51 protein-coding genes (1 of these 51 running past the window's edge) are annotated in these 57,245 nt (G+C 68.0%); 37 read left to right on the forward strand and 14 right to left on the reverse strand.

The genetic code is table 11. The features are described from left to right. Positions 1-2,033, forward strand: a 2,033-nt coding sequence (locus B0W80_RS09600; RefSeq protein WP_076998904.1) for a PhoX family phosphatase, incomplete at its 5' end; no start/stop codon positions are given. Positions 2,034-2,148: 115 nt separating this feature from the next. Here B0W80_RS09600 and B0W80_RS09605 read toward each other — a convergent pair. Further along, positions 2,149-2,613: an Lrp/AsnC family transcriptional regulator gene (locus B0W80_RS09605; protein WP_076998905.1), complete on the reverse strand. Its 465-nt coding sequence runs from the start codon at positions 2,611-2,613 to the stop codon at positions 2,149-2,151. A 106-nt stretch (positions 2,614-2,719) separates the two neighbouring features. On the opposite strand from B0W80_RS09605, the gene mdeB reads away from it, so the two are divergent. Then, the gene (mdeB, locus tag B0W80_RS09610; RefSeq protein ID WP_076998906.1) at positions 2,720-5,344 is read left to right on the forward strand and encodes an alpha-ketoglutarate dehydrogenase; all 2,625 of its coding nucleotides are present in this window, start codon (positions 2,720-2,722) and stop codon (positions 5,342-5,344) included. Positions 5,345-5,373: 29 nt separating this feature from the next. Here the strand turns inward: mdeB and katG are convergent, their stop codons facing one another. Together katG and B0W80_RS09620 are read right to left on the reverse strand one after the other, a co-directional pair. Further along, positions 5,374-7,626 (reverse strand): catalase/peroxidase HPI, encoded by a 2,253-nt coding sequence (gene katG / locus B0W80_RS09615; RefSeq protein WP_076998907.1) that lies wholly within the window; start codon positions 7,624-7,626, stop codon positions 5,374-5,376. A 201-nt stretch (positions 7,627-7,827) separates the two neighbouring features. Then, positions 7,828-8,055, reverse strand: a complete 228-nt coding sequence (locus B0W80_RS09620) for a hypothetical protein (RefSeq protein ID WP_076998908.1) — start codon at positions 8,053-8,055, stop codon at positions 7,828-7,830. 253 nt (positions 8,056-8,308) lie between these two features. On the opposite strand from B0W80_RS09620, the gene B0W80_RS09625 reads away from it, so the two are divergent. The 4 genes from B0W80_RS09625 (at position 8,309) to B0W80_RS09640 (ending at position 12,381) form a co-directional block, all read left to right on the forward strand. Next, a complete protein-coding gene (locus tag B0W80_RS09625; protein WP_076998909.1) occupies positions 8,309-9,340 on the forward strand; it encodes a tripartite tricarboxylate transporter substrate binding protein in 1,032 nt (343 codons plus the stop codon). Positions 9,341-9,422: 82 nt separating this feature from the next. Then, the gene (locus tag B0W80_RS09630; RefSeq protein WP_076998910.1) at positions 9,423-9,944 is read left to right on the forward strand and encodes a tripartite tricarboxylate transporter TctB family protein; all 522 of its coding nucleotides are present in this window, start codon (positions 9,423-9,425) and stop codon (positions 9,942-9,944) included. Positions 9,945-9,983: 39 nt separating this feature from the next. Further along, a complete protein-coding gene (locus B0W80_RS09635) occupies positions 9,984-11,513 on the forward strand; it encodes a tripartite tricarboxylate transporter permease (RefSeq protein ID WP_076998911.1) in 1,530 nt (509 codons plus the stop codon). 31 nt (positions 11,514-11,544) lie between these two features. After that, positions 11,545-12,381 (forward strand): cytidylate kinase family protein, encoded by an 837-nt coding sequence (locus tag B0W80_RS09640; RefSeq protein WP_076998912.1) that lies wholly within the window; start codon positions 11,545-11,547, stop codon positions 12,379-12,381. Position 12,382: 1 nt separating this feature from the next. Here the strand turns inward: B0W80_RS09640 and B0W80_RS09645 are convergent, their stop codons facing one another. Next, complete coding sequence (locus tag B0W80_RS09645; protein WP_076998913.1) at positions 12,383-12,991, reverse strand: Crp/Fnr family transcriptional regulator; 609 nt, start codon at positions 12,989-12,991, stop codon at positions 12,383-12,385. Between the two features lie 179 nt (positions 12,992-13,170). On the opposite strand from B0W80_RS09645, the gene oxc reads away from it, so the two are divergent. The 19 genes from oxc to B0W80_RS09735 all read left to right on the forward strand — a co-directional run bounded on the left by oxc (position 13,171) and on the right by B0W80_RS09735 (position 31,960). Then, positions 13,171-14,967, forward strand: a complete 1,797-nt coding sequence (gene oxc, locus B0W80_RS09650) for an oxalyl-CoA decarboxylase (RefSeq protein ID WP_076998914.1) — start codon at positions 13,171-13,173, stop codon at positions 14,965-14,967. 35 nt (positions 14,968-15,002) lie between these two features. Further along, positions 15,003-16,277, forward strand: coding sequence for a formyl-CoA transferase (gene frc / locus B0W80_RS09655; protein WP_076998915.1), 1,275 nt, complete (start codon positions 15,003-15,005; stop codon positions 16,275-16,277). Positions 16,278-16,312: 35 nt separating this feature from the next. Then, positions 16,313-16,777: a PAS domain S-box protein gene (locus tag B0W80_RS09660; RefSeq protein ID WP_076998916.1), complete on the forward strand. Its 465-nt coding sequence runs from the start codon at positions 16,313-16,315 to the stop codon at positions 16,775-16,777. Next, complete coding sequence (frc, locus tag B0W80_RS09665; RefSeq protein ID WP_076998917.1) at positions 16,774-18,024, forward strand: formyl-CoA transferase; 1,251 nt, start codon at positions 16,774-16,776, stop codon at positions 18,022-18,024. Before B0W80_RS09660 ends, frc (B0W80_RS09665) begins: the two co-directional genes overlap by 4 nt. Positions 18,025-18,199: 175 nt before the next feature. Then, a complete protein-coding gene (locus B0W80_RS09670) occupies positions 18,200-18,523 on the forward strand; it encodes a hypothetical protein (RefSeq protein WP_076998918.1) in 324 nt (107 codons plus the stop codon). A gap of 25 nt (positions 18,524-18,548) precedes the next feature. After that, positions 18,549-19,412 carry a succinate--CoA ligase subunit alpha gene (gene sucD, locus B0W80_RS09675; RefSeq protein WP_076998919.1) on the forward strand — a complete coding sequence of 288 codons (864 nt, stop codon included), beginning with the start codon at positions 18,549-18,551 and terminating at the stop codon, positions 19,410-19,412. 15 nt (positions 19,413-19,427) lie between these two features. Further along, entirely contained in the window at positions 19,428-20,201 is a 774-nt protein-coding gene (locus tag B0W80_RS09680; protein ID WP_076998920.1) for a fumarylacetoacetate hydrolase family protein, read from the forward strand. 38 nt (positions 20,202-20,239) lie between these two features. Next, complete coding sequence (locus B0W80_RS09685) at positions 20,240-21,250, forward strand: 2-dehydropantoate 2-reductase (protein ID WP_076998921.1); 1,011 nt, start codon at positions 20,240-20,242, stop codon at positions 21,248-21,250. A 56-nt stretch (positions 21,251-21,306) separates the two neighbouring features. After that, the gene (locus B0W80_RS09690; RefSeq protein WP_076998922.1) at positions 21,307-22,236 is read left to right on the forward strand and encodes a LysR family transcriptional regulator; all 930 of its coding nucleotides are present in this window, start codon (positions 21,307-21,309) and stop codon (positions 22,234-22,236) included. Between the two features lie 130 nt (positions 22,237-22,366). Next, on the forward strand, positions 22,367-23,407 hold the full coding sequence (locus tag B0W80_RS09695) for a VWA domain-containing protein (protein ID WP_076998923.1): 1,041 nt from the start codon (positions 22,367-22,369) through the stop codon (positions 23,405-23,407). Between the two features lie 259 nt (positions 23,408-23,666). Then, positions 23,667-24,995: an oxalate/formate MFS antiporter gene (gene oxlT / locus B0W80_RS09700; RefSeq protein ID WP_076998924.1), complete on the forward strand. Its 1,329-nt coding sequence runs from the start codon at positions 23,667-23,669 to the stop codon at positions 24,993-24,995. Between the two features lie 81 nt (positions 24,996-25,076). After that, positions 25,077-25,289 carry an AbrB/MazE/SpoVT family DNA-binding domain-containing protein gene (locus B0W80_RS09705; protein WP_076998988.1) on the forward strand — a complete coding sequence of 71 codons (213 nt, stop codon included), beginning with the start codon at positions 25,077-25,079 and terminating at the stop codon, positions 25,287-25,289. Next, positions 25,289-25,678, forward strand: a complete 390-nt coding sequence (locus B0W80_RS09710; RefSeq protein WP_076998925.1) for a type II toxin-antitoxin system VapC family toxin — start codon at positions 25,289-25,291, stop codon at positions 25,676-25,678. The genes B0W80_RS09705 and B0W80_RS09710 overlap by 1 nt, the downstream gene beginning before the upstream one ends. Before the next feature lie 68 nt (positions 25,679-25,746). Next, on the forward strand, positions 25,747-25,899 hold the full coding sequence (locus tag B0W80_RS35400; protein WP_179106868.1) for a hypothetical protein: 153 nt from the start codon (positions 25,747-25,749) through the stop codon (positions 25,897-25,899). Then, on the forward strand, positions 25,896-26,378 hold the full coding sequence (locus tag B0W80_RS09715) for a formate dehydrogenase subunit gamma (RefSeq protein ID WP_076998989.1): 483 nt from the start codon (positions 25,896-25,898) through the stop codon (positions 26,376-26,378). Before B0W80_RS35400 ends, B0W80_RS09715 begins: the two co-directional genes overlap by 4 nt. Continuing rightward, a complete protein-coding gene (locus B0W80_RS09720) occupies positions 26,375-27,931 on the forward strand; it encodes an NADH-quinone oxidoreductase subunit NuoF (RefSeq protein WP_256856526.1) in 1,557 nt (518 codons plus the stop codon). Before B0W80_RS09715 ends, B0W80_RS09720 begins: the two co-directional genes overlap by 4 nt. A gap of 13 nt (positions 27,932-27,944) precedes the next feature. Further along, complete coding sequence (fdhF, locus tag B0W80_RS09725) at positions 27,945-30,821, forward strand: formate dehydrogenase subunit alpha (protein WP_076998926.1); 2,877 nt, start codon at positions 27,945-27,947, stop codon at positions 30,819-30,821. 14 nt (positions 30,822-30,835) lie between these two features. Beyond that, positions 30,836-31,681: a formate dehydrogenase accessory sulfurtransferase FdhD gene (gene fdhD, locus B0W80_RS09730; RefSeq protein WP_076998927.1), complete on the forward strand. Its 846-nt coding sequence runs from the start codon at positions 30,836-30,838 to the stop codon at positions 31,679-31,681. Positions 31,682-31,702: 21 nt separating this feature from the next. Then, positions 31,703-31,960 (forward strand): formate dehydrogenase subunit delta, encoded by a 258-nt coding sequence (locus B0W80_RS09735; RefSeq protein WP_076998928.1) that lies wholly within the window; start codon positions 31,703-31,705, stop codon positions 31,958-31,960. Between the two features lie 18 nt (positions 31,961-31,978). On the opposite strand, the gene B0W80_RS09740 is transcribed toward B0W80_RS09735, so the two are convergent. Further along, positions 31,979-32,290 carry a hypothetical protein gene (locus tag B0W80_RS09740; protein ID WP_076998929.1) on the reverse strand — a complete coding sequence of 104 codons (312 nt, stop codon included), beginning with the start codon at positions 32,288-32,290 and terminating at the stop codon, positions 31,979-31,981. 153 nt (positions 32,291-32,443) lie between these two features. Between B0W80_RS09740 and ltnD the strand changes: the two genes are divergently transcribed. The 9 genes from ltnD (at position 32,444) to B0W80_RS09785 (ending at position 43,399) form a co-directional block, all read left to right on the forward strand. Beyond that, positions 32,444-33,349, forward strand: a complete 906-nt coding sequence (gene ltnD / locus B0W80_RS09745) for an L-threonate dehydrogenase (protein ID WP_076998930.1) — start codon at positions 32,444-32,446, stop codon at positions 33,347-33,349. A 2-nt stretch (positions 33,350-33,351) separates the two neighbouring features. Further along, positions 33,352-34,626 carry a 3-oxo-tetronate kinase gene (gene otnK, locus B0W80_RS09750; protein WP_076998931.1) on the forward strand — a complete coding sequence of 425 codons (1,275 nt, stop codon included), beginning with the start codon at positions 33,352-33,354 and terminating at the stop codon, positions 34,624-34,626. Further along, the gene (locus B0W80_RS09755) at positions 34,623-35,285 is read left to right on the forward strand and encodes an aldolase (RefSeq protein ID WP_076998932.1); all 663 of its coding nucleotides are present in this window, start codon (positions 34,623-34,625) and stop codon (positions 35,283-35,285) included. The genes otnK and B0W80_RS09755 overlap by 4 nt, the downstream gene beginning before the upstream one ends. Before the next feature lie 43 nt (positions 35,286-35,328). Then, positions 35,329-36,144 (forward strand): 2-oxo-tetronate isomerase, encoded by an 816-nt coding sequence (gene otnI, locus B0W80_RS09760; protein WP_076998933.1) that lies wholly within the window; start codon positions 35,329-35,331, stop codon positions 36,142-36,144. A gap of 308 nt (positions 36,145-36,452) precedes the next feature. Further along, positions 36,453-36,671, forward strand: coding sequence for a hypothetical protein (locus B0W80_RS09765; protein ID WP_076998934.1), 219 nt, complete (start codon positions 36,453-36,455; stop codon positions 36,669-36,671). Between the two features lie 345 nt (positions 36,672-37,016). Further along, a complete protein-coding gene (locus B0W80_RS09770; RefSeq protein ID WP_143684543.1) occupies positions 37,017-37,271 on the forward strand; it encodes a hypothetical protein in 255 nt (84 codons plus the stop codon). After that, positions 37,271-38,068: a hypothetical protein gene (locus B0W80_RS09775; protein WP_076998936.1), complete on the forward strand. Its 798-nt coding sequence runs from the start codon at positions 37,271-37,273 to the stop codon at positions 38,066-38,068. The genes B0W80_RS09770 and B0W80_RS09775 overlap by 1 nt, the downstream gene beginning before the upstream one ends. Before the next feature lie 176 nt (positions 38,069-38,244). After that, positions 38,245-41,340 carry a PAS domain-containing protein gene (locus B0W80_RS09780; protein ID WP_076998937.1) on the forward strand — a complete coding sequence of 1,032 codons (3,096 nt, stop codon included), beginning with the start codon at positions 38,245-38,247 and terminating at the stop codon, positions 41,338-41,340. A gap of 172 nt (positions 41,341-41,512) precedes the next feature. Further along, entirely contained in the window at positions 41,513-43,399 is a 1,887-nt protein-coding gene (locus B0W80_RS09785; protein ID WP_076998938.1) for a GspE/PulE family protein, read from the forward strand. 36 nt (positions 43,400-43,435) lie between these two features. Here the strand turns inward: B0W80_RS09785 and B0W80_RS09790 are convergent, their stop codons facing one another. The 9 genes from B0W80_RS09790 to B0W80_RS09830 form a co-directional block, all read right to left on the reverse strand. Continuing rightward, on the reverse strand, positions 43,436-44,185 hold the full coding sequence (locus B0W80_RS09790) for an EAL domain-containing protein (protein WP_076998939.1): 750 nt from the start codon (positions 44,183-44,185) through the stop codon (positions 43,436-43,438). Positions 44,186-44,197: 12 nt separating this feature from the next. Next, positions 44,198-44,635 (reverse strand): hypothetical protein, encoded by a 438-nt coding sequence (locus tag B0W80_RS09795; protein WP_076998940.1) that lies wholly within the window; start codon positions 44,633-44,635, stop codon positions 44,198-44,200. A 161-nt stretch (positions 44,636-44,796) separates the two neighbouring features. After that, entirely contained in the window at positions 44,797-45,321 is a 525-nt protein-coding gene (locus B0W80_RS09800; protein WP_076998941.1) for an Rrf2 family transcriptional regulator, read from the reverse strand. A 135-nt stretch (positions 45,322-45,456) separates the two neighbouring features. Next, positions 45,457-46,488, reverse strand: coding sequence for a tripartite tricarboxylate transporter substrate binding protein (locus tag B0W80_RS09805; RefSeq protein WP_076998942.1), 1,032 nt, complete (start codon positions 46,486-46,488; stop codon positions 45,457-45,459). Between the two features lie 10 nt (positions 46,489-46,498). Continuing rightward, positions 46,499-47,914 carry a sensor histidine kinase gene (locus B0W80_RS09810; RefSeq protein WP_076998943.1) on the reverse strand — a complete coding sequence of 472 codons (1,416 nt, stop codon included), beginning with the start codon at positions 47,912-47,914 and terminating at the stop codon, positions 46,499-46,501. Continuing rightward, on the reverse strand, positions 47,898-48,575 hold the full coding sequence (locus tag B0W80_RS09815) for a response regulator (RefSeq protein ID WP_076998944.1): 678 nt from the start codon (positions 48,573-48,575) through the stop codon (positions 47,898-47,900). Before B0W80_RS09815 ends, B0W80_RS09810 begins: the two co-directional genes overlap by 17 nt. 32 nt (positions 48,576-48,607) lie before the next feature. Beyond that, complete coding sequence (locus B0W80_RS09820) at positions 48,608-49,627, reverse strand: tripartite tricarboxylate transporter substrate binding protein (RefSeq protein WP_256856527.1); 1,020 nt, start codon at positions 49,625-49,627, stop codon at positions 48,608-48,610. An 84-nt stretch (positions 49,628-49,711) separates the two neighbouring features. After that, entirely contained in the window at positions 49,712-51,340 is a 1,629-nt protein-coding gene (locus tag B0W80_RS09825) for an MFS transporter (protein WP_076998946.1), read from the reverse strand. A gap of 7 nt (positions 51,341-51,347) precedes the next feature. Then, a complete protein-coding gene (locus B0W80_RS09830) occupies positions 51,348-51,860 on the reverse strand; it encodes an Lrp/AsnC family transcriptional regulator (RefSeq protein ID WP_076998947.1) in 513 nt (170 codons plus the stop codon). Positions 51,861-52,038: 178 nt separating this feature from the next. Here B0W80_RS09830 and B0W80_RS09835 point away from each other — a divergent pair, with 178 nt between their 5' ends. From B0W80_RS09835 to secD, 3 genes are all read left to right on the forward strand, one after another. Beyond that, positions 52,039-55,644: an indolepyruvate ferredoxin oxidoreductase family protein gene (locus B0W80_RS09835; RefSeq protein ID WP_076998948.1), complete on the forward strand. Its 3,606-nt coding sequence runs from the start codon at positions 52,039-52,041 to the stop codon at positions 55,642-55,644. Between the two features lie 206 nt (positions 55,645-55,850). Beyond that, a complete protein-coding gene (yajC, locus tag B0W80_RS09840) occupies positions 55,851-56,186 on the forward strand; it encodes a preprotein translocase subunit YajC (protein WP_076998949.1) in 336 nt (111 codons plus the stop codon). A 47-nt stretch (positions 56,187-56,233) separates the two neighbouring features. Further along, positions 56,234-57,245, forward strand: the 5' portion of a protein-coding gene (gene secD / locus B0W80_RS09845; RefSeq protein WP_076998950.1) for a protein translocase subunit SecD. It continues 869 nt past the right edge of the window; only the first 1,012 of its 1,881 coding nucleotides appear in the window; its start codon is at positions 56,234-56,236; the stop codon falls past the right edge of the window.

The raw sequence follows: 57,245 nt of genomic DNA on the forward strand, positions 1-57,245 counted from the left end.
CCCCGCCGCCGCCTCCTCCTGCGCCGGCCTCGCCCAAGCTCGGCTTCGACGCCGTGTCGAAGAGCCTCGCCGACGTGGTCGCCGTGCCTGCCGGCTACACCGCCACCGTGCTGTACCGCCTGGGCGACCCGATCGCGAACGGCGTGCCCGCTTATGCGAACGACGGTACCGATGCGGCCGCCACCTACGACCGCCGCGCCGGCGACCACCACGACGGCATGACCTACTTCGGCATGGACGGCTCGAACAAGTGGAGCCCCGCCGCCGCTGCACGCGGCCTGCTGGTGATGAACCACGAGGCCATCACGCCGCTGTTCCTGCACCCCACGGGCCAGACCACCACCGGCACCGGCAACGCGCAGCTGCGCAGCGTGCCCGACGAAGTGCTGCGCGAGTTCTACCTGCACGGCGTGAGCGTGATCGAGGTGAACAAGGGCGCTGGCGCCAGTGCCTGGAGCTACAAGCAGGACTCCACCTTCAACCGCCGCGTCCACACGCTGACCGAGATGACCTTCTCCGGTCCGGCCGCCAAGACCGACGCGCTCAAGACCAAGTACTCCACCGACGGCAGCAAGACCCGCGGCACGCTCAACAACTGCGCCAACGGCACCACGCCCTGGGGCACCTACCTCACCTGCGAGGAAAACTGGGCCGGCTACTTCCGCCGCATCGTCGCCACCGACAACCTGAACCGCACCGCGCGCGAAATCGCATCCTTCACGCGCTACGGCGTGGCCGGCACCGGCCGCGAGCTGTGGGCCACCGTGACGCCGGACACCGCCGACAACCTCTACGGCCGCTGGAACACCGAAGTCATCAGCGGTGCCGCCACCGCCACCGCCGACTACCGCAACGGTGCCAACACCTACGGCTGGGTGGTCGAGATCGACCCCTTCACGCCCAACAGCACGCCGAAGAAGCGCACCGCGCTCGGCCGCTTCGGCCACGAAGGCGCCTGCCTCGGCCCGGTCGTGGCCGGCAAGCCGCTGGTCTGGTACATGGGTGACGACTCGCGCAACGAGTACATCTACAAGTTCGTGTCGACGAAGAACTGGGATGCGGCCGACATCGGCGGCGGCATCGCGGCCGGCGACAAGTACATGGACGACGGCCGCCTCTACGTCGCGCGCTTCGACGCCGACGGCACCGGCGTGTGGCTGGAGCTCAAGCTGGGCGTCAACAACATCACGTCGAGCTACGCCCCCTATGCCTTCGCCGACGCGGCCGACGTGGTGATCAACGCCCGCTTCGCTGCCGACGCGGCCGGCGCCACCAAGATGGACCGCCCGGAATGGACCGCCGTCAATCCGAAGACCGGCGAGGTCTACGTGACGCTGACCAATACCAACGCGGCCTCGCGCCCCATCACGGCCACCGACGCGGCCAACCCGCGCTTCTACAACGACCCCAAGGGCGCGGCCGCCACGGCGCAGACCGGCAATCCGAACGGCCACATCGTGCGCTTCGCGGACGACAACGCCAACCCGGCGGCCCTGAGCTTCAAGTGGGACGTCTACCTGTTCGGCGCGCGCGCCGGTGCATCGGCCGACGTCAACCTGTCGGGCCTGGTGGCCGACAACGACTTCTCCAGCCCCGACGGCCTGTGGTTCAGCGAGGTCACCGGCGGCCTGCTGTGGCTGGAGACCGATGACGGCGCCTACACCGACGTCACCAACTGCATGCTGCTTGCCGCATTGCCGGGCAAGGTCGGCGATGGCGCCGCGAAGACGATCACCAACGTCAGCGGTGCCACCACCCGCCAGCAGGCCACGATCGCCGGCAAGGCCCCGGGCACCGACGGCCTGCGCCGCTTCCTGGTCGGGCCGAAGGACTGCGAGATCACCGGCATCGCCGAATCGGGCGACGGCCGCGCGCTCTTCGTGAACATCCAGCACCCGGGCGAAACCACGCCGAACGCGAACATCGCCAACCCGGCGCAGTTCGGCAGCCACTGGCCGGACGGCGGCAACGCGCGTCCGCGTTCGGCGACCATCGTCATCACCAAGGATGACGGCGGCATCGTAGGCCTCTGAACGGGCAGGCTTGGCAAGACGGTAGCGGCCCGCCGCCGGGCCGCCCCGAGGCGAGCCACCCCGCGCCCACGGGGGTGGCGTTACACGAGCGAAGCTCGTGCAAAGCCGGGGGGCCTTACTTCGGCAGGGGCAGCGCCGTCTTGTAGCGCACTTGCTTGAGCGCAAAGCTCGAGCGAATTTTCTCGATGCCCGCAATGGGCGTCAGCTGCTCGAGGATGAACTTCTCGAGCGCCGCGATGTCGGCGACGGCGACCCGGATCAGGTAGTCGCTGTCGCCGGTCATCAAATAGCACTCCATCACCTCGTCGTGCTCCGCGATGCGCTGCTCGAAGTCGGCCAGCGACTGCTTGCTTTGCGTCTTGAGGCTGATCGAGATGAACACGTTGAGCCCCAGGCCCAGTGCAGCCGCGCTGGCCAGCGCCACGTAGCGCTGGATCACGCCAGCCGCCTCCAGCGACTTCACGCGGGCCAGGCAGGGTGAGGGCGACAGATGCACGCGCCGCGCCAGCTCGACGTTGGACAGTGCGCCGTCGCGCTGGAGTTCGTCGACGATGCGCAGATCGATGACATCCAGTTGCATGAAATGCTTCAAAGTGGCAAAACGGCGGCATTCTATGCCGTGCGGTGGTCGAACTTGGTGATTGAACGGCAACTCATTCCGCTCGTGGCGGCCTAAAGTGCGGTTCATGAATGCCCCGATCTCTGCCGGCCAACTGCGCGCCCTCCTCGACATGCCCATCGACGACACCGACCCGGCCGAGACCGCCGAATGGCGTGATGCCTTCGCCTCGCTGGCCGAGAACCACGGTCCCGAACGCGCACGCTGGATGCTCGACGAGCTGGCCCGCATCGCGCGCAGCCAGCGCATCGGTTGGCAGCCCGAGCTGGCCACGCCCTACGTCAACACCATCGCGGTCGAGTCGCAACCCGTGTTTCCGGGCGACCTCGCGATCGAGGAGCGGCTGGCCTCGCTGATGCGATGGAACGCGCTCGCGATGGTGGTGCGGGCCAACCAGGCCTATGGCGAACTGGGCGGGCACATCGCGAGCTATGCGAGCGCGGCGGATCTGTTCGAAACCGGCTTCAACCACTTCTTCCATGCGCGCGACGAGAAGCACCGCGGCGACCTGGTGTTCTTCCAGCCGCACAGCGCGCCGGGCGTCTACGCGCGTGCCTACCTCGAAGGCCGCCTGAGCGAAGAAGACCTGACTCACTACCGTCAGGAACTTACCGCGCCAGCGCAGGGCGCACGCGGCCTCAGCAGCTACCCGCACCCGTGGCTCATGCCCGACTTCTGGCAGTTCCCCACCGGCTCGATGGGCATTGGCCCGATCAGCTCGATCTACCACGCGCGCTTCATGCGCTACCTCACGCACCGCAACCTGCTCGACTGCGCAGGCAGAAAAGTGTGGGGCGTGTTCGGCGACGGCGAGATGGACGAGCCCGAATCGATGAGCGCGCTCACGCTGGCGGCGCGGGAGAAGCTCGACAACTTGGTGTGGGTGGTCAACTGCAACCTGCAGCGGCTCGACGGCCCGGTGCGCGGCAACGGCCGCATCATCGACGAGCTCGAAAAGCTCTTCGCCGGCGCCGGCTGGAACGTGATCAAGCTGGTCTGGGGCAGCGACTGGGACGGCCTCTTCGCGCGCGACACCGAGGGCGCCCTGGCCCGCGCCTTCGCAGACACGGTCGACGGCCAAATGCAGACCTTCGCTGCCAAGGACGGCCGCTTCAACCGCGACAACTTCTTCGGCCAGAACGAGGCGCTCGCCCGCCTGGCCCAGGGCATGACCGACGAGCAGATCGACCGCCTGAAGCGCGGCGGCCACGACCTCGTGAAGATCCATGCCGCCTATGCCGCGGCCGCGGCGCACCGCGGCCAGCCGACCGTGATCCTGGCCCACACCAAGAAGGGCTACGGCATGGGCAGCGCCGGGCAGGGCAAGATGACCACGCACTCGCAGAAGAAGCTGGACGACGTGGACCTGGTCGAGTTCCGCAACCGCTTCGCGCTGCCGCTCAGCGACGAGCAGGCCACCTCGCTGGCCTTCTACAAACCGGCCGACGACAGCCCCGAGATGCGCTACCTGCTGGAACGCCGCAACGCGCTCGGCGGCAGCATGCCGCGCCGCGAGACCGCCTGCAAGGTGGTGGCCAAGCCGGAACTCGCGACCTACGCGCAGTTCGCCGTGGCGGCCGCCGGCAAGGAGATGAGCACCACCATGGCCTTCGTGCGCATGCTGGGCAACCTCATGAAGCATCCGGCCCTGGGCCCGCGCGTGGTGCCCATCGTGGCCGACGAGGCGCGCACCTTCGGCATGGCCAACCTGTTCAAGCAGGTCGGCATCTACTCGAGCGTGGGCCAGCGCTACGCGCCCGAAGACATCGGCTCGGTGCTCTCGTACCGCGAAGCCACCGACGGCCAGATCCTCGAAGAGGGCATCAGCGAGGCCGGCGCCATCGCCAGCTGGACGGCCGCCGCCACCAGCTACAGCGTGCACGGGCTGGCCATGCTGCCCTTCTACATCTACTACTCGATGTTCGGCTTCCAGCGCGTGGGCGACCAGATCTGGGCCGCGGCCGACCAGCGGCCGCGCGGCTTCCTGCTCGGCGCGACCTCGGGCCGCACCACGCTGGGCGGCGAGGGCTTGCAGCACCAGGACGGATCGAGCCACCTGATCGCCGCCACCATTCCCAACTGCAAGGCCTACGACCCGGCCTTCGCGGGCGAGATGGCGGTCATCGTCGATGCCGGCATCCGCGAGATGCTGGTCGAGCAGAAGGACGTGTTCTATTACGTCACGCTCATGAACGAGAACTACGCGCAGCCCGACCTGCCGGCCGATGCGCAGGCCGAGGTGCTGCGCGGCTGCTATCGATTCAAGGCGGCGGAAGGCAAAGGCAAGCGCGTCACGCTGATGGGCTCCGGCGCGATCCTCACCGAGGTGCTGAAGGCCGCGGACCAACTGGCGGCAGATGGGATCGATGCCGAGGTGTTCAGCGTCACCAGCTGGAGCGAGCTGGCGCGCGACGGGCAGGCCTGCGAGTCGCGCGCCTTGGCCGGCGAGGCCGAGCCCGGCACGCCCTTCGTCGCACGGCAGCTCGCCGAGGGCAGCGGCCCGGTGATCGCCGCCACCGACTACGTGCGCGCCGTGCCCGAAAGCATCCGCGCCTTCGTGCCCGAAGGCCGGCGCTACATCACGCTGGGCACCGACGGCTTCGGCCGCAGCGACACGCGTGCGGCGTTGCGGCAGTTCTTCGGCGTCGACGCGCAGAGCATCGCGCGGGCGGCGCGCCACGCGCTGGGCTGAGCACGCTCAGCCAGCGGGGCTGCCGTCGATCAGGCCGCGATGTCGAACCGATCGAGGTTCATCACCTTCGTCCAGGCCGCGACGAAGTCGTCGACGAACTTCTTCTGCCCGTCCGAGCTGCCGTAGACCTCGGCCAGCGCGCGCAGCACCGAGTTGGAGCCGAACACCAGGTCGACGCGCGTGCCGGTGAACTTGACGGCGCCGCTCTTGCGGTCGCGGCCTTCGAACAGGTCCGCGCCGCTGGCCTTCCACTCCGTGCCCATGTCGAGCAGGTTGACGAAGAAGTCGTTCGTCAGCTGGCCCGGCTTGTCCGTGAACACGCCGTGCTTCGACGCGCCCGCGTTCGCGCCGAGCACCCGCAGCCCGCCGACCAGTGCCGTCATCTCGGGTGCGGTCAGCGTCAGCAGCTGGGCCTTGTCCACGAGCAGCGCTTCGGAGGGCACGGCGTAGGGCGCCTTCTGGTAGTTGCGGAAGCCGTCGGCCACCGGCTCGAGCGGTTCGAAGGAGTCGACGTCGGTCTTCTCTTGCGATGCGTCGGTGCGGCCTGCTGCAAAAGGAACCTTCACGTCGTGGCCGGCATCCTTGGCGGCCTTCTCGATGGCTGCGCCGCCGGCCAGCACGATCAGGTCGGCCAGCGAGACCTTCTTGCCGCCCGTGCCTGAACCGTTGAATTCCGACTGGACGCCTTCGAGCGCCTTCAGCACCTTGGCCAGCTGCGTCGGTTGGTTCGCGGCCCAGTCCTTTTGCGGAGCGAGGCGGATGCGCGCGCCGTTGGCGCCGCCGCGCTTGTCGCCACCGCGGAAGGTGGAGGCCGAAGCCCAGGCCGTGGAGACCAACTCGCCGACCGTCAGTCCGGTCGCGAGAACCTTCGCCTTGAGCGCGCTCACATCGGCATCGTCCACCAGCGGGTGGTCGACCTCGGGCAGCGGGTCTTGCCACAGCAGTTCTTCGGTGGGCACCTCGGGGCCGAGGTAGCGCGCCTTCGGGCCCATGTCGCGATGCGTCAGCTTGAACCATGCGCGCGCGAACGCGTCGGCGAACTGGTCGGGGTTGGCCATGAAGCGGCGCGAGATCTTCTCGTAGGCCGGGTCCATGCGCAGCGCGAGGTCCGAGGTCAGCATGGTCGGCAGCAGCTTCTTCGACGGATCGTGCGCGTGCGGGATGGTGGGCTGCGCGTTCTTGGCCACCCATTGCTGCGCGCCGGCCGGGCTCTTGGTGAGCTCCCACTCGAAGCCGAAAAGGTGCTCGAAGTAGTCGTTGCTCCACTGGGCCGGCGTACGGGTCCAGGTGACTTCGAGCCCGCTCGTGATGGTGTCGGCACCGCGGCCGGTGCCGAACTTGTTGTGCCAGCCGAAGCCTTGCGCTTCGAGTTCGCCGCCCTCGGGCTCCACGCCCACGTTGTCGGCCGGGCCGGCGCCGTGCGTCTTGCCGAAGGTGTGGCCGCCGGCGATCAGCGCCACGGTTTCCTCGTCGTTCATGGCCATGCGGCCGAAGGTGTCGCGGATGTCCTTGGCCGATGCGACCGGGTCGGGCTTGCCGTCCGGGCCCTCGGGGTTCACGTAGATCAGGCCCATCTGCACGGCGCCCAGCGGGTTCTCGAGGTCGCGGGTGTGGGGCACCTTGCTGTCGTCGTCCTTCACCAGCACGCCGTGCTTTTCATCGACGCCGGGCGAACCCTTGGAATAGCGTTCGTCGCCGCCCAGCCACTTGGTCTCGCGGCCCCAGTAGATGTCGTGGTCGGGCTCCCAGGTGTCCTCGCGGCCGCCGGCGAAACCGAAGGTCTTGAAGCCCATGCTTTCGAGCGCGACGTTGCCGGTGAGGATCATCAGGTCGGCCCACGAGATCTTGCGGCCGTACTTCTGCTTGATCGGCCACAGCAGGCGGCGCGCCTTGTCGAGGCTCACGTTGTCGGGCCAGCTGTTGAGCGGCGCGAAGCGCTGCTGCCCGCGCCCGGCGCCGCCGCGACCATCACCGATGCGGTAGGTGCCGGCGCTGTGCCAGGCCATGCGGACGAACAGGCCGCCGTAGTGGCCGAAGTCCGCGGGCCACCAGTCCTGCGAGTCGGTCATGAGGGCCGTGAGGTCCTTCTTCAGCGCGGCGAGGTCGAGGCTGTTGAAGGCCTTGGCGTAGTCGAAATCCTCGCCCATCGGATCGGACTTGTTCGAATGCTGGGACAGCAGGTCCAGCCGCAGCTGGTTGGGCCACCAATGTGCGTTGTTGGTGCCGCTGCCGGCGGCACCGTGGTCGAAGGGGCACTTGGCGCCGGTGTTGTCGCTGCTCATGGGGAAGCCTCCGTTCTTGAGGGGAGTGGGTCGGGGCATGCATTCTTGACCACATCGCGTGGCATGCGAATGAATACCGTCAATCGCCCTCATAGAAAGGGCAATGGACCGCATTGGTGGGCCGACCCGGTGCTCGGGTTCCTTCCGACATGCGCGACGAGATCGCTCTTCGCGGAACCACCGCGACCGTGGCCCGGTGCCTCAGCGCAGCCCGATGCGCGAGGCGTGCCAGCGCAGCACCGCGGCGCGCTGGGGGTCGGTGGCCTCGATGCGGCTTGCGCGCTGGTGCAGCGCGCGCATCTCTTCGACCTCTTCGATGATCCGGCCCGGGCTGAACAGCGCATCGAGCAGCGTGCTTGCTTCGTCGGCCAAGGCCTTGAACGCGCCGAACCACGTGCGCGAACCGGTCGATTGGTCGAGGCCTGACATGCATGGGCTCCTGGCAAGGAAAAGACGGAGAAGGAGGAGAGACGCGGCGGGGAAAGGCCGATCTTATAGGGTTAACCCGGGCGCACTTTTCTGCGTCGTCGAAGCCCCTCGGGGCGGGTTCACCCGGATACGGAATCTCCAAAAAAGTTGACCCCGGTCAAGCCGCGTTTCGCGGCCGGCGCGCAGCATTCGCGCACTGGGGATGGCGACTGCGAACCCAAGCAAGAAGAGCGCAGCTTCAACAGGAGACAACATGATCGAACGCATCGTTTCTCACGCCCGGGCTTGTCGAGCCAAGGCCCTCACCGCTGCCGTGCTGGCGTTGGCCGGCACCTCGCCCGCGCTCGCCGCGTGGGAGCCGACCAAGCCGGTGGAGTTCGTCATTCCGGCCGGCACGGGCGGCGGCGCCGACCAGATGGCGCGGCTCATCCAGGGCATCGTCATCAAGCACAAGCTGATGAAGGAGCCGCTGATCGTCGTCAACAAGTCCGGCGGCGCGGGCGCCGAGGGCTTCCTGGCGGTGAAGGAGGCTAAGGGCGATCCGCACAAGATCGTGATCTCGCTGTCGAACCTGTTCACCACGCCCATGGCCACCGGCGTGCCCTTCAACTGGAAGGACATGACGCCGGTCGCGATGATGGCGCTCGACCAGTTCGTGCTGTGGACCAACGCCGAGCAACCCTACAAGACGGCCGGCGAGTACATCGCCGCGGTGAAGGCGGCGGGCCCCAACAAGTTCAAGATGGCCGGCACCGGCTCCAAGCAGGAAGACCAGATCATCACGGTGGCGCTCGAGAAAGCCACCGGTACCAAGTTCATCTACGTGCCCTTCAAGGGCGGCGGCGAGGTGGCGGTGCAGCTGGTGGGCGGCCACGTGAACTCCACCGTCAACAACCCGATCGAGGCGGTCGCGCAGTGGCGCGCCGGCAAGCTGCGCGCGCAGTGTGTGTTCGACGACGAACGCATGCCCTACAAGGAGAAGGTGACCGACACGCAGTCGTGGAACGACATCCCGACCTGCAAGGAAGCCGGCGTGCCCACCAAGTACACGATGCTGCGCGGCATCTTCATGCCCGCGGGCGTGAGCAAGGACCAGCTCGCCTTCTACGTCGAGCTGTTGACGAAGGTGGCCGCCACGCCCGAGTGGAAGGAATACATGGAGAAGGGCGCCTTCAACCAGACCTTCATGAGTGGCGATGCCTTCGGCAAGTGGCTGGCGACCGCCGAGGTCACGCACCGCACGCTGATGACCGAGGCCGGCTTCATCGCCGCCAACGCGAAGTAGGCGGCGTCGCCGCCCCGTGGGGGCCGCCGAGCGCGGCCGCCCGCATCCGGTCTTTCTTGTCGAACTTCACGATGGGGGCTCCATGGAGCACGAAGAAAATCCCGAGGGCGCGGCGCGCGCCGGCGTACCCACCTACCTGGTGGAAGCGGTCGCCGCGGCGATCCTGCTGATCATCGGCCTGGCCGTGGTCTTCGAGAGCCGCAAGCTGGGCGCGGGCTGGACCACCGACGGCCCCGGCGCCGGCTACTTTCCGTTCTACATCGGCGTGCTCATCGTGGTCTCGGGCGCCGGCATCCTGTACCAGGCGCTGCTGGGCAAGAACCGCAACACGACGCCCTTCGTCGATTCGGAGCAGTTCCGGCGCGTGCTGTCGGTGCTGCTGCCGGCCACGGGCTACGTGCTGGCCATCACCTTCCTGGGGCTGTACGTCGCGTCGGCGATCTACATCGCGCTCTTCATGGTGGTGCTGGGCAAGTACTCGTGGTTGAAGAGCGTGCTGATCGGCTTCTGCGTCAACGCGCTCTTCTTCTGCATGTTCGAAGTCTGGTTCAAGGTGCCGCTCTTCAAGGGCTCGCTCGATCCGCTTCGCTTCCTCGGCTACTGAAGCCACCGAATCTCAAGAAACCCACGGAGCGAACCCGAAATGGATGAAATCAGCGCCCTGCTGCAGGGCTTCGCCGTGATCCTCACGCCCATGAACATCGGCCTGATGTTCGTCGGCATCGTCCTGGGTGTGCTGATCGGCGTGCTGCCCGGCCTCGGCGGCGCCAACGGCGTCGCGATCCTGCTGCCGCTCACCTTCACGATGTCGCCGACCTCGGCCATCATCATGCTGTCGTGCATCTACTGGGGTGCGCTGTTCGGCGGCGCCATCACCTCGGTGCTGTTCAACATCCCGGGCGAACCCTGGTCGGTGGCCACCACCTTCGACGGCTACCCGATGGCCCAGCAGGGCCAGGCCGGTGCGGCGCTCACGACGGCCTTCACCTCGTCCTTCATCGGCGCCTTCCTCGCGGTGGTGATGATCACCTTCCTTGCGCCGCTGGTCGCCAAGTTCGCGCTCAAGTTCGGCTCGCCCGAGTTCTTCGCGGTGTATCTGCTGACCTTCTGCAGTTTCGTCGGCATGGGCAAGGGCTCGCCCTTCAAGATCCTGGCCTCGATGGCGCTGGGCTTCGCGCTCGCCAGCGTCGGCATGGACACCGTCACCGGCCAGCTGCGGCTGACCTTCGGCCAGCCCGAGCTGATGCGCGGCTTCGACTTCCTTATCGCGGTCATCGGCCTGTTCGGCATCGGCGAGATCCTGCTGTCGATGGAAGAGGGCCTCAAGTTCTCGGGCAAGAGCGCCAAGATCGACCCCAAGGTGGTGCTGCAGACCTGGAAGCAGCTGCCGCAGTACTGGGTGACCTCGCTGCGCAGCTCGCTGATCGGCATCTGGATGGGCATCACGCCCGGCGGCGCCACGCCGGCCTCGTTCATGAGCTACGGCCTGGCCAAGAAGATGTCGAAGAAGGGGCCGAAGTTCGGCACCGGCGAAATGGAAGGCGTGGTCGCACCCGAGACCGCCGCGCATGCCGCCGGCACCAGCGCGCTGCTGCCGATGCTGGCGCTGGGCATCCCGGGCTCGCCCACCGCGGCGGTGCTGCTGGGCGGCCTGCTGATCTGGGGCCTGCAGCCCGGGCCACTGCTCTTCGTCGAGCAGAAGGACTTCGTCTGGGGCCTGATCGCCAGCATGTACCTGGGCAACATCGTCGGGCTGATCGTGGTGCTGAGCACAGTGCCTCTCTTCGCCTCGATCCTGCGCATCCCGTTCTCGATCATCGCGCCGGTGATCATCGTGATCTGCGCGATCGGCGCCTACACCGTGCACAACGCGATGCTCGACATCTGGTTCATGCTGGGCTTCGGCGTGGTGGGCTACGTGTTCAAGAAGCTCGACTTCCCGCTCGCGCCGCTGGTGCTGGCGCTGGTGCTCGGCGACAAGGCCGAGGACTCCTTCCGGCAGGCCATGCTGGTGTCGCAGGGCGACGTCTCGATCATGTGGTCGAACCCGCTGGTCGGCAGCATCACCACGCTGGCGCTGACCATGCTCTTCTGGCCCTTGATCTCCAAGGTGCTGGCGATGATCAAGCCAAAAAAAGTTGACGAGTTCGCCGCCGAACGGCCGGTGGACTGACCTTCTCGATCGATAGCCAGGAGCCCGACTCATGCCCGTCATCGCCATGACCCAGGAAATGGGTTCCCTCGCCAAGGACGTGTCGTTGCAACTCGCGCAGGCCATGGGCCTGGCCGTCATGCGCCACGAGGCCATCGAGCGCGTGGCCGACCGGGCCCAGGTGTCGAGCAGCCTGATCGGCCGGCTGCGCGACGGCAAGGCCGGGCTGGTCGAGCGGCTGACCACCGACAAGCGCAGCGTCGCGCTCTACACCGCTGAAGAGGTCTTCTCGCTGGCCGATGCCGGCAACGTGGTGCTGCGGGGCTGGGGCGCCACCTGCCTGCTGCGGCCGGTGTCGCACGTGGTGTGCGTGCGCATCACGCGGCCGCTCGCGAAGCGGGTCGAGTGGCTGATGGCGCACCTGGGCACCGACGATGCCGAGTTCGCCGAGGCCGAACTGCGCCGCAGCGACCACGCGCATGCGTCGCGCATGCACGAGCAGTTCGGCGTGACCTGGGGTGACCCGGTGCTGTACGACCTGGTGCTGAACACCGGGCGCGTGTCGGTGGAAAGCTGCGTCGAGCAGATCCGGCAGTTGGCAGACCGGCCCGAGTTCGCCGAAACGCCGGAGTCGCGGGCCCTGCTCGCCAGCATGGCGCTGGAGGCGCGCGTGCGTGCGGCGCTGAAGGAGCACTCGGACACCCGGGACACCAGCATCACGATCCATGCGAAGGAAGGTGCGGTGGCGCTGCGCGGCATCGTGCTCGATGCAGAAGAGCGGACGCAGGCCGAGAGCGTGGCGGCGGCCGTGCCGGGCGTGCAGGGCGTTGCCAATGAACTGAGATTGATGACCAGCTCGCGGCGCTTCGCGTCGTCCAAGCAGACCTGAATCAGATCTTTCCGCGCTTCTTCAGGCGGCTCAGCGTCTCGGCGCTGAGGTTGAGATACGACGCCAGCTCCTTGCTCGGAATCCGGTCCACCAGTTCCGGATGCTTGCGCATGAAGCGATGCACCCGACCCGGCGCATCCAGCAGGTGCAGCGTGATTGTGTGCGCCATGATCTCGCTCATCCCGCGCATCACGCAGAACTCGAACAGCTCCTTGGCCTCTGCCCGGGGCTTGAGAAACGCGATCCAGTCCTTCAGCGGCAGGCTGGCCACCCGCGCCTTGGTGACGCACACGATGCCGTAGGGCGTCGGCGTGCCCAGCCGCAGCGCGGCGTAGCTCGTTTCCATGTCGAACTCGTCGGCGAAGCGCAGGATCATTTCCTTGCCCTCCGGATTGCTTACCACGCGCTTGAGGATGCCGTCGAGGATGAAGTACTGCCCCATCTCGCGCACGCCCTGGTGCATGAGGAAGTCGCCTTTGTTGCCGTCCACGATGGCCAGGTGGGCTTCGAGCTCGGCGCGGTCGGCGTCGCCCAGGTCCTTGAGCAGCACGTTCTGCCGGAGCTGCGCGCGAATGATGTTCTTCTCCGGATGGTTGTCGAGCGTGGTCATGGGTTCGCGGGTTGCTCTCTTTCGCGGCGGCAGGGGGCGATGGCGCCGCGGCGGCACACCAGGGTCTTCGCGGGGTGTCCATTTCCGAAAAGTTGACCCAGGTCAACGGCCGACAGCGGGGGTCCAAATCATAGTCCGGGCACGGCCTCCGGCCATTCCACACGAGCAGAAGGAGACACATGTCCTCAGTCATCACCGCCAGGCAGGCACCCGCAGCGGCCGGCGACACACCCGCCCGCGCACTCCACAGCGTCCCGCTCGATGGCGACGCCGCGGAGCAACCGCAACTCACCGACGGCTTCCACCTGGTGCTCGACGCGCTGAAGCTCAACGACATCGACACCATCTTCGCGCTGCCCGGCATCCCGATCACCGACCTCACGCGCATGGCACAGGCCGAGGGGCTGCGCGTGATCTCGTTCCGCCACGAGCAGCACGCCGGCAACGCAGCCGCCGCGGCCGGCTACCTGACGCAGAAGCCCGGCATCTGCCTGACGGTGTCGGCGCCTGGCTTCCTCAACGGCCTGACCGCGCTGGCCAACGCCACCACCAACTGCTTTCCGATGATCCTGATCAGCGGCTCCAGCGAGCGCGAGATCGTCGACCTGCAGCAGGGCGACTACGAGGAGATGGACCAGCTGGCCATCGCCAAGCCGCTGTGCAAGGCCGCCTTCCGCGTGCTGCATGCCGAGGACATCGGCGTGGGCATCGCACGTGCCATTCGCTCGGCGGTGTCGGGCCGGCCTGGCGGCGTGTACCTCGACCTGCCGGCCAAGCTCTTCGCGCAGACCATGGATGCCGCCGCCGGCAAGCGCTCGCTGATCAAGGTGGTCGACCCGGCGCCGCGGCAGATTCCGGCGCCCGACGCCGTGCAGCGCGCACTCGACCTGCTCAAGAGCGCGAAGAAGCCGCTGATCCTGCTGGGCAAGGGCGCGTCCTACGCCCGTGCCGATGCCGACATCCGCGCGCTGGTCGAGAAGACCGGCATTCCCTACCTGCCGATGTCGATGGCCAAGGGCCTGCTGCCCGACACACACGGGCAGTCGGCGTCGGCCGCGCGCTCCTACGTGCTGCAGGAGGCCGATGTGGTGATGCTGGTCGGTGCGCGCCTCAACTGGCTGCTGTCGCACGGCAAGGGCAAGACCTGGGGCCAGGACAAGGGCGTCAAGCAGTTCATCCAGATCGACATCGCGCCGACCGAGATCGACAGCAACGTGGCCATCGCCGCGCCGGTGATCGGCGACATCGGCTCCTGCGTGGCGGCGCTGCTCGCGGGCATCGACGCCGAGTGGGCCAAGCCGCCGGCCGAATGGACCGGCGCCATCGCCGAGCGCAAGGACAAGAACCTGTCGAAGATGGCCGCCACGCTGGCCGCCCGGCCATCGCCGATGAGCTTCCAGAGTGCGCTCAGCGTGATCCGCGATGCGGTGAAGGCGCGGCCCGATGCGATCGTGGTCAACGAGGGCGCCAACACGCTCGACTTCGCGCGCAGCATCGTCGACATGTACGAGCCGCGCAAGCGCCTCGACGTGGGCACCTGGGGAATCATGGGCATCGGCATGGGCTTCTCGGTGGCCGCTGCGGTGGTCACGGGCAAGCCGGTGATCGCCATCGAAGGCGACAGCGCCTTCGGCTTCAGCGGCATGGAGGTCGAGACCATCTGCCGCTACAACCTGCCGATCTGCGTGGTGGTGTTCAACAACAACGGCGTGTACCGCGGCACCGACCAGAACGCGGGCGGCGGCGCCGACGTCGCACCGACCGTGTTCGTCAAGAACGCGCGCTACGACAAGCTGATGGAAGCCTTCGGCGGCGTCGGCGTCCACGCCACCACGGCCGACGAGCTGGAAAAAGGCCTCGCCGAAGCCATCGCCTCGGGCCGGCCCACGCTGATCAACGCCGTGATCGACGAGACGGCCGGCACGGAGAGCGGCCGCATCACCAGCCTCAACCCAAGCACGGCCAAGAAGAAGTAACCCGCTTTCAACAGATCCAGGAAAAGGAGATTTCAATGAGCAGCACCAAGCCCCTCGACGGTATCAAGATCATCGACTTCACCCACGTGCAAGCCGGCCCGGCCTGCACACAACTGCTGGCCTGGTTCGGCGCCGACGTGATCAAGGTCGAGCGCCCCGGGGCGGGCGACGTCACCCGCAGCCAGCTGCGCGACATTCCCAACGTGGACGCGCTCTACTTCACCATGCTCAACAGCAACAAGCGCTCGATCACGCTGGACACCAAGAAGCCGGAAGGCAAGGCGGTGCTCGAACAGCTGGTGCGCGAGTCTGATGTGCTGGTCGAGAACTTCGGCCCCGGCGCGCTCGACCGCATGGGCTTCACCTGGGAACGCATCCAGGAACTCAACCCGAAGCTGATCCACGCATCTGTGAAGGGCTTCAGCGAAGGCCACCACTACGAGGACCTGAAGGTCTACGAGAACGTGGCGCAGTGCGCCGGCGGCGCCGCCTCGACCACCGGCTGGTGGAAGGGCGAGAACTCGCAGCCCACCATCTCGGCGGCGGCGCTCGGCGATTCCAACACCGGCATGCACCTGGCCATCGGCATCCTCACGGCCATCATCGGCCGCGAGAAGACCGGCAAGGGCCAGAAGGTCGCCTGCTCGATGCAGGACGCCGTGCTCAACCTGTGCCGCGTGAAGATGCGCGACCAGCAGCGCCTGGAAAGCGTGGGCTACCTGGAGGAGTACCCCCAGTACCCGCACGAGATGGACGCGTTCAAGGACAAGGTGACGCCGCGCGGCGGCAATGCGGGCGGCGGCGGCCAGCCGGGCTGGATCCTCAAGTGCAAGGGTTGGCAGACCGACCCCAACGCCTACATCTACTTCACGGTGCAGGGCCACGCCTGGGAGCCGATCTGCGAAGCGCTGGGCAAGCCCGAGTGGAAGACCGACCCCGACTACATGACCGCCAAGGCCCGCCAGCCGCACATCGAGCAGATCTTCGCGACCATCGAGGACTTCATCAAGGACAAGACCAAGTTCGAGGCGGTCGACATCTTCCGCAAGTTCGACATTCCCTGTGCGCCCGTGCTGTCGATGAAAGAACTGCTGCGCGACGAGTCGCTGCGCAAGAGCGGCTCCATCGTCGAAGTGCCGCACAAGGAGCGCGGCACGTACTGGACCATCGGCAGCCCGATCAAGTTCTCGGACCTCAAGCCCGAGGTGACGGCTTCGCCGCTGCTGGGCGAGCACAGCGAAGAGGTGCTCGAGGAGTTGGGTTACACCCGCGAGCAGATCATCAACCTGCGCGAGGCCAAGGTCATCTGAGCCCTGGGACTCGCGTGCGCAACAGGGGAGGCGCCGTGTCGTCGAACGTGGATTTCAAGCAGCTGGTGGAAGGCGCCGGCGATGCCATCATGGTGTGCGATGCCGAAGGCGCGATCGTGCTCTGGAACAAGGCCGCCGAGCGCATCTTCGGCTTCACCGAAGCCGAGGCGCTGGGCCGCTCGCTGGACCTGATCATTCCCGAGCGCCAGCGGGGCCGCCACTGGGACGGCTACCGCACAACCATGGCCACGGGCATTACCAAGTACGGCGCCGATCTTTTGCGCGTGCCCGCGCTGCACAAGGACGGGCACACGCTGTCGATCGCGTTCACGGTGTCGATGCTGTTCGCCGAGGATCGCACCGTGACGGGCATTGTCGCGATCGTGCGCGACGAGACGGCCCGCTTCGCCGAAGATCGCAAGCTGCGCGCCCGGCTCGCCGAAGCAGAGGCAAGGGCCGAGGCGAAGGCCAAGGCAGAGACACAAGGAGACACACGATGAGCGGCAAGGCACTCGAAGGCGTTCGCGTCCTGGACTTCACCCACGTCCAGTCCGGACCCACCTGCACCCAGTTGCTGGCCTGGTTCGGCGCCGACGTGATCAAGGTCGAGCGGGCCGGCGAGGGCGATGCCACGCGCGGCCAGCTGCGCGACATCCCCGGCGTGGACAGCCTCTACTTCACGATGCTGAACCACAACAAGCGCTCCATCACGCTCGACACCAAGAAGCCCAAGGGCAGGCAGGTGCTGGACACGCTGATCAAGACCTGCGACGTGCTGGTCGAGAATTTCGCGCCCGGCGCCATGGAGCGCATGGGCATCACCTGGAGCCACATCCAGGACCTGAACCCGCGCATGATCGTCGCCTCCGTCAAGGGCTTCGGCCCGGGCAAGTACGAAGACTGCAAGGTGTACGAGAACGTCGCGCAGTGCGCCGGCGGCGCGGCCTCGACCACCGGCTTCGACGACGGCCCGCCGGTGGTGACGGGCGCGCAGATCGGCGACAGCGGCACTGGGCTGCACCTGGCGCTGGGCATCGTGGCCGCGCTCTACCAGCGCACCCACAGCGGCCGCGGCCAGCAGGTGCTGGCGCCGATGCAGGACGCGGTGCTCAACCTCTGCCGCGTGAAGATGCGCGACCAGCAGCGGCTGGAGCGCACCGGCACGCTGCACGAGTACCCGCAGTACCCCGACGGCAAGTTCGGCGACGCTGTGCCGCGCGCGGGCAATGCATCGGGCGGCGGGCAGCCGGGCTCGATCTTGAAATGCAAGGGCTGGGAGACCGACCCCAACGCCTACATCTACTTCATCACCCAGGCGGCCGTGTGGCCGGCCGTGTGCAAGGTGATCGGCGAGGAGGGCTGGATCGACGACGAGGCCTACGCCACGCCGGCCGCACGGCTGCTGCACCTGAAGCCCATCTTCGCGCGCATCGAGCAGTGGACCATGACCAAGGACAAGTTCGAGGCCATGGAGATCCTGAACCAGTACGACATTCCGTGCGGGCCGATCCTGTCGATGAAGGAGATCGCCGCGGACGAGTCGCTGCGCGAGAGCGGCACCATCGTCGAGGTCGACCACCCCACGCGGGGCAAGTACCTCACGGTGGGCAACCCGATCAAGATGTCCGACAGTTCCACCGAGGTGACCCGTGCGCCGCTGCTGGGCGAGCACACCGACGAGGTGCTGCGCGAACTGGGGTTCAGCACGGACGACCTGGCGATGCTGCGCCAGGAACGTGTGATCTGAGGGCTGCCTGAGCCGTCGGCACCGATGCCCTTCCTCGCGCCCCATGCATAACTCATCACGAATGCAGTCAATAAGATAGTTTCATTGTTATTTATCGGTCAGCTTTTCTACATTTCGATCATGCCGAGCGAATTCGATCCAACCACCGGCGGCATTCAATTCGAAGGAGAAAAGCATGATCAATGATTTGCCGATTCAATACCGCGACGATGAAATCGAACGCAATGCCTACAACGCCGCGTTCTACGAACTGGGCCTGCGCTGGCATTGGGATCGTCGCTTGTACGACGAGCTGCTGGGCTTGAGCCAGGACGCCGCCGAGCGCATCTGCCATTACGTGCGCACATGGCAACCGCACCTGCTGACGGCCTACGACGTGGCCTTTCTCGCCGATTTGATCGAAGTGAAAAAAGGCCAGCACATTCAACGTTCCGCCGCCTGCGCCAATTCGAATTACTTCGATTGGGCACAGGCGCGCGGTGCCGAACTCGGCACTTGAGCAATTCAAAACCGGGCCACTCGCCATGTCCATCCTGATCGACAAGCACTCGCGCGTCATCACCCAGGGAATGACCGGGAAGATGGGGCGCTTCCATACCGCGCTGTGCCGCGACTACGGCAGCGGCCGCAAGTGCTTCGTCGGTGGCGTCAACCCGAACAAGGGCGGCACCACCTGCGACGGGCTGCCGGTCTTTGGCAGCGTCGCGGAGGCCAGGGCGAAGACCGGCGCGACCGTGTCCGTGGTCTACGTGCCTGCGGCCACGGTGGCCGGTGCGATCGACGAAGCGGTGGCGGCCGGCATCGAGCTGGTCGTCTGCATCACGGCCGGCATTTCCGCGGCCGACGTGGACCGCATCCGCCGGCGCATCGAAAGCAGCCGGACGCTGTTGGTCGGCCCGAACTGCCCCGGCCTGATCACGCCGGAAGAAATCAAGATCGGCATCCTGCCCGGGCACCTGCATCAGCGCGGGCGCATCGGCGTCGTGTCGCGCTCTCCCACGCTGGCCAGCGAGACGGCGCGGCAGCTCGGCACCTTCGGCATCGGGCAGTCGACCGTCGTCGGCGTGGGCAGCGATCCGGCCGGCGGGCTTACGCACGTCGACGTGCTGAAGCTCTTCAACGAAGACGCGCATACCGATGCCGTGATCATGGTGGGCGAGGTCGCCGGCGACGCGGAAGAACGCGCCGCCGCCTGGATACGCGAACACATGCGCAAGCCGGTGGTGGGCTTCATCGCGGAAGGCACGACAAACCCCGTCGCGCATGGCGTGGCCGAACGCAAGCTCGCCGCGATGGAGAGCTGCGGCATCCACGTCACGCGCGACCCGGCCGACATCGGCACGCTGCTCGCCTCGCTGGTGGTCCCCGACTACCTCCCATTCGATTGATCGACCGAGACAGACATGCAGCACACACAACGTTGGATGCGCTTCGAGCGCCATGGCAAGACCGGTTTCGGCACGCTGGACGGCCAGCGCGTGCGCGAGCACCGCGGCGACATGTTCGCGCACCCCGAACCCACCGGCCACGTGTTCGCGCTCGACGAACTGCGGCTGCTCACGCCGACCCAGCCGACCAAGGTCATCGCGCTGTGGAACAACTTCCGCGCGCTGGGCGAGAAGCTCAAGTTGCCGGTGCCGTCGGAGCCGCTTTACCTGCTGAAGGCGCCGAACTCCTTCCACGCCCCGGGCGAGCCGATCCGTGCGCCGCTGTGCGAGGGCAAGGTGGTGTACGAAGGCGAACTCGGCATCGTCATCGGCAAGACCTGCACGGCGGTCGCCGAGGCGCAGGCCATGGAACACGTGTTCGGCTACACCTGCGCCAACGACGTGACGGTGGCGGACATCCTGAACCGCGATGCCTCTTTCGCCCAATGGGCGCGCGCCAAGGGCTTCGACACCTTCTGTCCCATGGGCCCGGTGGTGGCCACCGGCCTCGACCCTGCGTCGCTCACCGTGACCACGCTGCTCGAAGGCGCGGTGCGGCAGAACTACCCCATCAGCGACATGCGCTTCTCGGTGCAGCAGCTGATCAGCCTGATCTCCGCCGACATGACGCTGCATCCCGGCGACGTCATCTTGTGCGGCACCTCCGTCGGCGTCGGCTCGATGAAGCCGGGCAGCCTGGTCGAGGTCGAGATCGACGGCATCGGCCGGCTCGCCAACCGGTACGGCTGAAGCGCTTCGAACCAGATTCAACACTTTTAAGGATCGACATGAAGATAGCCATCATCGGCGCAGGCGCCATCGGCGGCCTGGTCGGAGCGAAGCTCGCGCTGGCCGGCGAGGACGTCACGTTCATCGTGCGGGGAGCGAACCTCGATGCCATCGCGACGAACGGCATCCGGCTCGTCTCGGACGAAGGCGGCGAACAGGTCGCGCGCAACGTGAAGGCCACCGACCGCTACGACCAGGCCGGCCCCCAAGACATGGTCATCCTGGCGATGAAGGCGCACCAGGTCGAGGCCGTGGCGAACGAGGTGCCCAAGCTCTTCGGCCCGAAGACGGTGGTCGTCACCATGCAGAACGGCATCCCGTACTGGTACTTCCACAAGCACGGCGGGCCGCTGGAAGGCAGCACGGTGAAGAGCGTCGATCCGCACGGCCTGGTCGCGGCGAAGATCCCGGCGGAGCGCGTCATCGGCTGCGTGGTGTACCCGGCCTCCGAGCTGCTCGCGCCGGGCGTGGTCAAGCACATCGAGGGCGACCGTTTCCCCGTCGGCGAACTCGACGGTTCGTCGAGCGAGCGCGTGAACCGGGTGGCGGGCTGCTTCGTCAACGCGGGCTTCAAGGCGCCGGTGCTCGACAACATCCGTTCCGAGATCTGGCTCAAGCTCTGGGGCAACCTGACCTTCAACCCGATCAGCAGCCTGTCGCATTCGACGCTGGTCGACATCTGCCAGTACCCGCCCTCGCGCGAGCTGGCCGCGGCCATGATGCGCGAGGCCCAGGCCGTGGCGCACAAGCTGGGCATCGAGTTCCGCGTGTCGCTGGACAAGCGCATCGCCGGGGCCGAGAAGGTGGGCAAGCACAAGACTTCCATGCTTCAGGACGTGGAGGCCGGCCGCGCCCCCGAGATCGATGCGCTGGTCGGCGCCGTGGTCGAACTGGCCCGGCTCACCGACACGCCGACGCCGCACATCGACACGGTGTATTCGCTGGTCAAGCTGCTGGCCCGCACCATGGAAGACCAGCGCGGCCGCGTCAGGCTGCACGAGATGGCGTGAGCGCGCCGCAGGCGCGCGGTGGCGCCGACGCGCCCAGGTGCGCTTAAATTGGCCGGATGAAGCACGCGACGCTGCGCCAACTCAAGGTCTTCGAGGCCGTGGCGCGGCTGCTGAGCTTTTCGCGCGCGGCCGAAGAGCTGCACCTGACGCAGCCGGCCGTGTCGACGCAGATCCGCAAGCTGGAGGAACACGCCGGCAACGTGCTCTTCGAGCAGTTCGGCAAGAAGATCTACCTGACGCCGGCCGGCACCGAACTGCTCGCGATCAGCCGCGCGATCATCCAGCAGTTCGAAGCGGCCGAGCATGCGATGACGCAGTTCCGTGGCGTCTCGGGCGGGCGGCTCAACGTGGGCGTGATCAGCGCCGGCGACTACTTCTTTCCGCGCCTGCTGGTCGAGTTCGCCGGCCGCCACAAGGGCGTGACGCTCAACTTCACGGTGCACAACCGCGAAGGCCTGCTGACCCACATCGCCGAGAACCTGACCGACCTGGCGATCATGGTGCGGCCACCGGTGGGCCTGGACACCGTGCACCAGGCCTTCGCGCCGCATCCCTACGTCATCGTCGCGGCGCCCGGCCATCCGCTGGCCGGGCAGGCGAAGATCCCGCGAGCGAGGCTGATGCGCGAGCCCTTCGTGGTACGCGAGAAGGGCTCCGACACCTGGCATTCGATGGAAGACGGCTTCGGTGGCGACCTGCGCGGCCTGCACGTCGCGATGGAGATCCGCAGCACCGAAACCATCAAGCAGGCGGTGATCGCCGGCATGGGCGTGAGCTTCTTGTCGGCCTACACCATCAGCCAGGAGCTGAAGGCCGGCAGCCTGTGCGTGCTCGACGTGGTGGGCTTTCCGCTGATGCTCAACTGGTACGTGGTGCACTTGCGCACCAAGCGGCTGCCGCCCGTGGCGCAGGCCTTCAAGGAATTCCTGCAGAGCGAGGGCGCAGGGCTGATCGCCCGGATTGCGCCGGTGGACGGGGCAGCCTGACGGCCACCGGCCAAGAAGCCGAGTTGCGGAACGACCTCATCCCGGGCACGATTCATGCCTCGGCGGAACAGGTGCGCCGCATGCCGGTATCGGCCTGTGCATGCGGTGTCGCACGGAAGCCGCACCCGCGATGTTCTTTCTTTGGCCCGAGTACCTGTGGTTCCTGCCGGCGCTGGCGATGCTGCCGGCGGTGTACGTCTGGCTGCTGAAGCGCCGGGTCAAGACCAGCCTGCGCTACAGCAGCATCGGCATCGCGCGCGAGGCGGCCGCCGGCCGGCAATGGCGGCGCCATCTGCCCCCTGCGCTGCTGCTGCTGGCCTGCTGCGGGCTGCTCATCGCCGCGGCGCGGCCGGTGGCGCGCATTCCGCTGCCCTGGGCGCGCTCGTCGGTCGTCCTGGCCATCGACGTGTCGCTCAGCATGCGGGTGTCCGACATCAAGCCGACACGACTCGCAGCCGCGCAGGAAGCGGCCAAGGTGTTCCTGCAGGAGCTGCCGAAGAACATCGAGGTGGCGCTCGTGACCTTCGCGGGCAGCAGCCAGGTCACGCAGCGAACCACGCTCGAGCGCGCACCCGTGGTCACCGCCATCGACGGCTTTCAGATGCAGCTGGGCACGGCGGTCGGCGACGCCATCGTGCTGAGCCTGGCGGAGATCTTTCCGGACCAAGGCATCGAACTCGGCGAAATGACTTTCGGCAGCAGCAAGATGCAAGGCCGCAGCCTCGACGACAAGGCGAAGCCGCCGCCCAAGCCCTTCACGCCGGTGGCACCGGGTTCCTACGACTCCGCCGCGATCGTGCTGTTGAGCGACGGCCGCCGCACCACCGGCATCGACACGCTCGTGGCCGCGAAGATGGCCGCCGACCGCGGTGTGCGCATCTACGTGATCGGCCTCGGCACCGTGGAGGGCGATGCGTCGACGCCCGACGGCACCGCCATCTACATGCGGCTCGACGAGCCGACGCTGCGCGAAGTGGCGCGCATGACGGGTGGCGAGTACCACCACGCCGGCAGTGCCGAGGCGCTGCGCAGCGTCTACCGCAACCTGGGGTCGCACGTGCAGGTGCTCACGCGCGAAACCGAATTCACCGGCCTCCTGGCGCTCGTCTCCGCGATGGTGGCGATGGGCGCGGCCCTGCTGTCGCTGCTGTGGTTCGGGCGCGTCGGCTGAGCGCGCTGCACTCAGATCCACAGCGAGCTTCACTCCCCCTCCGCAGATACCCGCGGCATCGCCGGAACTTGACTGCGATCAAGAGCGATTGCGCCGTTGCGTCCGACAGTGCTTCTCACGCGGGAAGCGGCAGTCCCTCGGCGCCATGAAGTTCGAACCCATGCGCTGATCTCGTTTCCGCCTCCTGCGTCGATCGCTCCCACAGATCGGCCCGGCGTCCATTCGTCGCCTGGCCGTCAACACAACACCAGGAGACAACATGACCCGGCCAACGATCACGATCGCCGCTCCACACGCCGCGATTCCCACCTCCACGGATTTTCATGGCGCCGTCACCGGTGCCCGGTCGCAGCGTTATCGATGGGGCCAGCTCGTGGTCGGCATCGTCTGCATGGCGATGATCGCCAACCTGCAGTACGGCTGGACCCTGTTCGTCAACCCGATCGCCGACAAGCACGGCTGGAGCCGTGCGGCGATCCAGGTCGCCTTCACCATCTTCGTGCTCACCGAGACCTGGCTCGTGCCCATCGAGGGCTACCTGGTCGATCGCTTCGGCCCGCGTCCCGTGGTGCTGGTCGGCGGCGTGCTGTGCGGCCTCGGCTGGGCGCTCAACTCGGTGGCATCGTCGCTGCCGCTGCTCTACGTCGCGGCGGCCATCGGCGGCATCGGCGCCGGTGCGGTCTACGGCACCTGCGTGGGCAATGCGCTCAAGTGGTTTCCCGACCGGCGCGGCCTGGCGGCCGGCATGACCGCGGCCGGTTTCGGTGCCGGGTCGGCGATCACGATCATTCCGATCTCGGCCATGATCCAGTCGCACGGCTACGAGGCGGCCTTTCTGTACTTCGGCCTCGGCCAGGGCCTCATCGTCTTCCTGCTTGGCTGGGTGCTAACCCGTCCGCCCGAGCACGTCAAGGCCACCGACAGCCGCAACGTGCAGCAGACGCGCCGCGACTACAAGCCTTCCGAGGTGCTGCGCTCGCCGGTCTTCTGGGTGATGTACGCGATGTTCGTGATGGTGGCGGCCGGCGGCCTGATGGCCACGGCCCAGCTCGCGCCTATAGCCAAGGACTTCAAGATCATCGACGTGCCGGTCAACATCATGGGCCTGGTGCTGCCCGCGCTGACCTTCGCGCTGGCCATCGACCGCGTGCTCAACGGGTTGACGCGGCCCTTCTTCGGCTGGGTGTCCGACAAGATCGGCCGCGAGCAGACCATGTTCATCGCCTTCGCGCTGGAGTCGGTCGGCATCCTCGCGCTCTACCACTGGGGCCACAACCCGATCCTCTTCGTGCTGCTGACCGGCCTGGTGTTCTTCGCCTGGGGCGAGATATACAGCCTCTTCCCCTCGACCTGCGCCGACACCTTCGGCGGCAAGTACGCCGCATCCAACGCCGGCATGCTCTACACCGCCAAGGGCACGGCCTCGCTGCTGGTGCCGTTGTCCAGCGTGCTCGCCGCAGCCACCGGCAGCTGGCAGGCCGTGTTCATCGCGGCCAGCGTGGTCAACGCGGTGGCGGCGCTGATGGCCTGGTTCGTGTTGCGGCCGATGCGGCGGCGGCATATCGAGCAGAGCCGGCAGATCTTGTAGGCACCGAATCGCGAGGTGGCTTCCCGTAGGGCGATGGTGTACTCTTACCAATTCTCCTTCGATAGCGCATCAAGTACGAACATGGCTGCCACCGCCACTCTGTCGAGCAAGTTCCAGATATCCATCCCCAAGGTCGTTCGCGACGAGCAGCATTGGCACGCAGGGCAGGAGTTCGTGTTCATTCCCAAGGGCAGGGGTGTTCTCGTCATGCCCGTTCCGGAATTCGATCAATTGAAGGGCATCGCCAAGGGGGCGCGCAGGGACGGCTACCGTGATCGAAAGGATCGCTTCTGATGGCGGCCACGCTGCGCGTGGTCGATACCTCGGCTTGGATCGAATGGTTCATTGGTAGTGCAGTCGGGACGAAGCTGGCCAGGCAGTTTCCCGGCAAAGAGCAATGCATCGTGCCGACCATCGTGCAGCTCGAGCTTTCGAAATGGCTCGTGCGCGAAGTTGGCGAGGAGCAGGCGGATCAGGTCATCGCGTACACGCAGAAGTGCACTGTCGTTCCGCTTGACACCGCCATCGCCCTCCTTGCCGCAGACCTGCACCGCCATCACAAACTCGCCACGGCAGACGCCATCGTCTACGCCACGGCCCAGCACCAACGGGCCGAATTGCTGACCTGCGATGCTCATTTCAATGGGCTGCCGGGTGTGGCCTTCTTTTCCAAGACTGCGTAGCGTCGCCGCTTGGCGAAATTGACCGGCGTCAAGAGCGCGCCGGCCTGATTCATCGACAGTTCCTTGTCATGAATCTTGAATCCAACCTGGAACCGAAGGTGCTCGATGCGGCGCGGGCCTTGCCCATTGCCGAAATGAATCGCCCGATTCCCCGAATAAATTGGACCGGGCTCGCGGCATTGCCGACACTGACCGCGCGCGACACGGCGCAACCACGATGAACGACATGGAACCCTCCTCTACCGCCACGGTGCGCGCCGTGCTGGCCCGTCGCATGGACGAGCCCGGTGCCTTGCTGCCGATCCTGCACGAACTGCAGGACGCGCTGGGCCACATTCCGGCCGATGCCGTGCCGGAGATTGCCGGTGCGCTGAACCTCTCGCGGGCGGAGGTGCATGGCGTCGTCACCTACTACCACCACTTCCGTGCCGAGCCCGCCGGGCGCCGCGTGATCCAGATCTGCCGGGCCGAGGCCTGCCAGTCGATGGGCGCCGATGCGCTGCTGGCGCATGCGGAGCTGCGGCTCGGATGCGGCGTGCACGGCACGACGGCCGATGGCGCCTTCACGCTGGAGCCGGTGTTCTGCCTGGGGCTGTGCGCCTCCTCGCCTGCCATGGTGATCGGCGACGAGCTGCACGCACGCGTGACGCCGAAGGCCTTCGACGCGCTGATCGCGCAGGAAAAGGAGGCGCAATCATGAGCATCACCGTGTACGTGCCGCGCGACTCGGCTGCGCTCGCTGCCGGTGCGGACCGCGTCGCGCGCCGCATCGCGCACGAAGCCTCGGCGCGCGGGCTCGACCTGTCGATCGTACGCAACGGGTCTCGCGGGATGTTCTGGCTGGAGCCGCTGGTCGAGGTGGCCACGCCGGCCGGGCGCATCGCCTACGGGCCGGTCACGCCGGGCGATGTCGCGGCGCTCTTCGACGCTGGCTTCCTCGAAGGCGCGGCGCATGCGCTGCACCTGGGGCCGACGGAAGAGATTCCGTACCTGAAGAATCAGGAGCGCCTGACTTTCGCGCGCATGGGCATCACCGACCCGGTGTCGATCGCCGACTACGAGGCGCACGAAGGCTACGCCGGCCTGCGCCGCGCGCTCGCATTGGCGCCGGCCGAGGTGGTGCAGGAAGTGCTCGACTCCGGCCTGCGCGGCCGCGGCGGGGCAGCGTTCCCCGCGGGCATCAAATGGAAGACCGTGCTGGGCGCGCAGGCGCCGCAGAAGTACGTTGTCTGCAACGCCGACGAGGGCGATTCGGGCACCTTCTCCGACCGCATGACGATGGAAGGTGACCCGTTCATGCTGATCGAGGGCATGACCATCGCCGGCATCGCCACGGGTGCCACGCGGGGCTACGTCTACGTGCGTTCGGAATACCCGCATGCGATCGCGGTGCTGAATGAGGCGATCGCGCGCGCCGAGGCCGCTGGCTTCCTGGGCGACGACGTGCTGGGCTCGGGCCGCGCCTTCCGCCTCGAAGTGCGCAAGGGCGCCGGCTCGTACGTGTGCGGCGAAGAAACCGCGCTGCTCGAAAGCCTGGAAGGCAAGCGCGGCGTGGTGCGCGCCAAGCCGCCGCTGCCGGCGCTGGCCGGCCTGTTCGGCCAGCCCACGCTGATCAACAACGTGATCACGCTGGCCAGCGTGCCGCTGATCCTGGCGCGCGGCGCCGCGTTCTACCGCGACTACGGCGTGGGCCGTTCGCGCGGCACGCTGCCGATGCAGCTGGCCGGCAACATCAAGCACGGCGGGTTGGTCGAGAAGGCCTTCGGCGTGACGCTGCGCGAGCTGCTCTACGACTACGGCGGCGGTTCGGCATCGGGCCGGCCGATCAAGGCGGTGCAGGTGGGCGGGCCGCTGGGCGCCTACCTGCCCGAATCGAAGTGGGACCTGCCGCTGGACTACGAGGCCTATGCCGCGGCCGGCGGCACCGTCGGCCACGGCGGCATCGTGGTGCACGACGACACGGCCGACCTGTCGAAGCTGGCCCGCTACGCGATGGAGTTCTGCGCCATCGAGTCCTGCGGCAAGTGCACGCCCTGCCGCATCGGCTCCACGCGCGGCGTGGAGGTGATCGACAAGATCCGCAGCAACCAGAACCGGCCGCAGCAGGTGATGCTGCTGCGCGACCTGTGCGACACGATGGTTCACGGCTCGCTGTGCGCGATGGGCGGCATGACGCCGTTCCCGGTGCTGTCAGCGCTCGATCATTTCCCCGAAGACTTCGGCCTGGTCGTGCCCGACCGCGAAGCGGCCTGAAGGAGAGAACAAGATGCTCGACCACCTCAAAGAAACCGACTGGGGCACGCCCAAGCGCGAATCCGAACGCGAAGTGACGCTGGAGATCGATGGCCAAGAGGTCACCGTGCCGGCCGGCACCTCGCTGATGCGCGCGGCGGTCGACGCCGGCATCCGCGTACCCAAGCTCTGCGCCACCGACAGCCTGGAGCCCTTCGGCTCCTGCCGCCTGTGCCTGGTCGAGATCGAAGGCCGCCGCGGCTACCCGGCCTCGTGCACGACGCCGGCCGAGGCCGGCATGAAGGTGCGCACGCAGACACCCAAGCTGCAGGACCTGCGCAAGGGCGTGATGGAGCTCTACATCTCCGACCATCCGCTGGACTGCCTCACCTGCTCGGCCAACGGCAACTGCGAGTTGCAGGACATGGCGGGCGTGACCGGCCTGCGCAACGTGCGCTACGGCTTCGACGGCGCCAACCACCTGAAGAGCCAGAAGGACGAGTCGAACCCGTACTTCAGCTACGACCCGTCGAAGTGCATCGTCTGCAACCGCTGCGTGCGCGCCTGCGAGGAAACGCAAGGCACCTTCGCGCTGACCATCAGCGGCCGCGGCTTCGAGTCGCGTGTGTCGCCGGGCCAGGACCAGGCCTTCATGGAATCGGAATGCGTGAGCTGCGGCGCCTGCGTCGAGGCCTGCCCCACCGCCACGCTGCAGGAGAAGTCGGTGATCTGGCTCGGCCAGCCCGAGCACAGCGTGATCACCACCTGCGCCTACTGCGGCGTGGGCTGCGCCTTCAAGGCCGAGATGAAGGGCAACGAGGTCGTGCGCATGGTGCCGTGGAAGGACGGCAAGGCCAACGACGGGCATTCCTGCGTCAAAGGCCGCTTCGCCTGGGGCTATGCGACGCACCAGGACCGCATGCTCAAGCCGATGATCCGCAAGAAGATCAGCGACCCCTGGCAGGAAGTGAGCTGGGACGAAGCGATCAATTACGCCGCGAGCGAGTTCAAGCGCCTGCAGGCCAAGTACGGCCGCGAATCGATCGGGGGCATCACCTCGTCGCGCTGCACCAACGAGGAAACCTACCTCGTGCAGAAGCTGGTGCGCGCCGCCTTCGGCAACAACAACGTCGACACCTGCGCCCGCGTGTGCCACTCGCCGACGGGCTACGGCCTCAAGCAGACGCTGGGCGAATCGGCCGGAACGCAGACCTTTCGCTCGGTGGAGAAGGCCGACGTCATCGTGGTGATCGGCGCCAACCCGACCGACGGGCACCCCGTGTTCGCCTCGCGCATGAAGAAGCGGCTGCGCGAGGGAGCGAAGCTCATCGTGGTCGACCCGCGCCGCATCGACATGGTGAAGTCGCCGCACATCCAGGCCGCGCACCATCTGCAGCTGCGCCCCGGCACCAACGTGGCGGTGATCACGGCTTTGGCGCACGTGATCGCCACCGAGGGCCTGATCGCCGAGGACTACGTGGCCGAGCGCTGCGACACCGCGTCCTTCGCCGAATGGCGCGCCTTCGTCTCGAAGCCCGAGAACTCGCCCGAGGCCACCGAGCCGGCCACCGGCGTGCCGGCCGCCGAACTGCGCGCCGCCGCGCGGCTGTATGCCACGGCCGGCAACGGCGCCATCTACTACGGCCTGGGCGTCACCGAGCACAGCCAGGGATCGACCATGGTGATGGGCATCGCCAACCTCGCCATGGCCACCGGCAACGTCGGCCGCGAGGGCGTGGGCGTCAACCCGTTGCGCGGCCAGAACAACGTGCAGGGCTCCTGCGACATGGGCTCGTTCCCGCACGAGCTGCCGGGCTACCGGCACGTGTCCGACAGCATCTCGCGCGCGTCCTTCGAGTCGGCGTGGAACGTGCGCATCGACCCCGAGCCGGGCCTGCGCATTCCCAACATGTTCGACGCCGCCATCGGCGGCAGCTTCAAGGGCCTGTACTGCGAGGGCGAGGACATCGTGCAGTCGGACCCGAACACGCAGCACGTGGCCGCGGCCATGATGGCGATGGAATGCGTGGTGGTGCAGGACCTGTTCCTCAACGAGACGGCCAAGTACGCGCACGTGTTCCTGCCGGGTTCGTCGTTCATGGAAAAGGACGGCACCTTCACCAACGCCGAGCGCCGCATCTCGCGCGTGCGCAAGCTGATGCCGCCGAAGGCCGGCTATGCCGACTGGGAAGTGACCGTGAAGCTCGCGCAGGCCCTCGGCTACCCGATGGACTACGCGAACCCCGAAGAGATCATGGACGAGATCGCCGCGCTGACGCCGACCTTCCACGGCGTGAGCTACCAGCGGCTCGATCAGCTCGGCAGCATCCAGTGGCCCTGCAACGACGACGCGCCCGAGGGCACGCCGACCATGCACATCGACAGCTTCGTGCGCGGCAAGGGGCGCTTCATCGTCACGCAGTACGTGGCGACGGACGAGAAGGTCACGCGCAAGTTCCCGCTGCTGCTGACCACCGGCCGCATCCTGTCGCAGTACAACGTGGGCGCGCAGACCCGGCGCACCGACAACAACCAGTGGCACAGCGAAGACCGGCTCGAGATCCATCCGCACGACGCGGAAGAGCGCGGCATCAAGGACGACGACTGGGTCGGCATCCAGAGCCGGGCCGGCGAGACGGTGCTGCGCGCCACCGTGTCGGAGCGCATGCAGCCGGGCGTGGTCTACACCACCTTCCACTTTCCTGAGTCGGGCGCCAACGTCATCACCACCGACAACTCCGACTGGGCCACCAACTGCCCGGAATACAAGGTGACGGCGGTGCAGGTGATGCCGGTGATGCAGCCGTCGGCCTGGCAACAGGAATACAGCCGCTTCAACCGCCAGCAGCAGGCGCTGCTCGCGCAGGCGGCGCAGGATGCGGCGAGCGCCGAAACGGTGCCTGCCAAGTAGACGGGAGCCATCCGATGACCGCCGCCACCTTGCCCCGCAACGCCCACTTCGCCGACTCGCCGGCGCGCGACGGAGCCCTGCTCCTGCCCGTGCGCGGCGTGCGCGGCGGCCTGGCCTTTGCGGTGCAGGACTGGGTGGCGCAGGAGGTGCCCGTGGCGCTCGAATACAACGGCATCTCGCATGCGGTGATGCTGGCGACGCCGCTGGACCTGGAAGACTTCGCGCTCGGCTTTTCGCTCACCGAAGGCATTCTCGACAGCGCGAGCGAGCTCTACGGCGCGGAGGCCGAGCCATCCGAGCACGGCATCACCGTGCACCTGGACGTGTCGAGCGCCGCCTTCGCGCGGCTCAAGCACAAGCGCCGCTCGATGGCAGGGCGCACCGGCTGCGGCCTGTGCGGCACCGAGAACCTGGCCCAGGTGTCGCGTGCGCTGCCCGTGCTCGACGACGGCGTGCCGATCGCCCGCCGCGCCATCGCGCAGGCCATGGCGCGGCTGCAAGCACAGCAGACCTTGCAGCAGGCCACCGGCGCCGTGCATGCGGCGGCCTGGTGCACGGCGCAGGGCGAGGTGGTGCTGCTGCGCGAGGACGTGGGCCGCCACAACGCGCTCGACAAGCTCGTGGGCGCATTGGCCTCCGAATCGATCGACGCCGCTGCCGGCTTCATCGCGGTCACGAGCCGGGCGAGTTTCGAGATGGTGCAAAAGACCGCGATGGCGGGCGTGCCGCTGCTGGCGGCCGTGTCGGCACCGACCTCTTTCGCCGTCGCGACCGCGCAGCGCGCGCAGCTCACGCTGGTGGGCTTCGCGCGCAAGGACGACCTGGTGGTGTACTGCCAGCCCGAGCGGCTTCAAGACTGACAAGCTCCGGACGAATCCGACATGCACGACCCGACCGCCCAACTGGTCAAGATGGCCAACCAGATCGGCAGCTTCTTCGAGGCGCAGACGCCGAACGATCCGGCGACCGCACGCCTGGCGATCGTCGGGCACCTCAAGTCCTTCTGGGCGCCGAGCATGCGGCGCCAGCTGATGGGGGAGCTCGATGCGGGCGGCGCCGGCGACCTGATGCCGATCGTCGCCTTGGCCGTGCGCAGCCATCGCGACAAGCTGGTGGCTGCGGCGCAGGCCCATTCGTAGGGCCGGGGCGCTCGCGGGCTAGCCGCCGGGTTGCAGCTTGGCGTGCGCCACGTGCGCGTGGTGCGATTTCAGCAAGGCCTCGTACAGCAGGCACAGCGGCATCGCGACGAACACCATGCCTGCGACGTAGATGACCAGGCTGGTCACCGGGAAGCCCGCGCCGTCCCAGTGCGCGACCGAAGCGGCCGCCGCACCGAGCGCGATGAGCGCGATGACGGCCGTCAGCGCGTGGCGCATCCAGGTCGTCTGCTGGTAGCCGCGCGGGTCGTAACGCAGGCAATCCTGCCGGCTGTCTTCGAACTTGTCTCCGTCGTCGCTCTTGTCGTCCATGGTCGTTCCTTGGTTGACGCGCAGAACGAGATTTAGCACGCGGCGGGAGGCAGGGTCAATTCGTGCGCGCCCGGTAGCTGAAAGACTTCGCTTCGGTGCCGCGCGGTGCAGGCCACAATCGGGCACTTCGTCAACGTGAACGAGACCTCTCCGATGACATCACCCGTCGGCCTGATCGGCCTCGGCGCCATGGGCGCCGGCATCGCGGCCACCTTGCGGCAACGCGGCCACGAACTTCATGTGTGCGACGCCCGGCCCGGCGCCGCGGCCGGCTTCGCCGAACAGGGCGGCATCGCCTGCGACAGCCCCGCGCAGGTCGCGGCGGCCTGCGAAGTGTTCGTCTCGGTGGTCGTCAACGCGCAGCAGACCGAGGACGTGCTCTTCGGCGCGCAGGGCGCGGCCGCCGCGATGAAGCCCGGCAGTGTGTTCGTGATGTGCTCCACCGTCGATCCGAACTGGTCGGTCGCGCTCGAGGGCAGGCTGGCCGCGCTCGGCATCCTCTACGTCGACGCGCCGATCTCCGGCGGTGCCGCCAAGGCCGCGAGCGGGCAGATGACGATGATGACCGCCGCCCGGCCCGAGGCCTATGCCAAGGCCGGCGCGGTGCTCGACGCGATGGCCGGCAAGGTCTACCGCCTGGGCGACCGGGCCGGCGCGGGCAGCAAGGTCAAGATCATCAACCAGCTGCTGGCCGGCGTGCACATCGCCGCGGCGGCCGAGGCGATGGCGCTGGGCCTGCGCGAAGGCGTGGCGGCCGATGCGCTGTACGAAGTCATCACCCACAGCGCCGGCAACAGCTGGATGTTCGAGAACCGCATGGCCCACGTGCTGGCGGGCGACTACACGCCGTTGTCGGCGGTCGACATCTTCGTGAAGGATCTCGGGCTGGTGCTCGACACGGCCCGCGCGACGAAGTTTCCGCTGCCGCTGGCTTCCACGGCGCACCAGATGTTCATGCAGGCTTCGAGCGCAGGCTTCGCGCGCGAGGACGACAGCGCCGTGATCAAGATCTTCCCGGGCATCGACCTGCCGACGCCTCTCTCTTCCGACAAGACCTAGACATGACCCTTCTGCTGGGCTGCATCGCCGACGACTTCACCGGCGCGACCGACCTTGCCAACAACCTCGTGCGCGCCGGCATGCGCGTCGTGCAGACCATCGGCGTGCCGGACGGGCCGCTCGCGGCCGAAGTGGATGCGGTGGTGGTCGCGCTGAAATCGCGCACCATCGCGCCGGCCGAGGCCGTGGCGCAATCGCTCGAGGCGCTGACCTGGCTGCAGGCACAGGGCGCGCGGCAGATCTACTTCAAGTACTGCTCCACCTTCGACAGCACGCCGCGGGGCAATATCGGGCCGGTCACCGAGGCGCTGATGGACGCACTGGGCTGCGACTTCACCATCGCCACGCCGGCCTTTCCCGACAACAAGCGCACGGTGTTCAAGGGCTACCTGTTCGCGGGCGACGTGCTGCTCGACGAAAGCGGCATGGAAAAGCATCCGCTCACCCCGATGACCGACCCGAACCTGGTGCGCGTGCTGCAGGCGCAGACCCGGCGCAAGGTCGGGTTGATCGACCATGCGGTCGTGGCGCGCGGCGCGGCGGCGATCGGCGAGCGCATCGCCGCGCTGCGAGCCGAAGGCGTGGGCATCGCGATCGTCGACGCGGTTTCCAATGAAGACCTGCTGCGCCTCGGCCCGGCGCTGGCCGACTTTCCGCTGGTCACCGCGGGGTCGGGCGTGGCGATCGGCCTGGCGGGCAATTTTGGCATCGCGCCGTCGGCGGGTGCGAGCGCGCTGCCGGCCGCGGGCGGGCTCGCTGCGGTGGTGTCGGGCAGTTGCTCGCTGGCCACCAACCGGCAGGTGCGCGATTTCATCGCCACGGGCCGCCCGGCGATGGCGATCGATCCGCTGCGCATCGCCTCGGGCGCGGACGTGGCGGCCGAGGCGCTGGCTTGGGCCGAGCCGCTGTTGCGGGACGGTGCGGGGCCGGTGCTGGTCTATTCGACGGCCGAGTCCGGCGCCGTGCAGTCGGTGCAGGGGCGGCTCGGCGTGGACGAGGCGGGTGCGATGGTCGAGCGCACGATCGCCGCGGTCGCGCGGGGGCTGGTCGAGCGCGGTGTGCGCCGCCTGGTGGTGGCCGGCGGCGAGACCTCGGGCGCCTGCGTGCAAGCCTTGGGCATCGCGCAAATGCAGATCGGCATGCAGATCGATCCGGGGGTGCCTTGGTGCCATGCATTCGCCGAGGCGGCGAGCGGGCAGGGGCTGCACATCGCCCTGAAGTCCGGCAACTTCGGCACGGACGACTTCTTCACCAAGGCATTCGGGGTGTTGGCATGACCGAGAACGAAGCGCGCGAAGAGATCTGCCGCGTCGGCCGCAGCCTGTTCGAACGCGGCTACGTGCATGCCACGGCGGGGAACATCAGCGTGCGGCTGGACGACGGCTTCCTCATCACGCCGACCGATGCCTGCCTGGGCTTTCTCGACCCCGCGCGGCTGGCGCGGCTCGACGCCGACCTGAAGCAGACCGGCGGCGACCGCGGCAGCAAGACCATCGCCCTGCATACCCGCATCTACGCCGCGGCCACGGCCTTCGATGCCGACACCCGCTGCGTCATCCACACCCACAGCACGCACTGCGTGGCGCTCACGTTGGCCGCGCCGGGCGACGAACTGCTGCCGGCGCTGACGCCCTACTTCGTGATGAAGGTGGGCCGCGTGCCGGTGATCCCCTACCACCGGCCCGGGGCGCTCGAAGCGGCCGAGGCCGTGGCGCGGGCGATCGGCCGTTACGGCGCCGCAGGCACGCCGATCCGTGCGGTGATGCTGGAGCGCTTGGGCCCGAACGTGTGGCACGACACGCCGGCGGCGGCCATGGCCGTGCTGGAGGAATTGGAGGAAACGGCCAAGCTGCGCCTGCTGGCCGACCGGGGTTTCGAGCCCCTTGGCGAAGTTAGCATCGACGAGCTGCGCCGCAGCTTCGGCGCGCGCTGGTAGGCGCCGCCGCAACGATCGCAAAAACCAAATCAAGGAGTTCGTCATGCCCCGATTCGCTGCCAATCTCTCGATGCTCTACCCGGAGCTCGATTTTCTCGACCGCTTCGAAGCTGCCTCCATGGACGGATTCGACGCCGTCGAATTTCTGTTTCCTTATGCCTACGAGCCGAGCGAATTGAAGGCGCGCCTGCAGGCCAACGGCCTGCAACAAGTGCTGTTCAATGCGCCGCCTGGCGATTGGGAAGGCGGCGAACGCGGCCTGGCCTGCCTGCCGGGCCGCGAGGCCGAATTTCGCGAAGGCGTGTCGAAGGCGCTGGCATATGCCGAGGCGTTGGACTGCCCCCGCGTGCATGTGATGGCGGGGCTGGTTCCGGAGGGCGTCGAGCGCGAGACGCTGCAGCCCACCTACATCGAGAACCTGCGCTGGGCCGCGGCGGAGGCCGAGAAGGTCGGCCGCGACGTGTTGATCGAGCCCATCAACACCCGCGATATCCCGCGCTTCTTTCTCAACCGGCAGGACCATGCGCACGAAATCGTCGAGGCCGTGGGCTCGCCCAACCTCAAGGTGCAGATGGACCTGTACCACTGCCAGATCGTCGAGGGCGACGTGACGACGAAGCTTTACAAATACCTGCCGACGGGCCGGGTCGGGCATATCCAGATCGCGGGCGTGCCGACCCGGAACGAACCCCACATCGGCGAGCTCGACTACACCTACATCTTCCGCGTGATCGACGATGTGTCGAACGATTGCGGTTGGAAGGGCTGGGTCGGTTGCGAGTACCGTCCCTACGAAAGCAAGGAGCCGGGCGGCACCTCCATGGGCCTGACCTGGTACCGCAAGTTGCCGCGGTTCTGACGGCAGCCACCGCGGGTACGCCGCGGTCATCCAGCAGCGCATCGACGCGCCGCGCATGACGAATCGGACCGGTCGGTTGGCAGGCCGCGTCCGCTTCGTGAAAAAGTCTCATCCGAATCTCGCGAATCGTGGCATTTCGCACGGGCGTGGAAAGGTGCTGCGCGTAATCCCCTGCATCGCCGGGCCATGTGGATCGTTATCCAGATGAACTCGGCACGGTTGATGCAAGGCAACCGTCAAGCTGGGGTCACGTGCAGGCTCGCTTGATCAAGGCATCCATCCCTTGCTACTTTTTGCAGGAGACGACCATGTCGCACAGTTCCACGATGCAGAACGCGGAGGCTTTCGAGATCCGCTTCCAGTCCTTGTTCAACCAGGGCCGCGCCCTGGCCTTCCCCTGCGACAGCACGGGAGTGGTCAACTTGGACGCGATGAGCGAAAAGGCCCGAACCAATTACCTCTTCGCCCGCGGGATGATCGGCCGCGAGTACGCCGTTCCCTTCGTTCAGCCGCGCGAACCGTACTGACAGTCGCGGCACCGGGCTGACGAAATCGTCAACCCGCTGGCGTGATTCGACGGTCTGGTGAAGCGCCCTGGCGAACAAGGGCAAGGACGCCACGACGGCGGAAAGCATCGCGCTGATGGGCGGCTTCCGCTTGTCAAGCCGACTCCACTGTGGCGATGGGGTCGTGTAGCGAAGGTGAGACAGGTTTCAGGTTGATGAACTGATCACGACGGGTGCATCAGTCATCGTCTTACACGGCGTAGGTCGGACACGGGCAACAAGTACTACTTTCCGCCGTCCCTTCAAGCTTGCCAGGCTCGCGGCATGGCTTTTGTCTTTCAGCCGAGCCTCCCCCAGGAGTCCGCCATGCAATTCCCGTCACCCGTCCATGCGACGGCCGCTTGCGCCGCCATGACTGCCACGCGGCTGCGTGAGGCCGCACAGGCCCAGATTCTCCTGGCGTTCCGCGCCCATCTGGCGGGAGGGCCGGAACCTGAAGACGACGCGGTTGCATTGTTCGCACGGCTGGCAGTGTCCGAGCAGCGCTTGCGCCGGCGACTGGCGGCAACGGCCGTCGCGACCGAGCTGTGCGACGAGGGCCATGCATCGGAGCGGCTGTGATGGGCGCCGCCGCCATCGTGTTGCCCGACCGTCAAAGGCTGGGTTCCGCCGTTGCTTTCGGCAGCCTGCTCGACTTGGCGCGCCTGCGCCGCGAACCCGGTGAGGTCTGCGAGGTCTGCCAGACGCTCAACGCCGGCCACGCCTATCACTGCAAGGGTTGCGACGGCAAGCTGCCGGCCTATTTCGCCGCGGCCGATGCCGGCGTCGAGATTCCGCCGCCTGCGGTGGCCGCGGAAACGGAGCGGCGCCGCAGCGGCCTGGTGATCGGCGCGCTGGTGGTGTTGTGGGGCGTCGTGACGGCGGTTGCGCTGCTGCAGGCCCAGGGCCCGCGTGCCGAGCCGGAGCCGATGTCGGCGCAGGCGGCGCCGAATGCGGTGGTGGAGCGCGTGTCGCCCATCGTCCCGGCTGCTGCCTTCGCCGAGCGTGCCGCGCCGGTGCGCATGGAGCCGCTTCAAGCGGTGTCCGTCATCGAAGCGCCCCGCGAGGCGCGCGCGCTGGTCGCCCTGACCCCCACTCCCACCTCCAGCGCCGACGCCGATGTCGACAGGCCGCTGCGCAGGGCAGGTTCGCCAACACCGCCGCCGTCGCAAGCCTCCCAGCCCTTCACGCGCCAGGCGCGCAATAGCGGGCCGACCGGTTCGGTGGCTCGCTGCGAGGGCCGCAATTTCTTCGCCCGCGCGGTCTGCATGAACACCCAGTGCGCGCGGCCCGACATGCGGCGCAGCGCCCAGTGCGCCGAGACGGTGCGCCAGAGCCGGCTGGGCGAGGCGCGCCGGAACCCGAAGCTGGCCGGCTGAGGCATCGCGCCGCGCAGCACCGGCGTCGGTGCGCGGCGACCCAGGGGAACTGCCGACGGTGGCGCTGCGGGGCTGCGCTACGATGCGGGCGCGGACCCGCGTGAGGAGCGAGGGCGGGGTCGCGACCCGAACCATCCTTCTTGCGCACAGCGCCGCAACGGCTTGCATCTCTGTCGATGAATTCACCAGGTCTGAGCAGGAGACGGATCGGCCTGAATACCCGCCTGGGCCTCGGCGTCGCCGCCGTGGTGCTCGCGGCGACCTTCGCCATCGCGACGGTCGCGCTGCATCTGGTCAAGGCTAGCATGCGGTCTTCCATCGAGAGCGAGCAGCTCGCCAACGTCGCCTTCATCGCGGACGCGATCGACCAGAAGCTCGCCAGCCGACGGACCCTGCTGGCGACCTTCGCCGCCAGCGCGGAAGCACGCGACCTCGACGACGAGGCCTCGCTGCAGTCCTTTCTGGAGCGGCACCCGTCGCTGCACGAGGCCTTCGACAACGTGTCGTTCATCGACCTGCAGGGGGAGCTGGTCGCCAATCTCAATGGCGCGCAGCAGATCGGCCGCCTCAACGTGAAAGACCGTCCGTACTTCAGCGACACCGTGGCCTCCGGTGCCGGCACGATCTCGGCGCCCTACCGCAACCGGCTCAACGGACTGGCGCAGGTCGCCATCACCCAGCCGGTGAAGGACCGCACCGGCCAGGTGCGCTACGTGCTGTCGGGCCTGATCAACCTGAAGGAGCGCAGCTTCCTGGGCGAGCTGGCCCAGGTGCGTTTCGGCGTGACCGGCTACGTCTTCATCGTCAGCCGCGATGGCGTGGTGGTCGATCATCCCGACGAGGCGCGCATCCTGCAGCGCATGAGCACCAACGGCTCGGGCGACGCCGAGATCGCGCGGGCCATCGCCGGTTTCGAGGGTGCGGCCGAGGGCAGCGACGCCGCCGGCGTGCCAGGCCTCTATGCGTTCAGGCAGCTTCGCCAGACCTCGTGGGTGCTGGGGTCGGTGTACCCGCGCCAGGAGGCCTTCGCCCGGCTCGAATCGATCGAGCGCACGGCCTGGTTCGGCGCCTTGGCGCTGGCGCTGGCGGCGGGCGCGGTCGCATCGGTGGTGGTGCGGCGCCAGCTCAAGCCGCTGACGGCGCTGCACCGGCGCATGCTCGACGCGCAGGCCGCGTCCGCATCGACGCCCATGGCCGTGCCGGCGAGCTACCCGGCCGACGAGATCGGCGACCTGGGACGCACCTTCGATCAGCTCATGCGGCAGCAGCAGATCGACGAGAAGTTCCTGCGCGACATCACCGACAACATTCCCGTCATGGTGTCGCACGCCGACGCGCAGGGCCGCTACACCTTCGTCAATGCGCGGCTGGCCGAGCGGCTGGGGCGCAGCGCGGCGACGCTGATCGGCGAGCCCGCGCAGGGGCAGCCGGGCAGCGGCAACTACTTCATCCCCGAGCGCTACCTGCAGCGCGTGGCCGCCGGCGAACACGTGACCTTCGAGCGGCGCGATGCGGTGCGCCAGGGCGAGCAGGCGCGTTTCTTCCAGACCGACCTGATCCCCGACCGGGACGGCACGGGTGCCGTGCGCGGCTACTACGCCATGACGTCCGATGTGACGGAGCGCAAGCGCATCGAGCTCAGCCTGGCGCACAGCGAGGCGCAGATCCGGGTCATTGCCGACAACATCCCGGCGCTGGTGTCGCACGTGGATTCGTCGCTGCGCTACACCTTCGTCAATGCGAAGGTGCGGGCGCTGCACAACGGCGACGTGCTCCTGGGCAAGGCAATGTCCGAGATCGCCGGCACCTCCGATTTCGCCGAGGTCGAGCCCTTCTACCGCCGCGCCATGGCCGGCGAGACGGTGATCGTCGAGCAGCGCGGCGACCCGGCGCTGGGCGTCGGCGACCGCACCTACAAGGCCCACTACATTCCCGACCCCGACGACGTGGGCATGGTGCAGGGCGTGTTCGCGATGACCTTCGACATCACCGACGAGGTGCAGGTGCGCAATGCGCTGGCCGAGCAGGAAAAGCGGCTGCGCGACGTCACCGACAACATCCCGGCGGTGGTGGGCTATTTCGATCGCGAGGAGCGGTGCCACTTCGCCAACAGCCGCGGCCGACGCATGGCTGGCCTGGGCGACGAGCCGCTCGAGGGCGTGACGCTGCGCGCGGCGATGGGCGAAGCGGTCTATGCGCAGCAGAAGCCCCACCTCGCCGCAGTGCTGGCGGGCGAGCCGGCGCGCTTCCAGGTGGAGGCGCCGCTGCACGGCAAGACCGGCTACTTCCAGACGAACATGATTCCCGACCTCGACCTGCAGGGGCAGGTGCACGGCTTCTACCTGATGGCCTTCAACGTCACGGCCTTGAAGGAAACGGAGCTGCAGCTGGCCGAGAGCGAGATGCGGCTGCGCGCCATCACCGACAACATCCCTGCGCTGATCACCTACATCGACAGCGACGAGATCATCACCTTCGCCAACGGCACCTACCGCGAATGGCTCGGGCTCGACCCGAACCTGCTGCTGGGCAAGCACATCCGCGAGGTGGCGGGTGAAGAGCTGTACCTCGCGCGCAAGGAGCTGGTCGACAGGGCACTCGCCGGCGAGCGCGTCGAATTCGAGGCGCAGACCCGCAAGGGCGAATTCGACCGCGTCACGCGCGTCATCTACGTGCCGCACATCGAAGCCGACGGCGCCACGCACGGCATCTTTTCGCTGAGCTTCGACGTCACGGCGCTGAAGGCCGTGGAGCGCAAGCTGATCGAGCTGGCCCGGGTCGACACGCTCACCGGCTTGCCGAACCGGCTGGCCTTCAACGAGCAACTGCCTGCGGCCATCACGCACGCGGCTTATGCGGGCCGCGGCATCGCACTCATGTTCCTCGACGTCGACCACTTCAAGTCGATCAACGACACGCTGGGCCACGCGAGCGGCGACGCGGTGCTGATCGAATACGCCAGGCGGCTGCGCGACAGCGTGCGCAGCACCGACACCGTGGCGCGCCTGGCGGGCGACGAGTTCGTGGTCGTGCTGGAAGACATCGACGCGCAGGAGGCGGCCGCAGTCGTGGCGCGCAAGATCCTCCGCAAGATCGGCGGCTCACCCTTCCGCGCCGACGGCCGCGACCTCGACATCACGACCAGCATCGGCGTCGTGTATGTGCGCGACGTCGACGCCACCATGGCGCCGGGCGACTTGCTGGCCCGCGCCGACGTCGCCCTCTACAGTGCCAAGGCGGCAGGGCGCAACACCTTCGCCTTCGTGCCTTGAGCATCCGCCGCGGCGTCGAGGGGAACCGAAGGAGCCTTGCGGTTTCTGAGTACTTTCGTAACGAGGCATCGAGCGAATGCGGCGAGGGCTTTCCCGCACAAGCGGGTCGGGCTGACAAGCGCACGGCCGGGCCTCAGAATCATCAGGCATTACAAATCAGGAGATCGATGCAATGGCATCTGTCGAAGTCGTCACCCCACAGCAACTTTTGAAGGAGATCGACGCCCAGAGCCGCATGCCGATCCTGCGGATCGGCCAGGCGCTGATGTCCCTGAACATGATCACCGACGAGCAGCTGCGTGCGGCCCTGGCCCGGCAGCAGCTCGACAAGACCGTGCCGCTGGGCGAGACGCTGGTGAACATGGGCGTGGTCACCCGCGCGCAGCTGCAGACGGCGCTGGCGCGCAAGATGGGCTATCCGCTGGTCGACGTGCAGGAGTTTCCGGCCGCGGCCGAGGCGCTGCGCAAGATCAGCTACACCGTGGCGCGGCGCCTGCAGGTCATGCCGCTCATGATCCACGAAGGGCGGCTGATCGTCGCCATGGATGACCCGGCCACGCGCCGTGCGGCGCTCGACGAGGTCGAGTTCATCGCACAGATGAAGGTGGTCCCCGTGCTGGCCCACGCCGCCGAGCTGGACAACGTGCTGCACAAGGCCTACGAGAAGATCGGCGCGCAGGCCGGCGAGAAGCGCGCGCCGTCCGCCGACCCGATGGCCATCGAGTTCGACCTGGCCGGCACCAGCGAGCTGCTGCAGACGCTCGAGAAGGAAGACCGGTCGGGGGACGACGAAGAGGCGGCGATCGAGCAGTCGGATAACTCGCTCGTGCGCATGATCAACAGCATGATCCTCGAGGCGCACCGCGAGAACGTGTCGGACATCCACATCGAGAGCTACCCGGGTCGCGACAAGACCCGCATTCGCTTTCGGCGCGACGGCCGGCTCTACACCTACCTGGAGCTGCCGCCCAACTACCGCAACGCGATCGTGGCGCGGGTGAAGATCATGTGCGACCTCGACATCAGCGAGAAGCGCAAGCCGCAGGACGGCAAGATCAACTTCGCCAAGTTCTCGCCGCAGCACCGCATCGAGCTGCGCGTGGCCACCATCCCGACCAACAACGGTCTGGAAGACGTGGTGATGCGTATCCTGGCGTCGGCCAAGCCGCTGCCGCTGGCGCAGCTGGGGCTGTCGAAGCACAACCTCGAGCGCCTGAGCGAGGCGGTCGAGCGGCCCTACGGCATGGTGCTGTGCGTGGGGCCGACCGGCTCGGGCAAGACGACCACGCTGCATTCGGCGCTCATGCACATCAACACGCCCGAGCGCAAGATCTGGACGGCCGAAGACCCGATCGAAATCACGCAGCAGGGCCTGCGGCAGGTGCAGGTCAATCCGCGCATCGACTGGACATTCGCCAAGGCCTTGCGCGCCTTCGTGCGGGCCGATCCCGACGTGATCATGGTCGGTGAAATCCGCGACGGCGAAACTGCCAAGATGGCCGTCGAGGCCTCGCTCACGGGTCACCTGGTGCTGTCGACCCTGCACACCAACAGCGCGCCCGAAACGGTGACGCGGCTGCTCGACATGGGCATGGACCCCTTCAACTTCGCCGACTCGCTGCTGGCCGTGCTCGCGCAGCGGCTGGTGCGGCGCCTGTGCCGCCAGTGCATCACGAGCCGTCCGGCCACGGCGGAAGAGGTCGACGAACTGGTGGCCGACTACCTGCACGCCTTCGCGTCGCAAGACACGCCGGCCAACCGGGACGCCTTGCGCCAGTCGTGGATGCGCCAGCTCGGCCGCGACGGTGCCCTGCACATCCATTCGGCCAAGGGATGCAAGCAATGCGGCGAAACCGGCTTCCGCGGCCGCGTCGGCATCCACGAGCTGATGACGGTGTCGAAGGCCGTGCGGCGGCTGATCCAGGAGGGCGCTCGCGCCGAGCAGTTGCAGGAAGCGGCGCTGCGCGAAGGCATGCGCACCTTGCGGCAGGACGGCATCGAGAAGGTGCTGGCCGGGCTGACGACCATCGACGAGGTGCGTGCGACCAGCAATGTGTAGGTCGCGGCAGGCGCCGGCGCCGGCCGGCGTCGGGATTCAGTCCGCGGCGTCCCAGGCCACCTCGGGCAATGCACCGATGGCGGGCCGTGCGAACAGGAAGCCCTGGAACAGGCTCACGCCCAGCTCGCGCAGCACCCGCGCTTCTTCAGGCGCCTCCACGCCTTCGGCGATGACCTTGATGTCGAGCTCGCTGCAGGTGGTGACGAAGCCCTTGACGATCGCCACGCGCACGGGGTCGACATGGATGTCGCGCACCAGGCTCATGTCGACCTTCACCACGTCGGGCTGGAAGGCGGCGAGCAATTCGAAGCTCGCGTAGGCAGCGCCGAAATCGTCGATGGCCGAGGTGAAACCGTAGCGCCGGAAAATGTGGAAGGACGCCGCCAGGCCGGGCAGGTTGATGACCCGCTCGCCCTCGGTGATCTCGAACATCAACTGGTTCGCGGGAAAGTCGCAGCGCTTCGCGGTGTCGATGGCCGTGCGAAAGCACTCGGTCTGGCCGGCCACGTCGTTGGGCATCACGTTGAGGCTGAGCCTGGACGTCATGCCGAGTTGCGCGGCCATTTCGATCGCGCGGACGCGGCAGGCCTCGTGAAATGCGAAGCGATGCCGTGCCTCCACGCGCGACAGGATGTCAACGGCGCCTTCGCCCGACAGCCCGCGCACCAGCGCTTCGTGGGCGAAGACCTCGCGCCGTGCGGCATCGACAATCGGCTGAAAGGCGATCGTGAAATCCGGGCCGATGCCGGGCGAAAGCGGTGTGTGCGCGTCGGTGCCCTGCGTCATGGCGATGCCGGCTCAGTCTGCGAGTTCATGGCCTGCGGCCTGCGCCAGCAGGCGCGCGGTCGCATGGGCCGCGACCTCCAGCCTGCGGTGCTCACGCTCCGACAGGTCGGCGGTGCGGCTCGCGAAGGCGAAGAGCGTGCCGTAGACGCTGCCGTCCGGCATGACGACCGGCGCGCCGACTTGGGTGCCGATGTGCTGCATCACCGCGGACGAGGAGAGGGAAGGACGCGGCACACGCAGGCTCTGAGCGGCCTGAGGCACCCGCGGGTCCATCGCTTCCGAGACGAAGATGACATCCATGCCGAGTTGTTCCCTGATCAGCGCCAGCATCGACGACAGCGCCTGTGCCACGAGGGGGAAGTCGCAATCCGGCGTGTCGATCGCAGGTTGCGGCTCGCCGCCCCACGATGGGTCGACCGGTATGTCTACTGCGTTGCTGGTGCTGTCCATGTGGCCCCCTTGTTGTTGGACCTGATCCTAATGCAAGGGGGGCGGCCGACTTCACGCTGGCCGTCGGTTGTCGGGTCTGCGCAACTGTGCGAGCGCCGCCCGAGCCATGGATGTCGGCGCCGGCTCGTCGACGACGCCGGCGGTGGGAGAAGCGTTGAGACTCAGCGCTTGGCCAGCGTGCCCAGCGCGAACACCGAGTTCGGTGCGTTGATGCGCGGCCGCTTGGGTGCCGGGGCGCTGGCGGGAATGCGCTTGACGGCCGGCTGCTCGGTCTCGATCTTCACGCCCTTGGCCAGTTGTTCGAGCACCAGGCTCTGCAGCGTGACCGAGTCGAGAAACTCGACCGTGCGGCGGTTGAGCGAGGCCCACAGCTCGTCGGTGCTGCAGCGGCCATCGGTGGCGATGACCGGATCCTGCTTTTCGGCCGGTTCTTCCTCGATGGAGAACAGGATGTCCGCCACGGTGATGTCGCCAACCTTGCGACCCAGCGAGTAGCCGCCGCCGGGTCCGCGCGTGGACTCGACCAGCTTGTGGCGGCGCAGCTTGCCGAACAGCTGTTCGAGGTACGACAGCGAGATCCGCTGGCGCTGGCTGATGGCGGCCAATGTCACAGGTCCTGAGCGCTCACGCAGCGCCAGGTCGATCATGGCAGTGACCGCGAAGCGGCCTTTGGTGGTGAGTCGCATGAAGAACCGTCTTTCCGTTTCGTATTGTGGTGCTGAAGGCTGCTGTCGTTTTGTAGGACGTGGCGTCCCTTGTTGTGCAGCGGATCATGCTCTGGGACTCTGATGAGCGAATTAGTTCCCGGGGCGGCTCCGATGCTACCGCGCCCAGCGGCGAAGGCCCAGTTCGTCGGCCTGGCGCCGGTAGTCTTCGATGCGCTGGCGCACGAAATCCTCCAGCGAGGTGCCGGTCAGGGTGAAGGGGTAGAGCCCGTGCCGCTCGCGCAGGGCGGCGTAGCCGGGGCTGGCCACGGCTTGGCGGAATGCCTCGCTCCAGGCGCGCACGGCGGCTTCGGGCACGTCGGCCGACAGATACAGGCCGCGGACGGTCGCCCAAACGAGATCGACGCCCTGTTCCCGCGCGGTGGGCACGCCGGCCAAGGCGCCGGGCAGCCGTGCCTCGGCCAGCACGGCCAGAAAGCGCAATGGCGCGCCGCCCGCCACGGCCTGCAGCGCCTCGGCCGCGTCGCCCGGAAACAGGTCGACGTGGCGGCCGCGCAGTGCAGCCAAGGCCTCGCCGCCGCCCTCGAAGGCGACGAAGCGCATCGATTTGTGGTCACGCCCGGCGGCGCGCACCAGCAGGGCGGCCTTGACCCAATCCTGGCTGCCCACGGTGCCGCCCGCGCCGAAGGCCAGGCGCGCCGGGTCCTGGCGCAGCGCGGCGACCAAGTCGCTCAGCGTTCGAAATGGGGCATCGCGGTGAACGGCGATCACGCCGTAGTCCGTGCCCAGCGTGGCGATCCAGCGCGCCGTGGAGGGCGGGTGCGGTCCGAAGCGGCCCTGCGCCAGGTTGAGCAGCGAGCCGCTCGAAAAGGCGACCAGGGTGCCCGGTCCGCCCAGGCGCCCGGTGGCGATGCGGTCGAAGGCCACGGCACCGATGCCGCCCGGCAGGTAGCGGCTGGCCAGCGGCGGTCGCGTCGGGCGAACGGCCTGCAGCGCCTCACGCGCCAGGGCGCAGCTCAGGTCGAAGCCGCCTCCGGGCTTGGCAGGCACCACGCATTCGGCGGGGCCGTACGAAGGGTCGTCGTTGGCGATGGCACGCAGCGGCAGGCAGGCGGGCCAGGCCCACATGCCGAGTGCGCGCAGCACGCGGCGGCGGGCAGGGGCGGCGGGCGAGTGTGTGGTCTGCATGGCGCGCGTGTCAGGCCATCGAGCGGGGCCACCACAGGATGGCATGAAGTCCCGTGCCTGTGTCTCGCGCCTCCAGCCGCAGCGCGCCACGGTGGCGTTCGGCGATGGCGCGCGCGATCGCCAGTCCCAGCCCCGAGCCCCCGCCGGCCGCGCGCTGGCCGCGCCGAAAGCGCTGGCCCAGTGCGGCGCGTTCTTCGGGGCTCAGTCCAGGGCCGTTGTCTTCGACGTTGAGGCTGAAGCCTTGCGCATCGGCGGCGGCGAACAGCGTCACGGTGCCGCATTCGGGCGTGTTGGCGACGGCGTTCGCCACCAGGTTGGCCAGCGCCTCGCGCATCAGGCCCCGGTCCGCCACCGCGGGGAACTCGGGTGCCGGGGTGTGGATGCCCAGGTCGATCCGGCGCGCGCGTGCCTGCGGCAGGAAGGCCAGCGCGACCTCGCGCAGCAGCGCGGCCAGGTCCAGCGGCGCGAATTCCAGGGCCGCCGTGTCGCTGCGGCCGAGCGCCAGCAGCTGCTGCGTGCTGCGGGTGGCCCGGCCGATCTCGGTGCCCAGCGCCTCGAGCGCGGCCTGCACCTGCCGGGCGTCGTCTTCCCGCCGGGCGTAGTCGGCCTGCATCTGCAGGGTGGTGAGATGCGTGCGCAGCTGGTGCGAGGCATCGTCGAGAAACTGCCGCTGCTGCGTCACCAGGGCCTGGGTGCGCGCCATCTGCTGGTTGACGGCCGTCACCAGCGGGCGGACGTCGGCCGGCAGCCCGTCCTCGGCGATCGGGGCCAGGTCTTCGGGGCTGCGCGCCTGCACCTCGCGCGCGAGCCGGGCCAGCGGACGCAGCGCCGCGGCCAGCGCCACCGCCGTGCAGCACACCAGCAGCGCGAGCACGAGAGCATCGCGCAGCACCGCGCGCTGAACGAAGCGACGGGTGAATTCCTGCCGCGAGCGCGTGCTTTCACCCACCTGCACCAGCACGTTGCGCGCCTCGCTGCCGGCCGGGGCGCGCTCCAGCTCGCGCCGGTAGGCCGCGAAGCGCACCGGCTCGCCGAAATAGGTGGCGTCGTAGAACACCGGCCGGCCGGTGGTGAGCGCGCCCGGGGCCGCGGGCAGGTCGGCGCTGCCCAGCTCCACCAGGCCGTCGGAGGTGGCCACGCGAAAGTAGACCTGGCCGCTGGCGGTGAGCTCGAAGAACTCGAACATCCGGTAGGGCAGCTCGACCGAGAGACCGCCCGAGGCGGTCGAGATGTTGGCGTCGATGGATTTGAGCGCACCGAGCAGCGAGCGGTCGTAGGCCGAGTCGGCCGCTTCCAGCGCATCGTGCCGCGTCATCCACAACTCGAGCGTGGTCACCAGCACCAGCATCGGAAGCAGCAGCCACGCGAGCCGGTGCCAGAGGCTGGCTTCGCGCAGCCAGCGCGCCGGCCTAGCGTCCGCCTTCATCGGCTTCGAGGGCATAGCCCAGACCGCGCAGGGTCGTGATGCCGACGCCGCGCCCGTCGAGGCGCTTGCGCAGGCGGTGGATGATCACCTCCACCGCCTCGGGCTGCACGTCCGCTTCGTCGGAAAAAACGCGCTCGATGATCTGCTGCTTGGAAAAGGGCTCGCCGCTGCGCTGCACCAGCACCTTGAGCACGGCCTGCTCGCGCGGCGACAGCGCCAAGGCCTCGCCATGCAGCAGGAACTGCCGGCGCGCGGCGTCGTAGGCCAGCGGGCCGCAGGCCAGGCGCGGATGCTCGGTGCCGCGGGCGCGCCGCACCAGCGCGTGCAGCCGCGCTTCCAGCTCGGCCAGCGCGAAGGGCTTGGCCAGGAAGTCGTCGGCACCGGCGTTGAGCGAGCGCACCCGCTCGTCCACCGAGTCGCTGGCCGTGAGGATGAGTGCGGGCAGGCGCTGGTCGCGTGCGCGCAGGCGCTGCAGCACGGCGTGGCCGTCGAGCCCGGGCAGGCCCAGGTCGAGCACCAGCGCGTCGTGGTCGTGCTGCTGCAGCGCGCGATCCGCCAGGCGGCCGTCGTCCACCCAGTCGACCTGGATGCCGGCATGCTCCAGCGCCTTGCAGAGCCAGGTGCCCAGGGCGTGTTCGTCTTCGGCCAGCAGGATGCGCATGGCGCCACTATGCCGCGGCGGGCCGCATCGCTTCAGTCGGGCTTGATGTTGGCGCGGACGATCACCTTCTTCCATCGCGCCTGCTCGCTCGCGATGAACTTCGCGAACTGTTCGGGCGTGTCGCCGATCGATTCCGCAGCGTCGCCCTTGAGCCGCTCCAGCGCGGCGGGCGCCTTCACCGCCTTCATGGTTTCGGCCGACAGCTTGGCCAGGTTCGCGGGCGCCAGGTTGGCCGGCGCCAACAGGCCGTACCACTGCGTCATCTCGAAGCCCGGGAAACCTTGTTCGGCGACCGTCGGCACGTCGGGCAGTTGCGGCAGGCGTTGCGCCGAGCCGGTGGCGACGCAGCGCAGCTTGCCCGCCTTGATGAACGGGATGACCGCCGCCGCGCCGATGGCCGAGGCGTCGAGCCGGCCGGCCATCAGGTCGGTCAGCATCGGGCCGGTGCCGCGGTAGGGCACGTGCAGCATGAAGATGTTGGACGTCATCTTCAGGTACTCGAAGGCCAGGTGGCCGGCGCTGCCGTTGCCGGCGGAGCCGTAGCTGAGCTTGCCGGGCTTGCTCTGCGCATAGGCGATCAGCTCCTTCAGGTTCTTGGCCGGCACGTCGGGATGCACCACGTACAGGCTGGGCACCTTGGCCAGCAGGCTGACGGGCTTGAAGTCCTTGTTCGCGTCGTACGGCAGCTTGTCGAAGATGTACGGGTTGACCGCCAGCGTGCCGATGTGGCCCAGGATCAGCGTGTGCTGGTCTTCGGCGCGCGCGACTTCGGTCATCGCGATGTTGCCGGCTGCGCCGGGCTTGTTGTCGACGAACACGCTCTGGCCCAGCGTGCGCGAGAGTTCGGCCGCGACCGAGCGGGCCACGATCTCCGAACTGCCGCCGGGCGCGAAGGGCACCACGAAGCGCAACGGCTTGGCTGGCCAGGCGGCCTGTGCCAGGGCGATGCGCGGAAGGGCGGCGGCCAGGCCGAGGGCGCCGGCCGTGCCGAGCAGACGGCGGCGGGTGGCGGAAATGTCGGACGTGGGCCCGGCGGGTCGCGGATCGTGCATGGCTGTCTCCATCGGTTTGTTCGGAATGGGCCGATGGTGCCGTGCCGGAGCTTTCAGGAAGCTGTCGTTCCAGCGCCCGGTATCTCAGCGCCGCACCACGTAGCGCGTGACCACCGGCAGCGTCTCGCCCTGGTGAAAGGCCAGGCGGCGCTCGCGCAGCGCCATGTCGGCGGCGGTCGCACGGTGGAAGCGGCGCAGGTGCTCGGTCCACGATTCGTCGACCACCTCTTCGACGTAGCGGCCCGGCTCGGCGATGTCGTGCAGCAGCTCCCAGCCGATGGCGCCCTGGCCCAGGCGCGCGCGGCGGGTCTGCTGCATGACCATGTGGAAGGCGGCGGCGCGGGCCGGGTCGATCAGGTATTCGATGGTGACCACCACGCGGCCTTCCTCTCCCGGCGCCTCGGCCGGCGGACCCTTGGCCCAGCCCTTGCGCGCGGGGGTGGTGTCTTCGTCCTCGCCCACGTGGTCGGTGACGTAGCGGATCGCCACCAGCATGCACACGGTGCCGCTGGCCGCGCCGATGCCCAGGGTGATGTGCAGCGAGGACAGCTCCGCCACCTGCCCCCAGAGCGCCGCACCGAAGGCGCTCGCGCCCATGATCGCCATCTGGTAGATCGACATCCCGCGCGCGCGCACCCAGTCGGGCAGCGCGAGCTGGGCCGAAACCGACAGCGAGTTCGCCGTGGTGATCCAGGCCATGCCGCCGCAGAACATGGCCGGCACCGCCACCCAGGCATTGGGCGCCACCGCCATCACCGCCGTGGCGGCCGACTGCAGCAGCGCGCCGCGCATCACCAGCTGGTCGCGCGACAGGGCCTGGCGCAGCCGCGGCAGGAACATCACCGCGGTGATGGCGCCCGTGCCCATGGCCGCCAGCAGCAGCGTGAAGGTGCCGGCCCCGCCGCCCTGCAGGTTGCGTGCGAGCAGCGGCAGCAGCGCCAGCAGCGCGGTCGAGTGCAGGAAGAAGATCGAGATGCGCGTGAGCACCGCCCGCATGCGCTGCGACTGCCGCACGAACTGCACGCCCACGCGCATGGCGCTGATCAGCTTCTCGCGGCCCAGCGGATTCGGCTTGTGCTCGCGCCGCCAGCGCATCACGATGAAGCCCGAGGCCACGCACAGCACCGCGTTGAGCCCGAAGACCCAGACGGTGCCCGCGCTCGCGATCAGCGTGCCGGCCAGCAGCGGCCCGACGATGCGCGATGCATTCATGGCCAAGCCGTTGAGCCCCAGCGCCGCTGGCAGGTGCGTGCGCGGCACCAGCTCGGGCACGATGGCCGAGAACACCGGCCAGCGCAGCGCCAGGCCGATGCCGTTGGCGAAGGTCAGCGCCAGCAGCAGCGGTGCGCTCATCAGGTCGAGCACCACGGCGCCGCACAGCACGATGGCGGCACCGGCCAGCCAGAACTGGGTGGCGACCAGCCAACGCCGCCGGTCCAGGATGTCGGCCAGTGCGCCGCTGGGCAGGCCCAGCAGGAACACGGGCAGGGTGGACGCCGACTGGACCAGCGCCACCCACATCGGCGAGGTGGTCAGCGAGGTCATCATCCATGCGGCGGCCACGTCGTTCATCCACATGCAGATGTTGGCCACGAGCCAGGTGGTCCAGAGCAGGCGGAAGACCGGCAGCCCGAGCGGCTCGAAAGGGCCGATGCGCGGCGGCGGCACGCGCTTCGGGACGACGGGGCTTTCTTCTGGCGAGATCGGGGGCATGGGCCGGCTATTGTCCGGCGCCCGGACGCCCGGGCTTGCCGGTCTTCTTCGCCAAGTGGCCCAGCGGCAACGCCCGGCTGGCCTTGACCTCGCCCAGCGAGAAGCTGGTATGGAGGTCTTTCACGTTGGGCAGGTGCATCAGGCTGTTGAGGGCGAAACGGGAAAAACCGTCCAGGTCTTCCGCCACCACCTGGAGCTCGAACATGCCGGTGCCGCTGATGTAGTGGCAGGCGACCACCTCGGGCAGCTTGCGGATGGCGTCCTCGATCTTGCGCGTGACTTCGCCGGTGGCGCGGTCGGTGTCGAGCCTCACGAAGGCCAGCACGCCCAGGCCGATCTTGTGCCGGTCGATCTCGGCGTGGTAGCCGACGATGTAGCCGTCCTTCTCGAGCGCGCGCACACGGCGCCAACACGGGGCGGCGGACAGGCCCACGCGCTGCGCGAGTTCGGCGTTGGTGAGCCTTGCATCGGCCTGCAGTTCTTGCAGGATGGCGAGGTCGAACTTGTCAATGCTTTCCATGGAGTGGCATCTTAAGCAAGATCCTTTCAAATGGGGTGCTTGATCGGGCAAAGAACGCAAACACCTATCAAGAGGCCAGGCATACACTTTGCGAGCATCATGGCTGCGGGGCGCATACCCGGGCCCCACCCAACCACCCGCCACTGCCCACAAGGCACAGCCACCGGAGACACCGACGATGAACGCACCGCTGCCAGAGCACATTCGCAAGGCACTCGAAACGGTCACGCTCGACGACAAATACAGCCTCGACTATGGCCGCGCCTTCATGAGCGGCGTGCAGGCGCTGGTCAAGTTGCCCATGCTGCAGCGCCTGCGCGACCAGCAGGCCGGCAAGAACACGGCGGGCTTCATCAGCGGCTACCGCGGCTCCCCGCTCGGCGGCTACGACCAGGCGCTGTGGAAGGCCAGCAAGTTCCTCAAGGAACAGAACATCGTCTTCCAGCCGGGCGTGAACGAAGAGCTCGCAGCCACCGCGCTCTGGGGCACGCAGCAGTTGGGTTTCGCGCCGCCTGGCACCAACAAGTACGACGGCGTCTTCGGCATCTGGTACGGCAAGGGCCCGGGCGTGGACCGTTGCTCCGACGTCTTCAAGCACGCCAACATGGCCGGTACCACGCCCTGGGGCGGCGTGATCGCGGTGGCCGGCGACGATCACATCTCGAAGAGCTCGACGGCAGCGCACCAAAGCGACCACATCTTCAAGGCCTGCGGCACGCCGGTGTTCTTTCCGACCAACGTGCAGGAAATTCTCGACCTGGGCATCCATGCTTTCGCGATGAGCCGCTTCGCCGGCATCTGGTCGGGCATGAAGACGATCCAGGAGATCGTCGAATCCAGCGCCACCGCGATGATCGATCCCGAGCGCGTCGAGATCGTCATGCCCACCGACTTCCAGATGCCGCCCGGCGGCCTGCACATCCGCTGGCCCGACCACGCTCTGGAGCAGGAGGCGCGGCTGATGCACTACAAGTGGTACGCCGCGCTGGCCTACATCCGCGCCAACCGGCTCAATCACAACGTGATCGAAGGCCCGAACGACCGCTTCGGCATCATGGCCAGCGGCAAGGCATTCAACGACACGCGCCAGGCCCTGATCGACCTGGGCCTGGACGATGCGGCCTGCCGGCAGCTGGGCATCCGCCTGCACAAGGTGGCCGTGGTGTGGCCGCTCGAGGCGCAGCTCACGCGCGCCTTCGCCACCGGCCTGCAGGAAATCCTGGTGGTCGAAGAGAAGCGCCAGGTCATCGAATACCAGCTCAAGGAAGAGCTCTACAACTGGCGCGGCGACGTGCGGCCCAACGTGGTCGGCAAGTTCGACGAAGGCGAGGTGCACGAGGCCGAGGGCTACTCGGGCGGCGAATGGTCGATGCCCAACCCCACCGCCCACACCCTGCTGCGTGCCAATGCCGACCTGAATCCGGCGCTGATCGCCAAGGCCATCGCCACGCGCCTGAAGAAGACGGGCCTGCTGGCCGCGGCCGGCACCGACATGGCGGCGCGCATCGACGCGCAGCTTGCCATCCTCGAGGCCAAGGAGCGCGCCATGGCTGCGCCGCAGATCGTGAGCCCGGTCGACGCGAGCCGCCAGCCGTGGTTCTGCTCGGGCTGCCCGCACAACACCAGCACCGTCGTGCCCGAGGGCTCTCGTGCCATGGGCGGCATCGGCTGCCATTTCATGGCGACCTGGATGGACCGCTCGACGATCGGCTTCACGCAGATGGGCGGCGAGGGCGTGCCATGGGTGGGCCAGCAGCCCTTCACCACCGACCCGCACATCTTCGCCAACCTGGGCGACGGCACCTACTTCCACAGCGGCCTGCTGGCGATCCGCCAGAGCATCGCGGCCGGCGTCAACATCACCTACAAGATCCTCTACAACGACGCGGTGGCCATGACCGGCGGCCAGCAGGTGGGTGAGCGGCCCGAGGGCCATTCGGTGCTGCAGATCGCCGAGAGCCTGCATGCCGAGGGCGCGGTCAAGGTCGTGATCGTGACCGACGAGCCCGAGAAGTACGAGGGCGTGAACGTTCCCGGCCAGGACGTGAAGGTGCGCCACCGCGACGAGCTGGACGAGATCCAGCGCGAGTTCCGCGAGATCAAGGGCACCACCGCCATCATCTACGACCAGACCTGCGCCACCGAGAAGCGCCGCCGCCGCAAGCGTGGTACGGCGGTCGACCCGGCCAAGCGCGTCGTCATCAATGAGCTGGTCTGCGAAGGCTGCGGCGACTGCAGCGTGAAGAGCAACTGCCTGTCGGTGGAGCCGCTGGAAACCGAATTCGGCCGCAAGCGCACCATCAACCAGAGCACCTGCAACAAGGACATGAGCTGCCTGAAGGGCTTCTGCCCGAGTTTCGTCACCGTCGAGGGCGGGCAGCTGAAGAAAAAGGCCAAGAGCAAGGCCGGCACGCCGGCCGAGCTGGGCGCGCTGTCCGAGCCGGTGCTGCCTTCGCTGGCCGGCGGCCAGGTCTGGGGCATCGTGGTCGCCGGTGTCGGCGGCACGGGCGTCATCACCATCGGCCAGCTGCTGGGCATGGCGACGCACATCGAGGGCAAGGGCATCGTCACGCAAGACGCGGCCGGCCTGGCCCAGAAGGGCGGCGCCACCTGGAGCCATGTGCTGATCGGCGAAACACAGGGCGACATCCGTACCACGCGCGTGGGCACGGCCGCGGCCGACCTCGTGCTGGCCTGCGACCCGCTGGTGAGCATCAATGCCGAAACCATGGCGCGCATGCGCGAGGGCCGCACCCACGTGGCGCTCAACAGCCACAGCACGCCCACGGCGGCCTTCGTGCGCAATGCCGACTGGCAGAACCCGCAGGAGGCCTGCGCCGCCGAGATCGCACGTGCCGTCGGCGCCGAGGGCCTGGGCGCCTTCGATGCGGACGCTGCCGCGACCTCGCTGATGGGCGACACCATCTACGTCAACCCGATGATCCTGGGCTATGCCTGGCAGAAGGGCTGGATCCCGCTCGAGCACGCCTCGCTGATGCGCGCGATCGAACTCAATGCCGTGGCGATCGAGAACAACAAGGCCGCGTTCGAATGGGGCCGGCAGGCAGCTGAGCGCCCGCAGGAGTTCGGCAAGCGGCTCAATCCCGGGCAGGTGATCGAGTTCAAGAAGCGCGAGACGGTCGACAGCCTGGTGGCGCGCCGCGTCGAGTTCCTCACGGCCTACCAGAACGCGGCTCACGCCGGTGAATACAAGCGCTTCGTCGCCAAGGTGCAGCAAGCCGAGTCCGCGCTGGGCAAGACCAGCCTGGCCGAGACGGTCGCCCGCTACCTGTTCAAGCTCATGGCCTACAAGGACGAATACGAAGTTGCGCGCCTGCATGCCGACCGCACGTTCCTGGACCGTGTCGAGGGCATGTTCGAGGGCGACTTCAAGCTCAACTACCACCTCGCCCCGCCCATCATTGCCCACCGCAATGCCAAGGGCGAGCTGCAGAAGCAGAAGTTCGGCCCGGCCATGTTGACGGGCTTCCGCCTGCTGGCGAAGCTCAAGGGACTGCGCGGCACGGCGCTCGACCCCTTCGGCCGCACCGAGGAGCGCCGCACCGAACGCGCGTTGATCGGCGAATACCGCGCCAGCATCGACGAAGTGCTGGCCGGCCTGAACGCCGGCAACCACGCGCAGGCGCTGGAGATCGCGGCACTGCCGGAGCTGATCCGCGGCTACGGCCACGTGAAGGAGCGCAACCTGAAGGCCGCGCGGAGCCGCTGGACCGAGCTGATGGCCCGCTGGCGCAACCCCCAGGCCGGCCGCGCGGCCGCCTGAGCTTCGTCGGCGAGGGTTTCCGGCAGCGCCGCGAAAGCCCTCCCCGCCCGGCCGGCTTAGGTCCGGCGGGCCGAACGCCGTTGAATACAATGCGCGGTGGTGTGCGGGGCCCGGCCCCGCCTTCGCGCGTCTTGCGTCAGCTGCGCGCGGAACCGCGAAACCCTCGGAGGTTTCGCGCTCCCCCTTCCCCTTTGCTGGAGACTTCCTTGCTCATTTCCACCGCTCACGCCCAGACCGCGCCCGCTCCTGCAGCCGGCGGGGGCGACATGATGTCCTCGCTCGGCAGCATGCTCCCGCTGCTGCTGATGTTCGTGGTGCTGTACTTCGTGATGATCCGCCCCCAGATGAAGCGCCAGAAGGAAGCGCGCTCCATGCTCGAGGCCCTGGCCAAGGGCGACGAAGTCGCCACCGCCGGCGGCCTGCTCGGCCGGATCACCCAACTCGGCGAACAATACCTGACGGTCGAGATCGCCAAGGGCATCGAGGTGCAGGTGCAGCGCTCTGCGGTCGTTCAGGTCCTGCCCAAGGGCGCGATTAAATAGGAGGAAAACGTGGGTGCTGCGCACCCCCGTCCTTCAAGGTTGACCAGATGAACCGCTATCCGGTTTGGAAGTACACGATCATCGTCGTCGTGCTGCTCGTGGGGCTGATCTACGCCCTGCCCAATTTCTTCGGCGAGGCGCCCGCGGTGCAGGTGTCTTCGGCCAAGGCGACCGTCAAGATCGACGCCGGCACGCAGGCGCGAGTGACGGAGCTACTCAAGACGGCCAGCCTCACGCCCGACCTGATCACCCTTGATGCCAACTCGGTGCGCGCGCGTTTCGCCACCACCGACGACCAGCTGAAGGCCCGCGACACGCTGCAACGCGCATTTGTGCCCGACCCGAGCGATCCGCCTTATGTGGTGGCGCTCAACCTGGTGTCGCGCTCGCCGGCCTGGCTGTCCGCCCTGCACGCCTTCCCGATGTACCTGGGCCTGGACCTGCGCGGCGGCGTGGACTTCCTGCTGCAGGTCGACATGAAGGGCGCCATCGACAAGAAGGCCGAATCCTTCGCCAACGACATCCGCTCGGGCCTGCGCGACAAGAACATCCGCGGTGCCGCGGTCAGCCGCAACGGGCAGACCATCGAGCTGCGCATCCGCGATGCGGCCGCCGTGGGGCCGGCGCGCGACCTGATCCGGGACCAGTTCGCCGACCTGGCCGTGGCTGAGAACCAGGACGGCACCGAGACCCGGTTCGTCGTCACCATCAAGCCCGAGGCGGCGCGCCGGCTGCAGGACGCGGCGCTCAAGCAGAACATCACCACGCTGCACAACCGGATCAACGAGCTGGGCGTGGCCGAGCCGGTGATCCAGCAGCAGGGCTTGGACCGCATCGTGGTGCAGTTGCCGGGCGTGCAGGACGTGGCCAAGGCCAAGGACATCCTGGGCCGCACCGCCACGCTCGAGATGCGCATGGTCGACGAAACTGCCGAGGGCCGCGCGGCCGAGACAGGCGGCGGTCCGGTGCCCTTCGGCTCCGAGAAATTCCTCGACCGCGAGGGCCGCACCGTCATCGTCAAGAAACAGGTGCTCGTGACCGGCGAGAACCTCACCGACG

The organism is Variovorax sp. KK3 (genome assembly GCF_001984055.1).
Lineage (GTDB): Bacteria > Pseudomonadota > Gammaproteobacteria > Burkholderiales > Burkholderiaceae_C > Variovorax.

Excerpts from the sequence above, each read along its gene's own strand:
- B0W80_RS09605 (WP_076998905.1), bottom strand. The coding sequence starts at position 2,613 with ATGCAACTGGATGTCATCGATCTGCGCATCGTCGACGAACTCCAGCGC.
- mdeB (WP_076998906.1), top strand. The coding sequence starts at position 2,720 with ATGAATGCCCCGATCTCTGCCGGCCAACTGCGCGCCCTCCTCGACATG.
- katG (WP_076998907.1), bottom strand. The coding sequence starts at position 7,626 with ATGAGCAGCGACAACACCGGCGCCAAGTGCCCCTTCGACCACGGTGCC.
- B0W80_RS09620 (WP_076998908.1), bottom strand. The coding sequence starts at position 8,055 with ATGTCAGGCCTCGACCAATCGACCGGTTCGCGCACGTGGTTCGGCGCG.
- B0W80_RS09625 (WP_076998909.1), top strand. The coding sequence starts at position 8,309 with ATGATCGAACGCATCGTTTCTCACGCCCGGGCTTGTCGAGCCAAGGCC.
- B0W80_RS09630 (WP_076998910.1), top strand. The coding sequence starts at position 9,423 with ATGGAGCACGAAGAAAATCCCGAGGGCGCGGCGCGCGCCGGCGTACCC.
- B0W80_RS09635 (WP_076998911.1), top strand. The coding sequence starts at position 9,984 with ATGGATGAAATCAGCGCCCTGCTGCAGGGCTTCGCCGTGATCCTCACG.
- B0W80_RS09640 (WP_076998912.1), top strand. The coding sequence starts at position 11,545 with ATGCCCGTCATCGCCATGACCCAGGAAATGGGTTCCCTCGCCAAGGAC.
- B0W80_RS09645 (WP_076998913.1), bottom strand. The coding sequence starts at position 12,991 with ATGACCACGCTCGACAACCATCCGGAGAAGAACATCATTCGCGCGCAG.
- oxc (WP_076998914.1), top strand. The coding sequence starts at position 13,171 with ATGTCCTCAGTCATCACCGCCAGGCAGGCACCCGCAGCGGCCGGCGAC.
- frc (WP_076998915.1), top strand. The coding sequence starts at position 15,003 with ATGAGCAGCACCAAGCCCCTCGACGGTATCAAGATCATCGACTTCACC.
- frc (WP_076998917.1), top strand. The coding sequence starts at position 16,774 with ATGAGCGGCAAGGCACTCGAAGGCGTTCGCGTCCTGGACTTCACCCAC.
- B0W80_RS09670 (WP_076998918.1), top strand. The coding sequence starts at position 18,200 with ATGATCAATGATTTGCCGATTCAATACCGCGACGATGAAATCGAACGC.
- sucD (WP_076998919.1), top strand. The coding sequence starts at position 18,549 with ATGTCCATCCTGATCGACAAGCACTCGCGCGTCATCACCCAGGGAATG.
- B0W80_RS09680 (WP_076998920.1), top strand. The coding sequence starts at position 19,428 with ATGCAGCACACACAACGTTGGATGCGCTTCGAGCGCCATGGCAAGACC.
- B0W80_RS09685 (WP_076998921.1), top strand. The coding sequence starts at position 20,240 with ATGAAGATAGCCATCATCGGCGCAGGCGCCATCGGCGGCCTGGTCGGA.
- B0W80_RS09690 (WP_076998922.1), top strand. The coding sequence starts at position 21,307 with ATGAAGCACGCGACGCTGCGCCAACTCAAGGTCTTCGAGGCCGTGGCG.
- B0W80_RS09695 (WP_076998923.1), top strand. The coding sequence starts at position 22,367 with ATGTTCTTTCTTTGGCCCGAGTACCTGTGGTTCCTGCCGGCGCTGGCG.
- oxlT (WP_076998924.1), top strand. The coding sequence starts at position 23,667 with ATGACCCGGCCAACGATCACGATCGCCGCTCCACACGCCGCGATTCCC.
- B0W80_RS09705 (WP_076998988.1), top strand. The coding sequence starts at position 25,077 with ATGGCTGCCACCGCCACTCTGTCGAGCAAGTTCCAGATATCCATCCCC.
- B0W80_RS09710 (WP_076998925.1), top strand. The coding sequence starts at position 25,289 with ATGGCGGCCACGCTGCGCGTGGTCGATACCTCGGCTTGGATCGAATGG.
- B0W80_RS35400 (WP_179106868.1), top strand. The coding sequence starts at position 25,747 with ATGAATCTTGAATCCAACCTGGAACCGAAGGTGCTCGATGCGGCGCGG.
- B0W80_RS09715 (WP_076998989.1), top strand. The coding sequence starts at position 25,896 with ATGAACGACATGGAACCCTCCTCTACCGCCACGGTGCGCGCCGTGCTG.
- B0W80_RS09720 (WP_256856526.1), top strand. The coding sequence starts at position 26,375 with ATGAGCATCACCGTGTACGTGCCGCGCGACTCGGCTGCGCTCGCTGCC.
- fdhF (WP_076998926.1), top strand. The coding sequence starts at position 27,945 with ATGCTCGACCACCTCAAAGAAACCGACTGGGGCACGCCCAAGCGCGAA.
- fdhD (WP_076998927.1), top strand. The coding sequence starts at position 30,836 with ATGACCGCCGCCACCTTGCCCCGCAACGCCCACTTCGCCGACTCGCCG.
- B0W80_RS09735 (WP_076998928.1), top strand. The coding sequence starts at position 31,703 with ATGCACGACCCGACCGCCCAACTGGTCAAGATGGCCAACCAGATCGGC.
- B0W80_RS09740 (WP_076998929.1), bottom strand. The coding sequence starts at position 32,290 with ATGGACGACAAGAGCGACGACGGAGACAAGTTCGAAGACAGCCGGCAG.
- ltnD (WP_076998930.1), top strand. The coding sequence starts at position 32,444 with ATGACATCACCCGTCGGCCTGATCGGCCTCGGCGCCATGGGCGCCGGC.
- otnK (WP_076998931.1), top strand. The coding sequence starts at position 33,352 with ATGACCCTTCTGCTGGGCTGCATCGCCGACGACTTCACCGGCGCGACC.
- B0W80_RS09755 (WP_076998932.1), top strand. The coding sequence starts at position 34,623 with ATGACCGAGAACGAAGCGCGCGAAGAGATCTGCCGCGTCGGCCGCAGC.
- otnI (WP_076998933.1), top strand. The coding sequence starts at position 35,329 with ATGCCCCGATTCGCTGCCAATCTCTCGATGCTCTACCCGGAGCTCGAT.
- B0W80_RS09765 (WP_076998934.1), top strand. The coding sequence starts at position 36,453 with ATGTCGCACAGTTCCACGATGCAGAACGCGGAGGCTTTCGAGATCCGC.
- B0W80_RS09770 (WP_143684543.1), top strand. The coding sequence starts at position 37,017 with ATGCAATTCCCGTCACCCGTCCATGCGACGGCCGCTTGCGCCGCCATG.
- B0W80_RS09775 (WP_076998936.1), top strand. The coding sequence starts at position 37,271 with ATGGGCGCCGCCGCCATCGTGTTGCCCGACCGTCAAAGGCTGGGTTCC.
- B0W80_RS09780 (WP_076998937.1), top strand. The coding sequence starts at position 38,245 with ATGAATTCACCAGGTCTGAGCAGGAGACGGATCGGCCTGAATACCCGC.
- B0W80_RS09785 (WP_076998938.1), top strand. The coding sequence starts at position 41,513 with ATGGCATCTGTCGAAGTCGTCACCCCACAGCAACTTTTGAAGGAGATC.
- B0W80_RS09790 (WP_076998939.1), bottom strand. The coding sequence starts at position 44,185 with ATGACGCAGGGCACCGACGCGCACACACCGCTTTCGCCCGGCATCGGC.
- B0W80_RS09795 (WP_076998940.1), bottom strand. The coding sequence starts at position 44,635 with ATGGACAGCACCAGCAACGCAGTAGACATACCGGTCGACCCATCGTGG.
- B0W80_RS09800 (WP_076998941.1), bottom strand. The coding sequence starts at position 45,321 with ATGCGACTCACCACCAAAGGCCGCTTCGCGGTCACTGCCATGATCGAC.
- B0W80_RS09805 (WP_076998942.1), bottom strand. The coding sequence starts at position 46,488 with ATGCAGACCACACACTCGCCCGCCGCCCCTGCCCGCCGCCGCGTGCTG.
- B0W80_RS09810 (WP_076998943.1), bottom strand. The coding sequence starts at position 47,914 with ATGAAGGCGGACGCTAGGCCGGCGCGCTGGCTGCGCGAAGCCAGCCTC.
- B0W80_RS09815 (WP_076998944.1), bottom strand. The coding sequence starts at position 48,575 with ATGCGCATCCTGCTGGCCGAAGACGAACACGCCCTGGGCACCTGGCTC.
- B0W80_RS09820 (WP_256856527.1), bottom strand. The coding sequence starts at position 49,627 with ATGCACGATCCGCGACCCGCCGGGCCCACGTCCGACATTTCCGCCACC.
- B0W80_RS09825 (WP_076998946.1), bottom strand. The coding sequence starts at position 51,340 with ATGCCCCCGATCTCGCCAGAAGAAAGCCCCGTCGTCCCGAAGCGCGTG.
- B0W80_RS09830 (WP_076998947.1), bottom strand. The coding sequence starts at position 51,860 with ATGGAAAGCATTGACAAGTTCGACCTCGCCATCCTGCAAGAACTGCAG.
- B0W80_RS09835 (WP_076998948.1), top strand. The coding sequence starts at position 52,039 with ATGAACGCACCGCTGCCAGAGCACATTCGCAAGGCACTCGAAACGGTC.